General features: G+C 64.7%; 33 protein-coding genes and 1 riboswitch. Of the genes, 22 read left to right on the top strand and 11 right to left on the bottom strand.

What is annotated here, in order from left to right:
• Window positions 1–141 precede the first annotated feature (141 nt).
• Window positions 142–216: riboswitch (cyclic di-GMP riboswitch) on the bottom strand.
• Between the two features lie 883 nt (window positions 217–1,099).
• Window positions 1,100–1,600, top strand: a complete 501-nt coding sequence (locus tag ACLL97_RS05935) for a BlaI/MecI/CopY family transcriptional regulator (RefSeq protein WP_411279561.1) — start codon at window positions 1,100–1,102, stop codon at window positions 1,598–1,600.
• A 37-nt stretch (window positions 1,601–1,637) separates the two neighbouring features.
• Window positions 1,638–2,711 carry a M56 family metallopeptidase gene (locus tag ACLL97_RS05930; RefSeq protein ID WP_411279560.1) on the top strand — a complete coding sequence of 358 codons (1,074 nt, stop codon included), beginning with the start codon at window positions 1,638–1,640 and terminating at the stop codon, window positions 2,709–2,711.
• Window positions 2,712–2,928: 217 nt separating this feature from the next.
• Here the strand turns inward: ACLL97_RS05930 and ACLL97_RS05925 are convergent, their stop codons facing one another.
• Window positions 2,929–3,495: a YybH family protein gene (locus ACLL97_RS05925; protein ID WP_411279559.1), complete on the bottom strand. Its 567-nt coding sequence runs from the start codon at window positions 3,493–3,495 to the stop codon at window positions 2,929–2,931.
• A 126-nt stretch (window positions 3,496–3,621) separates the two neighbouring features.
• On the opposite strand from ACLL97_RS05925, the gene ACLL97_RS05920 reads away from it, so the two are divergent.
• The 7 genes from ACLL97_RS05920 to ACLL97_RS05890 all read left to right on the top strand — a co-directional run bounded on the left by ACLL97_RS05920 (window position 3,622) and on the right by ACLL97_RS05890 (window position 12,504).
• Window positions 3,622–5,598 (top strand): copper resistance system multicopper oxidase, encoded by a 1,977-nt coding sequence (locus tag ACLL97_RS05920; RefSeq protein ID WP_411279558.1) that lies wholly within the window; start codon window positions 3,622–3,624, stop codon window positions 5,596–5,598.
• Window positions 5,595–6,413, top strand: a complete 819-nt coding sequence (locus ACLL97_RS05915; RefSeq protein WP_411279557.1) for a copper resistance protein B — start codon at window positions 5,595–5,597, stop codon at window positions 6,411–6,413. The genes ACLL97_RS05920 and ACLL97_RS05915 overlap by 4 nt, the downstream gene beginning before the upstream one ends.
• Before the next feature lie 107 nt (window positions 6,414–6,520).
• Entirely contained in the window at window positions 6,521–7,426 is a 906-nt protein-coding gene (locus tag ACLL97_RS05910; RefSeq protein ID WP_411279556.1) for a hypothetical protein, read from the top strand.
• A complete protein-coding gene (locus tag ACLL97_RS05905; protein WP_411279555.1) occupies window positions 7,423–8,865 on the top strand; it encodes a copper resistance CopC/CopD family protein in 1,443 nt (480 codons plus the stop codon). Before ACLL97_RS05910 ends, ACLL97_RS05905 begins: the two co-directional genes overlap by 4 nt.
• A gap of 136 nt (window positions 8,866–9,001) precedes the next feature.
• Window positions 9,002–9,850, top strand: a complete 849-nt coding sequence (locus ACLL97_RS05900; RefSeq protein WP_411279554.1) for a DUF4198 domain-containing protein — start codon at window positions 9,002–9,004, stop codon at window positions 9,848–9,850.
• A 184-nt stretch (window positions 9,851–10,034) separates the two neighbouring features.
• Entirely contained in the window at window positions 10,035–11,984 is a 1,950-nt protein-coding gene (locus ACLL97_RS05895) for a heavy metal translocating P-type ATPase (RefSeq protein ID WP_411279563.1), read from the top strand.
• Between the two features lie 175 nt (window positions 11,985–12,159).
• A complete protein-coding gene (locus ACLL97_RS05890) occupies window positions 12,160–12,504 on the top strand; it encodes a four-helix bundle copper-binding protein (RefSeq protein ID WP_411279553.1) in 345 nt (114 codons plus the stop codon).
• 74 nt (window positions 12,505–12,578) lie between these two features.
• Here the strand turns inward: ACLL97_RS05890 and ACLL97_RS05885 are convergent, their stop codons facing one another.
• From ACLL97_RS05885 to ACLL97_RS05865, 5 genes are all read right to left on the bottom strand, one after another.
• The gene (locus tag ACLL97_RS05885; protein WP_411279552.1) at window positions 12,579–13,433 is read right to left on the bottom strand and encodes an alpha/beta fold hydrolase; all 855 of its coding nucleotides are present in this window, start codon (window positions 13,431–13,433) and stop codon (window positions 12,579–12,581) included.
• A gap of 117 nt (window positions 13,434–13,550) precedes the next feature.
• Entirely contained in the window at window positions 13,551–14,075 is a 525-nt protein-coding gene (locus ACLL97_RS05880; RefSeq protein WP_411279551.1) for a hypothetical protein, read from the bottom strand.
• Window positions 14,076–14,098: 23 nt separating this feature from the next.
• Entirely contained in the window at window positions 14,099–17,230 is a 3,132-nt protein-coding gene (locus ACLL97_RS05875; RefSeq protein ID WP_411279562.1) for an efflux RND transporter permease subunit, read from the bottom strand.
• A gap of 29 nt (window positions 17,231–17,259) precedes the next feature.
• Window positions 17,260–18,603, bottom strand: coding sequence for an efflux RND transporter periplasmic adaptor subunit (locus ACLL97_RS05870; protein WP_411279550.1), 1,344 nt, complete (start codon window positions 18,601–18,603; stop codon window positions 17,260–17,262).
• Window positions 18,600–19,886, bottom strand: a complete 1,287-nt coding sequence (locus ACLL97_RS05865) for a TolC family protein (protein WP_411279549.1) — start codon at window positions 19,884–19,886, stop codon at window positions 18,600–18,602. The genes ACLL97_RS05870 and ACLL97_RS05865 overlap by 4 nt, the downstream gene beginning before the upstream one ends.
• A 364-nt stretch (window positions 19,887–20,250) precedes the next feature.
• Between ACLL97_RS05865 and ACLL97_RS05860 the strand changes: the two genes are divergently transcribed.
• Complete coding sequence (locus ACLL97_RS05860) at window positions 20,251–20,691, top strand: hypothetical protein (protein ID WP_411279548.1); 441 nt, start codon at window positions 20,251–20,253, stop codon at window positions 20,689–20,691.
• Between the two features lie 299 nt (window positions 20,692–20,990).
• Here the strand turns inward: ACLL97_RS05860 and ACLL97_RS05855 are convergent, their stop codons facing one another.
• Both ACLL97_RS05855 and ACLL97_RS05850 read right to left on the bottom strand, forming a co-directional pair.
• Window positions 20,991–21,539: a PRC-barrel domain-containing protein gene (locus ACLL97_RS05855; RefSeq protein ID WP_411279547.1), complete on the bottom strand. Its 549-nt coding sequence runs from the start codon at window positions 21,537–21,539 to the stop codon at window positions 20,991–20,993.
• 52 nt (window positions 21,540–21,591) lie between these two features.
• Complete coding sequence (locus tag ACLL97_RS05850; RefSeq protein ID WP_411279546.1) at window positions 21,592–21,822, bottom strand: hypothetical protein; 231 nt, start codon at window positions 21,820–21,822, stop codon at window positions 21,592–21,594.
• A 139-nt stretch (window positions 21,823–21,961) separates the two neighbouring features.
• Between ACLL97_RS05850 and ACLL97_RS05845 the strand changes: the two genes are divergently transcribed.
• The 4 genes from ACLL97_RS05845 (at window position 21,962) to ACLL97_RS05830 (ending at window position 26,372) form a co-directional block, all read left to right on the top strand.
• Window positions 21,962–22,834 (top strand): YihY/virulence factor BrkB family protein, encoded by an 873-nt coding sequence (locus ACLL97_RS05845; protein WP_411279545.1) that lies wholly within the window; start codon window positions 21,962–21,964, stop codon window positions 22,832–22,834.
• Window positions 22,835–22,898: 64 nt separating this feature from the next.
• Window positions 22,899–23,756 (top strand): Ku protein, encoded by an 858-nt coding sequence (locus tag ACLL97_RS05840; protein WP_411279544.1) that lies wholly within the window; start codon window positions 22,899–22,901, stop codon window positions 23,754–23,756.
• Window positions 23,757–23,761: 5 nt separating this feature from the next.
• Complete coding sequence (gene ligD, locus ACLL97_RS05835; protein ID WP_411279543.1) at window positions 23,762–25,660, top strand: DNA ligase D; 1,899 nt, start codon at window positions 23,762–23,764, stop codon at window positions 25,658–25,660.
• 148 nt (window positions 25,661–25,808) lie between these two features.
• On the top strand, window positions 25,809–26,372 hold the full coding sequence (locus ACLL97_RS05830) for a hypothetical protein (protein WP_411279542.1): 564 nt from the start codon (window positions 25,809–25,811) through the stop codon (window positions 26,370–26,372).
• A 25-nt stretch (window positions 26,373–26,397) separates the two neighbouring features.
• Here ACLL97_RS05830 and ACLL97_RS05825 read toward each other — a convergent pair whose 3' ends face one another.
• On the bottom strand, window positions 26,398–26,754 hold the full coding sequence (locus tag ACLL97_RS05825; RefSeq protein WP_411279541.1) for a BON domain-containing protein: 357 nt from the start codon (window positions 26,752–26,754) through the stop codon (window positions 26,398–26,400).
• 118 nt (window positions 26,755–26,872) lie between these two features.
• A complete protein-coding gene (locus ACLL97_RS05820) occupies window positions 26,873–29,971 on the bottom strand; it encodes a protein kinase domain-containing protein (RefSeq protein ID WP_411279540.1) in 3,099 nt (1,032 codons plus the stop codon).
• Window positions 29,972–30,119: 148 nt separating this feature from the next.
• On the opposite strand from ACLL97_RS05820, the gene ACLL97_RS05815 reads away from it, so the two are divergent.
• Window positions 30,120–30,281, top strand: a complete 162-nt coding sequence (locus ACLL97_RS05815; protein ID WP_411279539.1) for a hypothetical protein — start codon at window positions 30,120–30,122, stop codon at window positions 30,279–30,281.
• A gap of 16 nt (window positions 30,282–30,297) precedes the next feature.
• On the opposite strand, the gene ACLL97_RS05810 is transcribed toward ACLL97_RS05815, so the two are convergent.
• Window positions 30,298–30,696 carry a hypothetical protein gene (locus ACLL97_RS05810; protein ID WP_411279538.1) on the bottom strand — a complete coding sequence of 133 codons (399 nt, stop codon included), beginning with the start codon at window positions 30,694–30,696 and terminating at the stop codon, window positions 30,298–30,300.
• A 329-nt stretch (window positions 30,697–31,025) separates the two neighbouring features.
• On the opposite strand from ACLL97_RS05810, the gene ACLL97_RS05805 reads away from it, so the two are divergent.
• The 7 genes from ACLL97_RS05805 (at window position 31,026) to ACLL97_RS05775 (ending at window position 41,644) form a co-directional block, all read left to right on the top strand.
• The gene (locus ACLL97_RS05805) at window positions 31,026–31,385 is read left to right on the top strand and encodes a hypothetical protein (RefSeq protein ID WP_411279537.1); all 360 of its coding nucleotides are present in this window, start codon (window positions 31,026–31,028) and stop codon (window positions 31,383–31,385) included.
• Entirely contained in the window at window positions 31,355–33,121 is a 1,767-nt protein-coding gene (locus ACLL97_RS05800; RefSeq protein ID WP_411279536.1) for a hypothetical protein, read from the top strand. Before ACLL97_RS05805 ends, ACLL97_RS05800 begins: the two co-directional genes overlap by 31 nt.
• Window positions 33,122–33,409: 288 nt before the next feature.
• The gene (locus ACLL97_RS05795; protein ID WP_411279535.1) at window positions 33,410–34,648 is read left to right on the top strand and encodes a response regulator; all 1,239 of its coding nucleotides are present in this window, start codon (window positions 33,410–33,412) and stop codon (window positions 34,646–34,648) included.
• A gap of 89 nt (window positions 34,649–34,737) precedes the next feature.
• A complete protein-coding gene (gene ytxJ, locus ACLL97_RS05790; protein ID WP_411279534.1) occupies window positions 34,738–35,463 on the top strand; it encodes a bacillithiol system redox-active protein YtxJ in 726 nt (241 codons plus the stop codon).
• A 198-nt stretch (window positions 35,464–35,661) separates the two neighbouring features.
• Entirely contained in the window at window positions 35,662–37,356 is a 1,695-nt protein-coding gene (locus ACLL97_RS05785; protein ID WP_411279533.1) for an ATP-binding protein, read from the top strand.
• A 42-nt stretch (window positions 37,357–37,398) separates the two neighbouring features.
• Entirely contained in the window at window positions 37,399–39,531 is a 2,133-nt protein-coding gene (locus ACLL97_RS05780) for a M1 family metallopeptidase (RefSeq protein ID WP_411279532.1), read from the top strand.
• Window positions 39,532–39,661: 130 nt separating this feature from the next.
• A complete protein-coding gene (locus ACLL97_RS05775; protein ID WP_411279531.1) occupies window positions 39,662–41,644 on the top strand; it encodes a methyl-accepting chemotaxis protein in 1,983 nt (660 codons plus the stop codon).
• The last annotated feature ends 269 nt before the right edge of the window (window positions 41,645–41,913 follow it).

Here is a 41,913-nt window from a genome sequence, read left to right as displayed (position 1 = left end):
ACTCCGGCGTTATCTGGAGCAGTGAGCCTCGGCCCTTCGGAGCAGGCGAACGCAAAAGCCGTAACACACACCACCGCAAACCGTGTGAATCGCATTGAATGGATCTCCTAGAAGATTGACCAGCACGATAGGCGCAGCCATTTCAGCGACCGGGCGGTCTCGGAGAGATCCCTGGCTTTGCGGACCGACCTCGCGGCCGGGGTGCCCTTTTCGTACGACTGCGCCTGGGGACAACAACACAATTCGGTGCGCATTTGAAGGAAACCGACCAACCGGAGAGTCCATGCGCCTAGAAATCCGCTGTACTCCACTCTGGTATGGCACCCGCATTACGATCGAAGCACGGCGGTACCGTACAGTCGAGCGGTTCGCGTGTTCAAGCGATCACATCAGGAAAGGCTTGCTACTTGGGAAGTTACGCAGGCACGGTAAGCATCATGTTCCGTGCCAATTTTTCGGTGTGACGTCTTTTCAGCGTCAAAGGCAAGCCGCAAAACGAGTTGCACGCGTACATGCACCTGATGCGGTACGAGATGTGTGGCGTGATACCGTCAGAGGTGTGGACTTGACCTGCCTGAACGGACACTGCCGCGACGCAAACACGGCCGATCTTCAGTGCCGAGTTCAAGCCGGAAGCGGGCCGCCGCATGGCGGGGCGGCGCCCGTTAACCGACGTGTCTCTTGGGCATGGACGGTTGCCGAGCGAGCAGGAGGAGGAGCGACGGCTCGAGCGTGACGTGGCTTGCCGCAGGAGCACGCGTTTCTAAACAGTGCGGCGGCGTACGTCGCGACGGAGTCGCGATGCGCGGGCGGATGGATTGCAGGCGCGCACCCCGCGGGCCTTCGTGTGCACGACGGACTCCGCGTACGCCGACGCGATCGCACCGAATCTGCTGGCGCGACGCTTCGCGCTCGCGGACCATCGGCATCCGTTTCGGACGTGGGTCGGGAATATGACCTATCTCCCGACGCGATCCGGCTGGCGGTACCCGCGGGGTGAAACGGGTAGCCAACGGGCGCGCTACGCGGGCCCTTTACGCGTGCTAAAGCACTCCGTTAGCTTCGAGTTGCATCATTACCCTTCGCCCGAGGCTCCTGCATGGCCACTCCGCGAAAGTCATCGCCAGTCAGGGTATCGCCCCCCCCGGCGTCGAAACGGCCGCCAACCTCCGGTCCGCGTGAGCTGCGGTTGCAGGATACGGTCCGCCTGTCGGCAGATGGGTTGGCCAAAGTGTTAGGCGATCTGGAAGCGCGTGTGCTGACCGCCGTCTGGAGCTTGGCCGAGCCTGTGCCCGCCCGCGCCGTGCATGGGGTGGTAGTGCAAACACACCAGGTCGCGCCGCTCACCGTCATTACAGTGCTCAACAAGCTCGTCGCGAAGCGCGTGCTCACACGCCGTACTCGCGACGGCTTGCTGCATTTCGAGGCGACCATGAGCCGTGACGCGTTCATCGCCCATGTCTCGCGGCGCGTCGTTGAGGGGGTGCTGTCATTTGGCCCGTTGGCCGTGGCCACATCCCTCGTGGACGTGTTGGCGGAGCAGGATCCGAAGCAGCTGGAAGAGTTGGGTCGCCTCATTCGGCGGAAACTCAAGGGGTGACGTTGGGGGACGTTGGGGTGACGGAACGGAGGTAGTCATGAGGCGGTACCCATATCTGCTCGGGGCCACGGCGCAGCGCGAAGGGCGTCGTAGACGGCTCGTGCTGTTCGCGACCGGCGTTTTGATTCTGCTGGCGACAAGCCCGGTTTTGGTGCATCACGTCGGGACGCGATTGGAGCTGGCGCTCGCGGGACGCGATCACCTCTGGAATCTGTGCGTGATCGCCCTGCATCAGATGCTGGCGCCTGTACACCAGGGCTTCCACCTTCTCCTGATCGGTGGCCTCTCGTACGCCGCCTGGGATCGGCTGCGCGCGTGGCTCAGCGTGCGGCGCGTGCTGCGCACCCTTGAGATCAGTGCACCGCGGGCCGGCTGCGCGTTCACGACCGCCGCCGAGGATGGAGCGGTACCGGCCAGCGCGCTGCGGCTGGTCGAGGGCCTGCCAAATCCGGCGTTCACGGCGGGCTGGATTCGTCCCCGAATTTACGTGAATGCGGGCTTGGCGGAGCTCCTCTCGCGCGGCGAACTGGCCGCCGTCGTGGCACATGAATATGCGCACGTACGCCGTCGCGATCCGGCGCGCATGTCGGTGCTTCGGTTCGTCGGATGCGCCCTGTTCTGGCTTCCCGCCCTGCGGCGACTCGCCGCCGATGTTGCGGACGACGCGGAGATCGCCGCCGATGACGCCGCGGTCCTCGGCCAGCCGTTAGTGCTCGCCACGGCTATCCTCGCGCTCGCGCACTGGCGATTGCCGGCCGGGACACCCACGGCGAGCATCGCGGCCCTTTCTGGCAACGCGAGTGCGGTGTCCGGCTTTCAGCGGGACGCCCTGCTGGATCGGCGCATTCGGCGTCTGGCCGGGGAAGAGGCCGTGGTTCGAAGTCACGTGACGACGCGTTCCCTCGGCCTGGCGCTCGGCGCACTGCTGCTCGTATGGAGCTCTGGACTGGCCGTAGTGCATCCGCTGCCGACTGGTCTGAGTGCGGGGGCCGCCCATGGCGGTCACTGTTCACATCACCGCGCACTCGGCATCACCCACCTGTTCTGCTTTGCTGGGCATCCTCAGCGTTCGGGGGCCCTCTGCCCGCACGCGGCTGTCGCGCGCGTCTGAACACGATTCACCGTCTGATGTCTGCGTCTGAACACGCTGACGGTCTCACGCGAGCCGTGAGTTGAAGTTTCGAGTCGTGGGTTGCGTCACTCAAAACTCGAAATGTCAACTCACCACTCCACACTCACGTGAGCGCGGCGGCTTTCCACCAATCGCCGGATATCGCGGCATTGCCGTTCATACGACAACGACCGCGACACTCACCGTCATCAGCGCCTCACGATGCCGGCGCATCCGTCGCCCGGCGAGCCCGCGAGCTGGTCTGCGTGTGTCGGACTACCCAGCGCGCGCCGACGCCGGTGCCGCGGCGTTCCAGGATGGCCGTGCCGCGTCCGACGTTGTCGAGCTGACGCCCATTCATCTCGCCCTTGAGGTCGTACCGGAACGTCGCCCAGGCGTACTGTCCTGAGACGCGCACTACGATCTCCAACGGCCGATAGAGGAAATTCTTCATCGACTTGAGCTCGGGGCCCAGGTGATGGTCCCGGTAGTCTGCCCATCCGCGGTTGATCCCCGCGCCTTCGACGACGGTGAGGCTGTCGCCGGCATACAGGGTATCGAGCGCGGCAAGGTCACCGCGTTCGGCCGACGCGAAGACGGCGCGCAACACGGCCGTTGCCCGTGCTACGTCGTCCGCTGGCTGAATACTCGTGGTCAGGGCGGCCGGCGGCCTGTTGGCGAGCGCCACCGTTATCCCTTGACGGACGATCCCGCTCGCCAATTCACTCGACAACGACGTCGGTGTGATCAGCAAGAGAGCGATGGTGCAGATGAGCGCAGACATTCGAAGTGGGTTGAGGGGAAGTACGAGGCAGGGCTCGACAGCAGTTGTCGAACCGCCGCGCACATTTTATGCATTATAAAGCCTGCAGCCCTCCTTGTCGAACCCCCGTCCCCTCGCCCCACGTTCATGGATGACGAAGCATCACCCTCGGACCACGTCGATCTTGCCCTCCCATCGGTATCGCGACGGCGCTTCCTGCATGCCGCGGGCGCGTTGGGCGCGATGGCGGGACTGCCGAGGATCGGCGCTGGGGATACCATGCCAGCGATGCCGGACTTTCTGCGCTCACGTACGAACACCCCGTCGCCGGCCGTCGCCGGCCGCGTGGATCTGCGCATCGAGAAGACACCATTCGGCGTTGCTGGCCGCCGCGGTATAGCCACCAGCATCAACGGAACCGTTCCCGGCCCACTCCTCCGCTTTCGAGAGGGCGAAACCGCGACGATTCATGTCACGAACCGGCTCAAGGAAGACACCTCCATCCATTGGCATGGCCTCTTGGTGCCCAATGCGATGGACGGCGTCCCAGGAATCAACTTCCCCGGGATCCGCCCGGGACAGACGTTCGTCTACGAGTTCCCTCTCCGGCAGTACGGCACATACTGGTACCACAGCCACTCCGGGTTTCAGGAACAGCTCGGACACTTCGGGCCGCTGATCATCGATCCGGTGGAGCCCGAGCCATTCCAGTACGATCGGGAATACGTGGTCATGCTGTCCGACTGGACGTTCGAGGATCCGCTCAAAATTCTCGACAACCTCAAGAAAAACTCGACCTACTACAACTATCAGCGGCGCACGGTGGGCGACTTCTTCCGCGATGTTGAACGTGCCGGTGTGCGCGCGACCATCGCCGATCGGCTGGCATGGGGCAAGATGCGCATGAGCCCCATCGACATCGCCGACGTGACGGGCTCGACGTACACATATCTCCTGAACGGGCTACCAGCAGCCGAAAACTGGACCGGCCTGTTCCGTCCAGGGGAGCGGGTGCGTTTGCGTTTCATCAATGCGGGTGCGGGGAGCTACTTCGACGTGCGCATCCCCGGCCTCGAGATGACGCTGGTGCAGGCGAGTGGGCAGCACGTGCAGCCCGTTGCGATCGACGAATTCCGCATCGAGATCGCGCAGACGTACGATGTGATCGTGCAACCGACCGAGGATCGCGCCTACACCATCTTCGCCGAGTCGATGGATCGGTCGGGCTATACCCGAGGGACACTCGCGCCTCGCGCCGGGATGAGTGCGCCAATCCCCGCGCGCCGCCCTCGACCGACGCTCACGATGTTGGACATGGGCATGACGATGGGAATGGGGGGACATGGCGGGATGGCCATGCCGGGCATGGACACGGGCGATCCATCAAAACAGGTCGCCCCGGTGGCGGCGCCTGTGCCGACTGGCCACGACATGGCCGGGCACGATACCGCCCCCTCCGTGATGGCGTCGGCTGTTGCGCCAGGAACGTTTGCGGGCCGTTTGCGCGACGGAACGGTGATTCGCACGACTGATCTGCGATCGCCCGGCACCATTCCGGAGCCGGTGATGCATAGCGGTGACACGCACGGCGCCGCCAGCGCTGGTACCGCGATGGAAACACGCAGCCGACTGCACGAGCCGGGCGCTGGCCTTGGCGAGGATGGATGGCGCGTGCTCGTGTACACCGATCTCAAGCGCCTCACGCCGGCGCCGATGTTCGGCCCGCCGGCCCGGGAAGTCGAGTTGCATCTGACCGGCAACATGGAGCGCTACATGTGGTCGATCAACGGCATCAAGTTTTCCGACGTGACTGACCCCATTCGTCTCAAGCACGGCGAGCGCATTCGGCTGACCATCGTGAACGATTCGATGATGGCGCACCCGATGCACCTGCATGGGGTGTTCATGGAGCTCGAGAACGGACACGGCGCTGAGTGCCCGCTCATCCACACGATCAACGTCAAGCCAGCCGAACGTGTTTCGCTGCTCGTCACGCCCGTCGATCCGGGGCCGTGGGCGTTCCACTGCCATGTGCTCTTTCACATGGACCTCGGGATGTTTCGCGTGTTTCACGTTTCTGAACCCGATGGACCGCTGACCACCGGCGAAGGGGACGACGTATGATGCGGATGCGCGTAGTGTACATGGCCCTCGTTGCCGCGTTCGCGACGTCCGCGCAGGCGCAGCCGCTTCCGGCAGGCCACGGGGATCGCATGGGTGGTATGGACATGGACCGTGTAATCCGGGCGTTCGTGCTGGCCGATCAGCTGGAGATACAGCCCAACGCGCGGCAGCGGCCCGTGGCACTGGAGTTTCTCAGTTGGATCGGAGGCGACTACCAACGGATCTTCATTCGGGCCCAGGGCGAGTTTCCGACGCAGGGGCGCGGTGACGGCGCGGTGCAGGCCGACGTCCTGTACGGCCGTTTGCTGACGCCATTCTGGTCGGCCGTGGCCGGCGCTCGCGTGGATACGCGCCCGCGGCCCGCGATCCCTGCATTCCGTCAGGATTCGGACGGCGCGGGCCGCCTCGACCCATCGCGCCGTACGCGCGTCACGCGCGGGATGCTCGCGGTCGGGCTGCTCGGCATCGCGCCCTACTGGTTCGAGGTCGAGCCCACGCTGTTCATCAGTGATCAGGGCGATGTGTCGGCCGAGATCGAGACGACAATCGATCTCCTCTTGACGCAGCGACTGATTCTTCAGCCGCGCTTCGAGCTCAACGCCGCAGTGCAGGGCGTGCCGGCGTTCGGCATTGCATCCGGATTGAACGATGTCGAGTTCGGCGCCCGCCTGCGTTACGAGGTGCGGCGCCAGTTCGCCCCGTACGTGGGCGTATCCTGGGTGCGTCGTACCGGTGCCACGGCGGCGAGCGCGCGGGCGGCCGGCGAGCCCCTTGGGATCGGCCGCATTGCGGCTGGCGTGCGGCTCTGGCGATGAGCGCGGAGACCGCCGCGGCCGAGTGGCGCACTTCTTTTATGCACAGTAAAATAACGTTGTTGCCGCCGGGCTCCTCGGCGGCTCACGACCACTCCGAGGTGCGTCCCGTGCGTCTACGTTCCGTTTTCAATCTCGTCATTCTCGCTGCGCTCTGTCATTCGACCGTGGCGCTCGCCCAAGTCTCAGGTACGATGCCGGGCCACGGCGACCTGCACCTGACGGGCAGTGCGGCCATCCGAGGCCTGCTCACCAGTCCGTTGGGTTCGCTCGGGCCCTCGGGCACCGTGACCGTTACCGGTGCAACGGTCCAGGTGGAGTGGACGGGCGATCAGCCCGGCGCAGCACGCGCCTGGTCGATACGTCGAGGCACGTGCGCGCGTGACGATGGCATCGTGGGGACCGCGGCAGCGTACACCGCACTGGCGGTCGATGGGGCCGGAACCGCACGGAGCACGGTGACGCTGAATGCACCACTTACCACCGGCAATGCCATCGCCGTGGTGGTACATCCGCCGGCGGGTGAGCCGAGCGCACCCGCGTTGGCGTGCGGGCCTCTGGTGAACGGTGTCGAGCGCGCGAAGGTCGCTCGGCCGAACGATCATGCGACGACGGACCATGCGGGGATGAATATGTCGGGTGCGACCGCGCCCAGAGCGGCAGACAGCGCTTCGGTAAGCCTCCGGGCCATTCACCAACGCATGATGGCCGACCCCGTCATTCGCGAGCGCGTGCAGACCGATCCTGTCCTCCAGCGAATGCTCGCCGACCTGCCGGAAAGCGAGGTCACCGCGGCGGGCATGGAGGTCCAAGGCTTCGTGAGCGTGCCGGTAACGAATACCGCAGCGAAGCCGGCCGCAAAACCCGCCGTAAAACCGGCCGCCAAGTCCGCGCGTACACCCGTTACAAAACCGGCGACTAAGCCCGCGACCAAACCCGCGGTCAAGCCCGCCCCGAACCCCATGCCGGGAATGGACCACAGCAAGATGCCCGGAATGAAGAAGCCACCCGCATGACCAGGCGCGTCGTCATGACGTTGCTGGTGCTCTTGACCAGTGGTCTTTTGCTGTTCACCCCGGCATTGGCGCAGGCGCACGGCACGCTCAAGAGTTCGGTGCCCGCGGCTGGTGCCCATCTGGGTGTCGCACCACGCGAACTGCGATTGACATTTACCGAGTCGCCAGAGCTCACCTTCACGACGCTCATTTTGCGGAGGGCGGACGGTTCGGCCGTGGCACTCGGACCTCTCTTGGTTGCCAGTGATTCGCGACGCGCGGTCATCGCGGCGGTGCAAGGCGCTCTGGCGGCCGGTACCTACACCGTGGAATGGAAGACGGCGGGAGCCGACGGACATCCGGTAACCGGTCGCTTCGATTTCACGATTGCGCCCGGTGCGGAAGGACTCGGCGTGCTTCGCACCGATGCTGGCCGCGAGGGCGGTTTGCCCGTAACGCCCTCCCACTCCACGTCGCACAACGACCCCACCGCACTTCCCTCCGGCGTGGGCTTTGACGCGGAGTCGCCGATGTATGTGGCGGTACGGTGGCTTCTGTACGTGGGACTGCTCACGGTGATCGGCGCGGTCGCGTTTCAGTCTGCTGTGCTCGGTCGCCTCCCGCGAGATCCAGGGCCCGCCGCCAGTCTCAGAGTGGAGATCGGGCACCGAGCCGCCACGTTGGGTTTCATCGGTGCCGCACTGGTGGCTGTCGCGGTGTTGCTCCGCCTGTACGCGCAGTCGTACGCCATGCACGGGGCCGCGTTGGCCCTCGACCGCCCCCTCGTGGGATCCATGCTCACGTCGACGACCTGGGGACGCGGTTGGATGGTGCAACTCGTCTCCGTGGTCGTCGCACTCGCCGGATTCGGGGGCGCTCGACGAGGCCGCCGGCCAGCCTGGAGCCCGTCGTGGACCCTGGCTGGCGTGGGCGCACTCGGCCTGGCATTTACGCCCGCACTGTCCGGTCACGCGGCGTCTACGCCGCAGTTCACGACGCTCGCGATTCTAGCCGATGCGCTGCATGTCATTGGGGCGAGCGGGTGGCTCGGCAGTTTGTTGCTGCTGCTCGCAGTTGGGATTCCCGCCGCGATGCGTCTCGATAAGAGCGAGCGTTGGCGGTCGGTTGCGGACATCGTCAACGCCTTCTCACCGACCGCCCTCGTCTGTGCCGGCATGACCGCGATAACCGGCGTCTTTGCCGCTTGGCTTCACCTGGGAACCGTGAGCGCGCTCTGGCAAACAGCGTACGGGATAACGCTGTTGGTGAAGCTGGCGATTCTGTCTGTGCTCGCCGCGACCGGGGCGTACAATTGGCGCCGCGTCAAACCCGCGCTTGGCGACGCCACCGGTGCAAGACGACTGCGACAGTCGGCGAGCATCGAGGTGGCCGTCGGCGTGCTGGTCCTTATCGTGACCGCCGTACTCGTCGCCACACCCACCGGCATGACTCGCCTGTAACGCAGCCTCCCGACGCCTTTCGCCAGAACACCGCAATCTCACGGGTCACGCGTGAATGGCGGAATGCGCCCGGCGGTTTTACACTGCATCAAACATACCGGGCCGATTAAGAAACGTTGTTCACCAAGGGCGATGCATGTCGACGAGAATCAGCTTCACGCGTATCGTGGTCGTGGCCGTAGCCACCGCCGTCTTCTCCTCCACGGCAGTGGCGCACGACTTCTGGCTGATGCCCCACATGTTCGGGTTTGCCGAGAACAGCGCGTGGCACGTGAACGGGCGGCAAGGGACCCGCTTCCCGGCTGGGACGGCGGTGCCGGTCGCACGCGTGGTGGACGCGCGCGTCATCAGCGCAAGCGCCACCATGACCATTACGGAAATGACGGTCGAGGGCACCACACTCCGGCTGCATCAGAAGCCGTCGTCTGCCGGGCAGTACCTGATTGTGGTCGGATTGGCACCACGCGTCTTTCGCGAAACACCGGCTGGCACCTTGCGCTTTCTCCGCGCTGAGGGCGGTGCCCTCGAAGCAGATCGCCTCGAACGGTCCCACGCCTTGGCGGGACTCGACAGTGTGATCTTCACCGCTGCGTCCTATGCGGCCACGATCGCCGAGATCGGACAGGAAGGACCGCGCGCGTTCTCGAAGTCGGCCGGACTACGACTCGAGTTCGTTCCGCTGAATGATCCGGGACATCTGCACGTCGGCGATACGTTGCACGTCCGCGTGCTTGGCAATGGCGTGGCGGTGCCGCGCATCGGCATCGATGCCGCCGCCGCACTCGATACCACCGCAACGCCGCCCGCGTCACTGGTTCGCGTGTCATTTACGGCCGACGTCAATGGTGTGGTGCATGTTCCGCTCACGCAGGCGGGTCCTTGGATGCTGCGCTCGGCGTATGCAAGCAAAAAGAGTGGTGGTGCCGCCAACGAGTGGGACGTGTCACGCACGACCTACGTGCTCAGTGTCGGCGCGGCCCACTGACCATGGATGACCGCTCCCCGACGGGATTCCACTGATGCTGAGGAATTGAAACGTGCAGGCACATGACTCGCACACACATGACTCGCATGGCCATGGCGCGCACAGTGGCGCACCGCGTGGGCCTGACGTTCACCCGGTCGCCGATCACGCCGCGCACGACAAGCACGCGGGTCACTCCGTGGCCATGTTCAAGAGCAAGTTCTGGCTCTCGCTGCTGCTCACGCTTCCGACGCTCGTGTGGGGGCACATGCTGCAACGCGCCCTCGACTACACCGCGCCCACGTTTCGCGGCGCATCGCTTATTCCGGCGGTCTTTGGTACGGCGGTCTTTTTGTACGGCGGTTGGCCGTTCCTGCAGGGCGCGATAGGCGAGATCAAGGATCGCCTGCCTGGCATGATGACGCTCATAACGCTCGCGATCGGCGTCGCCTTCGCATTCAGTGTTGCGGTCCTGCTCGGTTTTCCCGGCATGCCGCTGTGGGAGGAACTCGCGACGCTGGTGACGATCATGCTGCTCGGGCACTGGCTCGAGATGCGGTCGATCTCCCAAGCGCAGGGGGCCCTCGGCGAACTCGCCAAACTGTTGCCGGCTACGGCCGTTCGCGTTCGCGGCGAGGGTGCGAGCGAGCAAATCGAGGATGTGCCCGTGGCCGAGTTGCGCGACGGCGATGTAGTGCTGGTGCGTCCGGGAGCGAACATTCCCGCCGATGGTCGAGTGCAGCGTGGAAGCAGTGCGGTAAACGAGGCCCTCCTTACGGGCGAGTCGTCCCCCGTGACCAAGCACGAAGGTGATGCCGTCATCGCCGGCGCGGTGAATGGCGCGGGGTCACTCCGGGTGCAGGTGACGGGTACCGGTGACCGCACCGCGCTGGCCGGCATCATGCGTTTGGTTGCGCAGGCGCAGTCGTCACGCTCGCGGGCACAGATGCTGGCGGACCGTGCGGCGTTCTGGCTCACTTGGGTTGCCCTGGGTGCGGGCGCTGTCACACTCATTGCATGGCTGGCGGCCGGCGCGAGCGCTGCCACCGCAGTTGAGCGTCTCGTGACGGTGCTCGTTATCGCGTGCCCGCATGCGCTCGGCTTGGCCGTGCCGTTGGTGCTTGCCATCTCCACCACACTTGGGGCGCAAAGCGGGTTGCTCGTGCGCGACCGCCGAGGCTTGGAAGACGCGCGCAATCTGACCACGGTGGTGTTCGACAAAACCGGCACCCTGACGTTGGGCGAGCATCGCGTGGTCGGTATGAAGACGGACCATGGGTTGGCAGACGACGAGGCGTTGCGGCTTGCGGCGGCCGTGGAGCGCGACGCCGAACATCCGGTGGCGAGGGCGATCGTGAAGAGCGCCGAAGCGCGTGGGTTGGTGGTGCCGGCGGCAACGGGGTTTGAGGCGGTGCCAGGGCAGGGCGTTCGTGCTGTGGTCGAGGGACGGGCACTTGCGGAAGGCGGACCCAATCTACTGGCCAGCCTCGGCGTCACACCGGGTCCAGCACTGCGGGCGTTCGCCGATGAGGCAGCCGCGCGTGGACAAGGGGTGGTGTACCTCATTGAGGGCGGACAGACCTTGGCGGCCTTTGCCGTCGCTGATGCGGTGCGGCCCGAGTCGGCTGAGGCCATCGCGCGACTGCGGGAAATGGGAGTCGAGGTTGTAATGATGACTGGCGATGCACAGGCCGTCGCGGAGGCGGTGGCACACGAACTTGGCATCACCACCGTGCTTGCTCAGGTACTTCCTGAGCAGAAGGCGGCGCACATTAAAGCGCTGCAGCAGCAGGGCAAGCGCGTCGCGATGATTGGTGACGGCGTTAACGACGCGCCAGCGCTGGTGACCGCTGACGTCGGGATCGCGATCGGCGCCGGCACCGATGTCGCGGTTGAGGCTGGCGACGTGGTGCTCGTGCGCAGCGACCCGCGGGACATTCCACGGATTATCAGCCTGTCGCGCGCAACGTACCGAAAGATGGTGCAGAATTTGTGGTGGGCCGCCGGCTACAACATTGTGGCGATTCCCTTGGCCGCCGGCGTACTCGCGCCGTGGGACATCGTGTTGACGCCCGCCATGGGTGCGGTGCTCATGTCGGCCAGCACGATCATCGTGGCCCTCAACGCTCAGCTCCTTCGCCGCGTGCAATTGTAGCGCTCGCCCCCAAGATCGATCCGCGGCCAAGCGGCCGACGACATTTTATGCGTAGTAAAGAGCGGCATACTCCGTGCAGCGAGGGTCGTGTGTCGCGCATCCGGCCGCACGGGCTGGGCGACGAGAACCGTCCCCTCCGCCGGAGTTCCTGATGGATCACAACCACGGGCACACGATGCCGACCGCCGAGATGCAGCAATGCATCCAGGCGTGCCTCGACTGCTACGCCACCTGCACGACCACCGCCGCGCACTGCCTGACGCTCGGTGGCGAACATGCGTCGCCCGAGCATCAGACAATACTCCTCGATTGCGTCACGATCTGTCAGGCGTCAGCCGCACTGATGTTGCGGGGCTCTCATTTGCACCCGCAAATGTGCGCCGTCGGCGCCGAAGCATGCCGACGCTGCGAAAAGGACTGCCGGCGACTCGCCAACGGAGATGCGATGATGGAACAGTGTGCCGACATCTGCGGGCGGTGCGCGGAGTCCTGTGAGCGCATGTCGACGATGGCCATGTGAGATTGCTGGCGCGCCGTCGAGCCGCCGCCCGGCGGCGCGCATCTGTTTGATTGCCTCAATCACTCCGCGAGCGACTACGGAATGACGTCGCCAGCGAGCACCGAACTGATGTGCGCTCGTATCCAGTCAGGGTGTTGCAGCGGTAAAGAATGGTCAGCGCCGGGGTACACCACAACCGTACACTGCCGGTGTTGTTGCGCGAGCGCGAGCAGCGGAGCGAGCGGGGCACTCTGATCGCGATCGCCATGCAGGCACAGCAGCGGAATGCGGCCCTCGATCTGTCTTAAATCGGCCGAAAGATCATACTCGTAGATCACCTGCCACAGTGTGGACGTGGACGAGCGCCACGTCATGCGCGTGAGGTCCTCGGCCACCTCTCGCGGCACGTTCGGTAGCAGGGTGGGAAGCGCCCAGCCCAACAAGCGTCTCGTCACCAAGCAGGCCAGCGCCGCGGGAACCATGTGCGTCATAATCCACCCCGCTGCGCCGCGTTTACCGGTGAATTGCCTGGCGCTTTCCCCATTGCCGAAGTAGGGCACACTGACGAGAACCAACTGCTGAACGTGTTCTGGATGGCGTGCGGCGTATGCCACCGCGAGGCGCGCACCGACGGAGTGTCCCACTATGACCAGGGGCTCCTTCGCGCCGATGGGCTCGAGCACCCGATGAAGCGCGGAAACGTGCGCGTCGACTGAGTATGTGAGCCACGGTTTCGGTGAGTGTCCGAAGCCTAGTAGATCAACCAACATCAGCCGCGCACGACTCGAGAGGGCTACAACGCGTGATCTCCAGTAGCGCGTGGTGGCACCAAGGCCCGGAAGGAATACGACCAGGGGACCGCCGGAACCCAACGCTTCCGTGAACAACGCCCGCTCGGCGTCCGCCCCCCGATCACCCTCGGTGACCGCGACGGCGGTCGCGCCCGCCACCAATGCGCCCGCGCCCAGCCCGATCCGGCGAAACCATACGCGTCGTGATACGTCCGACGTCGCGCTGCCATGAGCACGATCGTCAGCTGACGGGTCACTGCGCCCCGACTTCACCCGTTACCGTGGCATGGATTGCATCATTTTCTGATGCATGTCAGCCAGTCGTGTTATCCGCTTCAGGTGCGGTGGCATGGCTGTGCCGAGCTGTGCGCTCGTGAGGTCGGGCAGGCGGATGAGATCCTGTCGCAGTGAGTCCACCATGCTGCTCCACGCGGCGTCCGCCGGCATGTTCATCTGTCGCATTTCACCGGCCATGCGGGAGAGCTGGTTGGCTACCAGTTGCCGATGTCGCGGGAGTTGCGCGAGTAGACTACCGGCACCGGCTTGCCGCATCATGGCCACGTGCGCTCGCATGACCGAGTCGTCGGACATGCCCGCCATCGGCATGCTCGGCATGCTCGGCGTGGTCATGCCCGCCATGCCGGACATTCCGCCCTGGGTTGAATCGGTCGCCCCTGGAGGTGCGGCGATGGACATCGCGACCGAGTCGCCGGTGGTCTTGGTATCGCGCGACGCCTCGCTGTCACAGGCCGCGCCCAGCAGCAGCACAACGAACGAAAGGCATCGGAACAGGAAGGACATAAGAAACCCGGTAAGAGAGTAGGTCATCGCCGCGCCGGGCGACCTTTCCAGAGCGAGTAGATCGCGGGGATGACGACGAGCGTGAGCAGCGTGCTGGTGATCATTCCCCCAACCATCGGTGCGGCGATGCGTTTCATCACATCCGCGCCCGTATCCTGACTCCAGAGGATGGGCACGAGCCCCGCCATGATGGCCATTACCGTCATGATCTTCGGGCGAACGCGCTCGACGGCGCCAGACGCGACCGCGGCATCGACATCGGAACGACTCCGCAACTCGCCGCGCGCAGCGCGGTCGTGGTAGGCCTGATCAAGGTAGAGCAGCATGATGACGCCGGTTTCGGCCGCGACACCTGCCAAGGCGATGAAGCCGATGGCCACCGCGACGCTCAGGTGGTAATCGAGCATCCACATCAACCACACGCCACCCGCCAGCGAGAACGGAAGCGACAGCATCACGATTCCTGCTTCCGTCACACTTCGAAAGTTGAGGTACAGCAGGCCGAAGATGATGAGCAGTGTAATCGGCACAACCACTCGCAGCCGACGCGTTGCACGCTCGAGAGACTCGAACTGCCCCGACCACTCGAGGCGGTAACCAGGCGGGAGCGTGAGTTTAGCCGCCAGCAACTGCTTCGCCTCCGTCACGTAACGGCCGATGTCGCGGCCCTGGACATCTACGTACACGATGGCGTTGAGCGTCGCGTTCTCGGACTTGATCAGCGTCGGACCGCGGACCACCGCGATGCGCGCCACATCACCGAGCGCCACGTAGGCCCTCTGCCCATCGGGACCGGAGGGCGTTGCCACGAGGACGCTCCGCAGCTTCGTCGGATCGTCGCGAAGGGCCGACGGATAGCGCACCAACACCTCGTATCGCTCGCGCCCCTCGAGTACTTCGCCAGCGGCCGCACCACCCACCGCAGTACTCAACGCCGCCTGCACCTCGTCGGTGGTCAAACCGTAGCGCGCGACGGCCGCGCGGTCGATGGTGACGTCGAGATACCTGCCTCCCATGGCCTGCTCCGCGAACACACTGTTCGTGCCCGTAACCGTCGGCAGCAGACCTTCGATTTGACGCCCGATCCGGTCGAGTGCCTCGAGATTCGGACCGATGACCTTGATCCCGACGGGGGTCTTGATGCCTGTCGCCAACATGTCGAGCCGATTCTTGATCGGCATGCTCCACATGTTTGCGACGCCCGGTGTACGCACACGCGCATTCGCCTCGGACACGATCGAATCGTACGTCACGCCGGGCCGCCACGCGCTCCGATCCTTGAGCACCGCGATCGTCTCGATCATGGACATCGGCGCCATGTCCGTCGCGGACTCGGCGCGTCCGATCTTCCCCATCACCGTGGCGACTTCCGGAATCTGCGCGAGCGCTGCATCACGTTGCTGCAGGATTTCCTTCGCCATCGTACCGCTCACGCCGGGCATGAGCGAGGGCATGTCCATGATCGCGCCCTCGTTCAACGGTGGCATGAACTCGCTTCCCAACCGCGACCACGGCCACACCGTCACCACGAGCACACAGCCCGCCGCGATGATGGTCGCCCAGCGATGACGAAGCACCCATCCGATCACCGGTCGGTACGCGCGGACCAGCGCCCGATTCACCGGGTTCGCCGCCTCCGGCTTCACGCCTGACCGAATGAACAGGCCCATCATCACCGGTACCAGCGTCAGAGACAGTAACGCCGCCGACGCCATGGCGAGCGTCTTGGTCCACGCCAACGGCGTGAACAGCCGCCCCTCCTGGTCGCCCAGCGCGAACACCGGAAGGAACGAGGCGGTAATAATCAGGAGCGAGACGAAGAGTGAGGGGCCGACTTCCTGCGCCGACTCGACCACGAGGGTCCAATGCGACTGCGGTGCGCCGGCCGCTTCGTTGCGTTCCATGTGTTTGTGCAGGTTCTCCACCATCACGATGGCCGCGTCGATCATGGCGCCGATGGCGATGGCGATTCCACCCAGCGACATGATGTTCGCGCTCAGGCCGAGCAGCCGCATCGCGAGCAGCGACATCAGAATGCCGATGGGCAGGGTGATAATGGCCACCAGTGCGCTCGGTGCGTGCAACAGGAACACGAGGGTCACGAACGCCACGATGATCGACTCCTCGATCAACTTCGTACGAAGTGTGTGGATGGCCCGTTCGATCAGGCCGGCACGGTCGTAGCCCTGCACGAACCGCACGCCGGCCGGCAGCGCCCGCTCGAGCTCCGTCATTCGTGCCTTCACGCCCTTGATGACGGTGAGCGGGTTCGCGCCGTAGCGCATGACGACCCATCCTGTCACCACTTCGCCTTTCCCATTCAACTCGGCGATGCCACGACGCAGCGCCGGACCGATGTGAACCGTTGCGACGTCGCCGACCGTTACCGGGGTACCGCCAGCGCCCGTGCCCAACGCGACGGCACGCAGGTCGTCGAGCGACGCGACGCGGCCACGCCCTCGCACGACGTACTCCGTGCCGCCCATGGCGAGCACGCGCCCGCCAACGTCTTGATTCGAGGCGCGCAGCGCCTCCACGACTTTTGCGATCGGCATGTTGAACGCGAGTAGCTTCGCCGGATCGACTTGTACCTGATACTCCTTCTCGAAGCCGCCGAGTGATGCGATCTCGGCGACACCAGGAACAGCCGTGAGCGCCGGTCGCACCACGAAATCCTGTAACGCGCGCAGGTCGGCGAGACTCGTGGAGCCGGTGGTGTCGGCCAGGATGTACTGCATGACCCAGCCGACGCCGGTGGCATCGGGTCCCAACATCGGCATCACACCGACGGGGAGCTTGTCGCGCGCGCCGTTCAGATACTCGATCACCCGACTGCGCGCCCAGTAGAGATCAGTGCCATCCTCGAACACAACGTAGACCGCCGACAGCCCGAACTGGCTCATGCCGCGCACGAACTTCGTGTTCGGCACCTTGAGCAGTTCCGTCTCCAACGGATACGTGACCTGGTCCTCGACAAGCTGCGGCGCTTGACCTGGCCACTCCGTCATCACGATCACTTGCGCATCAGACAAGTCGGGAATCGCATCGATCGGGGTGGTCAGCATCGCCCAGATCCCGGCTGCAACCAATGTCATCGTGGCAACCAGCACCGCACCCTTGTGACTCACGGACCACCCGATCACGCGCTGTAGCACCGATGCACGAACAGGCGACGACGTGTCGGTCACGGTGGACTCCGTCGCGACGGCGCTGACGCCGGTGCCGGTTTGCGAGGCGCGGTCGAGGGCGATGCGGTGGGCCGTGAGGTCGCGGCCGCCGCCCCCGACATGCCGCGCGTGTCTGCGCCTGGCATGGACATGCCTGGCATAGCGCCCATGGCGTCGGCGCTTCCACTCATTCCGATCATGCTCTTCATCACCTCGGCGAGGTTGGACTCCGATTCGAGCAGGAACTGCGCCGAGGTGACCACCCGTTGACCCGGCTCGAGGCCCGCCAGCACCTCCGTGATCTCGCCGGATACTCGGCCCAACTCCACGTCGTGCGGCATGAGCCGGCCGTCCCCCATATCGACAAACACCATGGCGCGTTCGCCGGTCTGGATCACTGCGGTTGACGGCACGGTGAGGGCTGTACGGGCAACGGAGGTCAGGCTGGCCGTGGCATACATGCCCAGCTTGAGCCGACCATCGGTGTTGCCGACCACGATGCGAGCGCTCAGAGTGCGTGTGGCCTCGCCTACGGTTGGATAGACATACGCCACACGTCCTTCGTATGGCCTTCCTGGCAGTGCCGTAAATGCCAGCGAGGCGCTCGTACCCTCGCGGACGAGATTTGCATCCGCTTCGCGCAGCTGGATGTTTACCCACACCTTGGACAAGTCCGTAATCGTGTACAGCGGCATGCCGGCCTGAACAGCCTGTCCCCGTACAACGAATCGCTCGGTGATGACACCGGACATGGGCGCGTAGAGTGGGATCGTGCGCTGTGCACGTCCAGAGCGCAGGACGTCTTCGATCAGCGACTCGGGGACATCCCAGAGCCGGAGACGCTGCCGCGCGGCGGCGAGCAGGCTCCCTGATGATGCGGGCACGCCGGGTACTGACGTGCCGGAGAGCGACCGGTCGAAATCTCGTGCGATTAGCAGCTCCTGTTGCGCAGCGAGCAGATCGGGCGAATAGATCGCCGCCATTGGTTGCCCTCGGCGTACCGGCTGTCCGGTGCTGCTCACATCCAGCCGTTCGACAAACCCGGAAAACTTGGGCGTGACGCTCGCAAGCCGTGTTTCGTCGGCCATCACGATGCCAACGGCACGGACCTCGTCGGTCATCACGCGCTGTTCAACCGTACCGAACAACACACCGAAGTGCCGAAGCTGTGCAGCAGTAAACACCGCCGTGCCGTCGGCACTCATGTCCATGCCTTCCATGCCCGGCATGCCCGGCATCTCTGCCGCGGACGCGCGTCGGCTCTCACCCGCCGATGAACTGCGACGCTCTAAGCCCCACCAGCTCACGGCGGCGACAGAAAGCGCCAGGGTCGCGAGGAGTGTCCATCGTGTTCGGGTCATGGCCGTTCCTCCGGGAGCACACTGGATCCGGTCGCCTGTTCCAGTGCGGCAATCGCCTTTGCGAAATCGGTCATGGCGCGCACATATGCAAGCTCGGATGCGAACAGCGCGGACTCCGCGGTCAACACGGTCGTCATGTCGGATTGGCCTGTTCGATAACTGGCAAGGGCCGCGACAACCGCTGTTCGTCCTTGTGGAAGTATCCCGACGGCGTACAACGCGAGCAGGGTCCGATTTTGTTCGGCCAGTCCGAGGAGACGTGCCACGTCGGCGTTCAAGCCGTTTCGCGCGGCGATGTAGTCGGCCTCGAGTGCTGCTCGCTCCGCACGGGCCTCCGCGACCTGTGGATTCTGCCGTGCCGCCTTCTGCAGCCGCAGTGGAACGGAAACTTGTGCCGTCACCATGTCGGGCCGTCCCTGGCGTTGACCATATTGCAACGACACGTCGAAATCAGGCTTCGAGTCACTACGCGCGAACTCGGCCCGTGCCGCCTGCGCGGCGACCATCGCCGCCCGCTGGCGCAGCACCGGACTTACCTCGCTCGCGAGCGCTTGGAGGGTGGCGAGCGGCGGCAGTGCCGAGCCCGCCGCTCGCGCGCCCAGTGAAGCGTCGAGAAACGTGACGTCGCGTGCGCTGGTCGCCACGGCAGCGCGCGCGAGCCGGTCGGGAATGTCAACGTTCAAGACCGGCGTGTCGCTGGCGCGGTCCAGCGCCGCATTGAGCAGCGCGAGACTCGCCCGTCGCTGCTCGAGGAGCATGCTCGCCATCTCCGCGACCCGTGTTGCCTCCACGCGGGCTCGTAACACGTCCTGCTGACTGCCGATTCCGCTGCCGTAGCGCACTTCGGCAATCCGCGCGATGTCGGCGAGGATCTGTCGATTGGGATCCAGCAGCGCCAACGCGCGTGTCGCGTACGCCACGTCGTAGTACGCATCGCGAACGGCACGAATCACCTCGAGGCGAACGGCCGCCAGCGCGGCGTCGGCCGCGCTGGCGTCATGCGCCGCAGCGCGGCGTTGCAGGCCACGCTTGCCAGGATAGGGGATGGTCTGTCCAAGGCCAACCATGCGCATGGTCATCTCATCCGCCGAAAAACTGGGCTGACTGAGGGGCAGGTTCACGATACCGGTCATCAGCATTGGATCGGGGCGAGCGCCGGCCGGACGTATGCGCGCTCGCGCTGCCGCGAGACGGGCGTGGGCTGCGCGGAGTGCTGGACTGGTCACTTCGGCCAACCGTACGAGCGAGTCCAACCCATGCTGCTGCACGATGGGGTGCGCCACGGACCGCTGAAGGAATGCCGGCTCCGATTGTCCCGAAAGGACACTAGGAGCAATCGCGAGCGCGGCAGCAGTGGCGCGCCTAGCTGAACGAAAATGAAAGTGCATGTGCCCTCAGGCTCAATCTCGGAGGGCGCGTCGGCCACCGGCGGTGGCGGGGTTGACGACGCGCACGGTTCCCGCCGATGCCCACCCACCGAGGGTGACCACCAACGGACCATCAACGCCTACGCGAAGAGCGCGAGACGCTGTCGGCCGGGATTACGCTCGCGGAGGGGGGACGTCGGGAGGCGAGCTCAGCGAATACGGCATCGTCGTGCTCAGCGCGACCGCATAAGACGGCTCTTCGATCGAAGACGACAGTCGCGTGGAAGCCGGAACCGATGCGAAGACACACGGCGCCATCGTTGGGCACGTGTTCGGCGGCGCGGAGCTATCGCACGGTGCCTGGGGAGCCGCCGCCCCCGGATTCACTGGCGCCTCACCGGCCCCACTGCCAGCCGTGGTGGCCATGTCCATACCGGCCATGTCCATACCGGCCATGGCCTCAGCACTCGCCCCGCTCATTGCCGCCGACGACATGTTCATTTCCGCCGGCGACATGTCCATTGCCGCCGACGACATGTTCATTGCCGCCGACGACATGTCCATTGCGCCCGGCAGAGGACAACCAGGTCCACCGCTCGCCAGCGATAGCTGGAGAGAAGCGAAGCTCACGACGAGCGTGATGAGACGAGCCAAGCGAACCATGACGAAAGGTAGTCAGCCTCCGGGCTGCTCCAAGCCCCTGGAAGCCGACGCATGTTGAGCGCTTTCTTTCGTCACCTACGAGCAGCGTCGCATTTCACCGACGCTGCTTCCACCCATGCGGATCGCCGCGGCGTCGCGTGCTGGCCGACGGAGGTCGACGTCGCCGGCGAGGCGACCGCCTTGCCGCATCGAGTCCGTCGCAGCGCGTCGGCCGTCCACCTCGGCATGATGCTCCTGGACGCCAAGGGGGTGCCCCCGATGCTTCGACGCATGGCGACATAAAAGCGGGGCCGGTGACATGCACCAGCCCCACTTTGCGTCGCGCGCATCCGGCCGCTCAACACGCGTCAACCCGATCTACAGCAACCGTTCGTCGGGTAAGTCCATTCGCCGCGCGTCCCGATCCGCCAAGGACGCAATGTACGGCGATGACTCGCGTCCGAGTCGTCGAGCGCCAAAAAAGCTGCTGTCGTCGAAGGCGTAGATTCCGTCGACGTCGCCGTCGGGCATCAGCTCGCCGTCGTAGGTGGGAAGCGCGCGCGCGTCGGCAGTGGACAAGCTGATGATCACATCGTCTTCCTCCTCATCGAGACGGGCCGTGTCGATAGGAATCAGGACTCGGCGCTTCGTCTCCTGCGTGGAGTCGTCAAGCATGACCTCGCCCTCGATATAGCGCACGCGCATCAGATTCGTATCCACGACGAGATCCTCGACCGTTCCGATCTTCAGGCCGTCAAGCGTGCGCAGATCCCACCCGCGAATGTCGGGGTCGCCGTCCGCCACGTCCAGATCCGACGCCTCGTTGAGATGAACGAGTCGGGGACGGTCGTGTTCGCCCGCGCGATGCGTCGCATCAGTGCCGCGCTCGTGTCGGCGATCGTCATCGTTGTGCAAGTTGGACTCCATCGTGATTGCTCCGGACTACAAGGTCAGCAAAGAATGGCGATGCACGATCGTGCTATCGCGGCGGTGGCGTGCGCATCGAATCCATTCGCATCATCGCGCTGTCACGCGGTGAGGAGAGGGTACCGGCCGCACTGTTGCTGTCGTACGCACCATTGCGCTCGGCAGTCGCTGAATTCGGGCTGTTTCGCATCGCCATGAACCAGATCAGTGCGCCAACCACGATGGCACCAATCAGCCATGGAACCCACGAGCTTTCCTTCTTTGTGATGTTGATCTCGACCACGATAACTCCTTCGTCAGATGAACCTGCACGGCAGTGCACGAAGCGTGCGAGCGCCGCACGCCGCCGCGCGGTGGTTCGGCACGCCCGTTGCACGTCACGCGAGTGTTCGTTGGTCCTCACTCATCCGTGACCACTCCGCATGCTGCAACTCGTGAAGCAAGCTGTCGTCGACTTCTTCGGCGACCATGCGCCTCGTCATGGCGCGGCCATCGCGTACTACACGCTCTTCGCACTCGCTCCCGTATTGCTGATCGTCATCTTCGTGGCTGGGTTCGTCGTGGGAGAAGACGTGGTGCGCCAAGAGCTCCTCACGCAGATTGCCGGTCTGATCGGTCGCGATGGCGCCGAAGCGGTGGGCGCTATTCTCGAGCGTGCCGGTAAGCGCGATGGTGGTGCGCTGGCCACCGTACTGGCGATTGGTGGATTGGTATTCGCAGCCACCGGTGCTTTCCTGGAGCTGCAAGCGGCATTGAACATGATCTGGCGTGTACGCAGTTCATCCTCGGCCGGTATCAATGTTCAAGAAATGCTCACCCGCCGATTTCGTTCGCTTGGGGTCGTGGTCTCGATCGGGTTCCTGCTACTGGTCTCGCTGTCGGTCAGCGCGGGCGTACGAATGGCCAGTTCCTGGATGGGTACGATCGAGCCCGGCCTGCAATCGTTCGTCGCCGTCGTTGATCAACTGTTGTCACTGTTCGTGAGCAGCGTGTTGTTCGGACTGCTCTTCCGTGTCCTCCCCGACGTGCACCTGCGATGGCGCGACGTGGCGGTCGGGTCCGTGGTCACTGCTGTGCTCTTTGCCGTCGGGCAACGACTGATCGGTCTCTATCTCGGCAGCAACGCGCTAGCCTCGCCATTCGGTGCCGCCGGCACCGTGGTCATCATGATGGTATGGGTGTACTACTCGGCGCAGATTGTGCTGTTCGGTGCCGAGTTCACGCGTCTGTATGCAGAACGAACCGGAAAGCGGGCTCCGCCGATGGACGGCGCCGTGCATACGCCGACGCACTGACTGCAGCTGCACTCGGCCAATAGGGAATAGGTCTGATTCCACTTCATACACGGAGACACACTTCATGGCACCGATCTGGAAGGGAAGCATCAGTTTCGGATTGGTGAACATCCCCGTCGAACTCGTGGCCGCTGTTCGCGCCGATAACCTTTCGTTTCGGATGCTCGACGCCGAGAGTGGATCGCCGGTCAAGTACGAACGGGTGCGCGCGAGCGACGGCGCGCCGGTCCCGTGGGAGGAGATCGTCAAAGGGTTCGAGTATACGACGGGGCAGTTCATCGTGCTCACCGAGGAGGACTTCAAGAAAGCTGCGCTCGAGTCGTCGAAGACCATCGACATTTGCGATTTCGTCGATACGAACGAAATCGACCCGCGCTACTTCGAGACGCCGTATTTTTTGTTGCCCGCCAACGGGGGCGAGCGGGGCTATGCGCTGTTACGCGAAGCGATGCGTGAAAGCGAGGTGGTGGGTATCGGCAAGATCATCATGCGTAAGCACCAGCATCTGGCGGGTATTCACGTGGTGGGCGATGCCCTGGTGCTGGAGCTCATGCGATTCGCCGCCGCGGTGGTGGATGCGTCCAAGTACACCTTTCCGCCGGCCACGGCGGCGCGCCCGCAAGAACGGAAGATGGCGATGCAGCTCGTCAAGAGCATGCAGGCACACTTCGATGCCGACAAGTACACCGACGACTATCGGGCGAATCTCATGCGGATCATCAAGGCACGCTCGAAGGGCAAGCAGATCTCCTTCGATGTCCCGACGCCCGATGAAGCGGATGGGAAGGTGCTCGACTTGATGAGCATGCTGAAGCAGAGTCTTACGAGAAAGTCTGGTACCGGAGCGCGCTCCACTGGAACGGCATCAAAGTCGACCGTGGCAAAGAAAGCGGTTGCGAAGCGTCCACGACGATCAGCGTGAGTTCCATGAGGTCGCCGATCACGCCGATGCTGGCAACGGCAGGGACCGCGCTCCCTGCGAACGACGGATGGGCCTTCGAGCCCAAGTACGATGGCATCCGTGTGATTGCGATGGCCTCGGCGGCGCAGGTACAGTTGCTCTCGAGGAACGGGATCGACAAAGCGTCGCAGTTTCCCGAAGTCGTCGAGGCGCTGCAGGCGTTCGCTCGTCGGCGGCGGCTTTCCATCGTACTCGATGGGGAGTTGGTCGGCGTGGACGGCGCGGCGCTCGGTCGTTTTCAGTCCATGCAGTCACGCGTTCACGAACGTGACGCCTCGGTAATCGCCGCTCGACGAGCGGAGGAGCCGACGGCGCTGATGGTGTTCGACCTGTTGCACGATGGCACGCAATCGCTGGTGGCAGCGCCGTGGCACGTGCGGCGCGCGGCCCTCGAGAACGCCCTTAGTGAGCGTCGGTCGTCGGGCCCTGCTGCCCTCGGCGCGCTTCGGCTCGGGGACGTCGTGCTGCACGATGGCGAAGCGCTCATGCGCCAAGCACAGGTGGAGGGGTGGGAAGGGGTGGTGGCCAAGCGCGTGAATGCGCCGTATTCAATCGGGGTGCGCTCGCGCGATTGGCTCAAGATCAAGGTCGATCGACAGCAGGAGTTCGTCGTTGGGGGATGGACCGAGCCGCGAAACGCCCGGCCGTTCATCGGTGCCTTACTGCTGGGCTACTTTCGCGACGGTGGCTTGCGCTACGCCGGGCATGTGGGAACAGGCTTTACACACGATGAGCTGGCGTGGCTGCACAATCGGCTCCGAACATTGGCGCGCACCACCTGTCCGTTCATTACTACCCCAGACACGAATGCCCGCGCCCATTGGGTTCGCGCCTCGCTGGTGGTAGAAGTGCGATTCAACGAATGGACCAACGATGACCATCTACGGCAGCCGGTATACCTTGGCGTCAGGACGGACAAGCGCGCGCGTGACATCACGAGGGAGCTGGTGATGCCTCGTTCGGCAAAAACGGGCGGGTCGGGGCCCATCGCTGACACCTCACTCGAATTCACGAATCTCGACAAGCTCTTCTTCCGCAAGGCAAAGAAGACCAAGGGTGACGTTGTGGAGTACTACACGGCTGTCGCGCCGTTCTTGCTGCCCTTCATCGAAGATCGCCCCTTGGTGCTGCGGCGCTACCCGAACGGCATCGACCAGCCGGCGTTTTTTCAGCAGCGCGTCGCCAACGGTGTGCCATCGAGCGTGCGTACCGAAGCGATGCTACAACCAGACGGCTCCAACGAACGGCGCTTCGTGGGCGGAGACCTGAGTACGGTTCTCTATTGCGCGCAGTTGGGTGCGATTGACGTGAACCCGTGGCACTCTCGCGTGGGTTCGGTCGCGTATGCCGACTACTCGATCATCGACCTCGATCCCGGCGAGGGGGTGCCCTTTCGCCGTGTGATCGACGTAGCGCGTTGGACAAAAGAGATGATGGACGAGCTGGGCGTATCTGGAGCGCTCAAAACGTCGGGAGCAAGCGGGCTACACGTGTACATGCCCCTGCCGGCCGAAACGAGCTACGAGAGTTCGCTGCTTTTGGCGAAAGTGATAGCCACTCGGGTGGCGCAACAGCACGCGAAGCAGGCCACCGTCACGCGCACCGTGAAGGCTCGCGCGCGGGGAACGGTGTACGTCGATGTTCTGCAGAATGTGCAGGGAAAGAGTGTGGCGTCGGTGTTCAGTCTTCGCGCGCAGCCTGCGGCGTCCGTGTCGACACCGCTCACGTGGCAGGAACTCACCAACGAGCTCGATCCCCGTGACTTTACAATCGACAATATTCTTCCGCAGGCCTCGGCGCGCGCGACGCTGTGGGCCCGCGCGCTCTCGACGCCCAACGATCTGCACACACTTCGAACGACATGAGGGCGAGAGTGTTGTGCCGTGCCGAAACTGATTGGAGAACTCCGAGTCAGCGGACGACACTCCCACCTACGAATCACCTTCCGGCCGTGTAACGGCATCGCCCGCCATGGCACTGGTACTTCACGCCCGCGATTTATAGGATGCTTGCATGGCGTCGTTCACCCTCCATACTCCACTGATTCATTCCGTCCGCCGCATCCGCGAGCATGGACCATTCCCCGTATTTGTACCGGGCGAGGCCGTGCAGTTCCAGGTTGCGGCGGGAATGGTGCGGGGGCGCGTGAGCGGCATAGATATCCAGGCGCGCCGGGACCTTCCCCTTGGCACGCCCTATCGATTGGCGGTCGTCGAGGCGCCCCATCACAGCGGCTATCGCGCCGGCGCCGACTGTACGATCCGTGCGGCCTGTCTTCAGCGCGACGGCGAGGCGCCCGGCGCGGTGGCAACCGTTGCCATGCCGGTCGCCCCGCCAACCTTCCTCGTGGCCTTTATGCGCGAAGGGGGCAACTTCCCCATTCAGGGCGTCTTACTGGTTCGAGGGGTGACGCTCGACGCCGCCAATGCGGCCGCGATGCAGTCCCTCACCGACGACCTCGAGGCGGACGTGCGCGAGCGTGGAGAACTCCCGGAGGCGATCGTAATGCTGCTCAATGCCTCGGAAGTGCCCACGCCCGCGATCGATGTCGCCGTGGTGGCCTCGGTGTCTTGGTAGCTACCAAGACACCGAGGCCAGCGCGTTACCGGACGATCAGATTGTTCACGACCGAGTAGCCGGTCGCCTGCTGCTTGGCGATGGCTTCCGCGCGCGCCTTCTGCGCTTCGCTCTTTACGCTGCCGTTCAGCGTGACGGTCTTCGTCTCCTTGTTCGTGTCGACATTCACGTCGCTTGCATCCACCGTGGTGTCGGCCATCAAGGCCGTCTTCACATCGGCGGTTTCACCCGCGGCGTCCATCGAAGAACCCATGCTCGCAGCAGCTTCGCTCGTTGCTTCGGCGGCGTTCTTCGTGTCCTCTTTGGCGCCGTCGGCCGTGTTGCCACAGGCGGTGGCGATTCCCATCGTGCTGGCGAGCAGCAGAAGCTTGATGCGTGTCATAGTTGACTCCGGTTGACTGTGTATGCGAATGCACCCGTTCGGTTCGCATAACTAATGCAACAGCCGTGCCCGCATGACAACACTGATGAGCTCGGTGCCATGGTGATGTGGTTCCCTCTCAGCCCGCGATCATGGTCAGCACGTCTCCCGGTGACATCGCGCGACCCGCCGCCACCAATGCCTCCAGCAATTCCTTGCCGATGGTCGCGCGCGCGGATTCCACCTGGCCGCCCATCTCCGGCCCCATAGGATGCTCGACTACGACCCCGGTGCGTTCTGACATGGCCTCCGCCGCCGCCGCGATCGTGACGGCGCGTTCGGCCCGACCCTCAGCCGCTTCCGCGGCCGCCAGCCCCGTGAGTGCGAGACCGATGCCGCGTGGGCTGCCCACTTCGTCGTACACGCGCAACGAACGACGGAACGCCTCGCGCGCCACGGGGATTCTCTGCGCGGAGAGTGCCGTCCACCCGATTTCACTATGCACGCGCGCCAGTTCCGGTCGGTCGCCAACCCGTTTGAACGACATCAGCGCTTGACCGTATAATTCGAGCGCGCGACCATACTCACCTTTCGCGGCGGTCATCTGCGCGAGAAAGCTGAGCGCGAGGCCGCCTCCTTCAAAATCGCCGATTCGCGTCTGGATCGTGCGGGCCTGCGTGACCAAGCCGAAGCCGGCGTCGGCCAAGCCGATCAAGAACTGCTGCAGCCCCTTCATGGACATCGACAGCGCCAGCAGAAAGTCGAGGTCACGCTTTTCGCTGTAGGCCATCGCCTCGTCGAGCGCAACGCCCGACTCCTCCATACGGCCCACGCTCATGTGTCCGTATCCAACGTAGGCACAGGCTTCCGCCATCAACGCGTCGTCGGCGAGTGTACGCGCGTCGGCCAAGCCGCGCGCCCATTCATCGAACGCGCGCTCCGTTTCGCCGATGTTGATCGAGACCATACCTCTCGCCAGCAGCGCCATCGCCCGCCCCCTGCTCGGTGGGCGCTCCAGCGCCAGCGGCAATAATCCATCGATCGCATCGCGCGCGGTAAAATGTAGGCCACTGATATGCCAGAACCAGTTGAGCGCGCCACACAGTGCCAGTCCACACTCCGCGGCGTCAGCATCGGCATCCACGTCGCCGGAAGCGCGCCACGCGGCGCTCGTGCTCCCCGCACGTGCCTGCTCGGTAAACCACCGGATCGCCGCGTGCATGTTCGCGTGGTCGACGCGTGCTCGCTGCATGGCATCGAGCTGTCCGGCGCCCATGATCCCGGCATTGATCGATTCGGCAGACGTAAGAAACACGCGGGCATGCGCCCGCTGTACGTCCGCTGCCTCGCCGCTCGCGAGGAGCGCCTCGGTGGCGAAGGATCGGATGGTCTCCAAAAGGAAGTAGCGCGCTCCCGCTTCTACCACGCGCACGAGCCCCTTTTCGACCAACGAGCTCAAGGCGGCGAGCGCGTGGACCCGCTCGCCCTTCGAGTAGCACACGGCCTCCAGCTCCTCGAGCGCCCATCCTTCGGAGAACACGGACAGACGTCGGAGCAGTCGCTGTTCGGCGGCGTCGAGTAGCGAATAGCTCCAGTCGATCGTCGCGCGGAGCGTGCGCTGACGCTCGGGAAGATCACGATCGCCTGATGTCAGCAGATCGAGCGCATCATCCAGACGTTTCAGCAGCGCCGCCGGCTCGAGAATGCGAATACGCGCCGCGGCCAGCTCCAGCGCGAGCGGCAATCCGTCCAGACGAATACAGATCGAGGCCACGGCCGCACCATTGGTGCTGGTGATCGCGAAGGTGGGCTGCACTTTCGCGGCGCGCTGAGCGAACAACGCAACCGCAGGCGACTGCAGGAGTTCCTCGGCGGTCGTGGTATGCGCATCCGGCAGCGCCAGTGGCGGCAGTGCCAGTTCGCTCTCGGCTCCGATCTTGAGCGGCGCGCGACTGGTTGAGAGCACGCACACATTGGCGCAACGCGATACCAGGTCCGCGATCTCGCCGGCGGCGTCGAGCACGTGCTCGAGATTGTCGAGCAGCACCAGTATGCGACCGGTTCCGATCACGGTCGCGACGGCGTCGACCGCCGACCGTCCGTGTGCTTCGGCAATACCGAGTGCGGTGGCGATCGTCGGCATCACCTCACTCGCCGCTGTGACCGACGCGATCGACACGAAGGCCGATCCGTCGGCGTAGTCGTCCCGCAGCTGCGTGAACAGCTCAATGGCGAAGCGCGTCTTGCCGGCGCCGCCGGTGCCGGTCACGGTGAGCACGCGTGCGCCGGCGCGGATGCGCTCCGTGGCCTGGGCCAACGCCGAGTCGCGGCCGAGCAGGGCATTGGCCGGCGTCGGCGCTGGTCGGGAAATCTGAGGCCTCGCGGGCGGCGCGCTCCCGGTGGGATGACTGCCGCGCGCGCGCGCAAGGGCGCGTCGCCACTCCTCGACCGAGGCAAAGCGGTCGGCCGGTGACTTGGCCAGCGCCCGCTCCACCGCCTCGACCACCGGGCGCGACACGGCGGCCCGCCGTGTGCCGAGTTTGGGGACCGGCTCGATGGCGTGACGCATCATCACGGCGATCGCCGTGGGGCCGGAGAACGGCGGCGTACCGGCCAACATCTCGTACACCATGCACCCCAGCGCATAAAGGTCGCTGCGCGCATCGATCACGTCGCCGCTGGCCTGCTCGGGGCTCATGTAGGTGGGCGTGCCCACGGCCATGCCCGCCACGGTGAGCTTTTCATCGGCCGAGGCGCCGACGGCTTGCGCAATGCCGAAGTCCGCCACGATGGCGTGGCCATTCTCGATGAGAATATTCTCGGGCTTGATGTCACGATGAATGACCCCGCGTCCGTGCGCATAGCTCAACGCGTTTGCAATCTCATCGGCAAATCGGAGTGCGTCGTCAATGGCGAGCGGTCCGTCGCGCGACAGCACGTCGCGCAGGTTCTCTCCTTCCACGAAGGGCATGACGTAAAACAGAAATCCCGCGCCCTCCCCCGAGTCGTAGAGTGGGAGGATGTTCGGATGGCGCAGCCCGGCCGTCGTCGTGATTTCCCGAAGGAACCGTTCATGCTCCAGCGTGGCCGAGAGTTCGGGGCGCAGCACCTTCACCGCAACCGAGCGCTGGTGTCGCAGGTCCTGAGCGAGATACACCGTGGCCATGCCGCCGGAGCCGATCTCGCGCTCAAGGCGATATCGGTCGGCCAGTGCGAACGTCAATCGCGGATCAATCATGGGAGGATACTGCCGGCCACGGCCCCCTCGCGCAATCGCCGCCGCCAGAGAGCGAGTGTAATCGATCGGCAGCCCTGATTACCTTTCGCTCGTACGGATTTGGCGTCCGGGTATCCGCCCGAGCTCCACATCGCCACCGGAGCCGCACATGAAGAAGAAGCACCACTCAGCTATCCCCGACTTCTCCCGTAAACGTCCGGTTCCCGGCACGCCGTCGACCGCTGCCGGTGAGAAGTCCACCCAGCCTAGCCCGCGTCAGCCGCAGAAGCCGCCCACCACGGCCAAGAATGGCGGACGTCGGGGCACCTGATGTGTCCCGCAGCGCGCTACTCTTCGTCGCAGCGGTCCACGCGCCATCCTGACACCGTCTGACGGCCGGCGCACGCCCACCGACCCGACACTTCAGGGTGCTGAAAGAATCCGAGACGTACCGTGAACGCCGTGGCGTGCGTGAAGACCAGCGACTCGGTGAAGATCTCCATGCCTCGCTTGCCAGATTCCGGCTCCACCACCTGTGCTCGATCAAACGCTGACGATTCACCGCGGTCGATCCGGCAGGCTGAAAAAGGGCGGAGCGTCAAGGGGACAGATTCAGCGAGGGCGGACAACACAGCCGCCGATGGGTCACCCGTCTGCACGCGTACGCAGATGATCTCGAGGTCGGCGCCACGGTGCACGTCGCGCAAGGAACGATCGAGCGATTCGCGAAGTGCCACTGTCGTCACTTCGTCCGTCGCCGCGTGGCGGACCGCGGCTGAGACGAGGGGTCCATGAGCGCAGGATGCCAGCAGCGAGAGCCATATGAACCGGGAAAGAGGAACGGCTCTCTTGCGTGAGACCATTCCGGGCGCTGAAGGGCTGCGTGTGGCGGGCCAACGAGTATGTGGCATGCCGAATCGTACTGCCCTATCACGCGATTCGTCACGTGACGAATCATCGCTGGCAGGACCTGTGGAAGCGTTCTCAGGGCGGTGATGACACCGGTCACGGCGTGTGCGAAACATCTGTCATCTGCTGCCGGCGCCTCTGGTCCCTCAATTCGTCAACCCGTAGCATGACGCCCTCGTTCTCGGTTGAACGCTCTGCTCGCCGATGGTTTGCGCTTTTCGCTACCGCACTGCTCGCCGCTGCCTGCGGCGATCCTTCGACCGCCACCGATGCCGCCCCGCTGGGTGATCCCGTGTTCGCTCGACAGGGACGCACCACCACCAGCACCATTCAGGTAACTGTGAGCGGACTCCCCGCCGGCGCCTTGGCGTCGATCGCCGTGACGGGCCCGAATGGATACGCACGCACTCTGACCGCGACGACCACGATCACCAGCCTCACCAGCCTCACCAGCGGGAGCTACTCGCTTACCGCGGCCTCGGTGATATCGGGCCTATGCCACCTCGCCCCGCGTCCGCATCGTTGACGCAGCTGGAGCCCGGCAGCTACACCATCACCGCGGCCACGGTCACCAGTGCGCTCGGTGTTTCGCTGCTGCCCACGCCAGCCTCGCAAACGGCCAGCGTCACGGCGGGCACCACCACCGCCGCGGCGGTCGCGTACGCCGCCACCAACGTCACCCCGACGCCGGGTCTCAACCTGCAGCTCCTCGGCAGGTATATCACGCAGAGTGTACAGACCATGAACGGGGGTGTGCCGCTCGTGGCCGACCGCGATGGGGTGTTGCGCGTGTTCGCGCTCGCCAACGCCACCAACACGGTGCGACCGTCGGTTCGCGCCCGCTTGTTCCAAAACGGCACGTTGGTATCCACCCTTTCGATTGTTGCCTCGTTCACTGCCGTCCCGACCGCTGTCAACGACGGCTCGATCACGGCTTCGTGGAACATCGTCGTACCCGGCGCGTTGCTGCAGCCGGGCGTCACGGTGTTGGCTGACGTCGATCCTGACAATACCGTCGCCGAAGACCTCGAGACGGATAACCTGTTCCCGGTGTCGGGCACGCCGCGCGCGCTCGATGTGCGCCTCGTGCCCGCCCTCGCCGTCCGCTGCGTACCAGTGCAGCAGGGCAACGGACTGCTGGGCAATGTCTCCGACGCCAACGCCGACGCGTTCTTGACGCGCACACGCGACCTGCATCCGCTCAATGCCGTGTCGTTTACCACGCGCGCTCCCTACACGACTACCCTCAACATGAGCAGTGACGGAGCCAATTGGAGCCCGCTGCTCAGTGAATTGCGCGCCCTGCGCACCGCCGATGGCGCGCCGCAGCATTACGATGGTGAGGCCACGGTGAGCTACACGAGCGGCGTCGCCGGCATCTGGTACCTCAGTGCGCCCGTGTCGATGGGCTGGGACTATCTGCCAAGCGCGAGCGACGTGATGGCGCATGAACTCGGACACAACTGGGGCCGGCAGCATGCGCCCTGCGTCGGCGTCGGTGGACCCGATGCAAATTATCCGTACGCCGGTGGTGCAATCGGAGTGTTCGGCTTCAATGTGCGCCTCAATCAGCTGCTGTCGTCGAGCACCGCCGACCTGATGGGGTACTGCTCGCCCACCTGGATCGGCGACTACACGTATGTAGGCGTGATGTCGTATCGCGGCACGTCCTCCACGGCGACGACGATCACCTCCGCCTCGATGCAGCCGTCGTTGCTGGTCTGGCGACGCATCGATGCCGACGGCGAAATCGAACTGGAGCCGGCCTCGCGACTCATGGGCCGCAGCGTGCTTCCCGCCCGTGCCGGCAACTACACCATCGATGCGACCGATGTGGCCGGCCACGCCAGCTTCTCCCTGTCGTTCGATCCCGATCAGGTCGCGGACGAGTCGAACAGGCGCGATGACGAACACTTCGCGTTCATGATCCCCGTGAGCGACGCCGGCCAGGCGCGACTCACGACGTTGCGGGTACGAGGCAAGGGGCGCTCGGCCGAACGTTCGGCCCGCGGATCGCCGGCGTCGATCGATGCCGCCGCGTCGTCCGCGAGCGTGAACGCCAACGGCGCGGGTCGGGCGCGCCTGCAGTGGAACGCGACGGTGCATCCGATGGTCGTGGTCCGGGATGCGCTCAGCGGCGAGGTGCTCTCGTTCGCGCGTGGCGGCAGTGCCGAAATCATCGCCTCGGACTCAGAGGTCGACGTGGTATTCTCCGACGGTGTTCGTAGTGCGAGCCGAAAGGTGAAGGTGCGTGGCCGCTGATTCCTGCCGTGTCGTGGCGTGGCGGCACTTCAGGCCAGTGCGGGGCACATCGCACGGCGTGGTGTGCCCGCGGGTCGTGACACAAAAAATGATGATATCGTTGGTCTAGATGTACGCCGGCAAAGTTGGGTTGACCATTCCACAGTGCGGCGTATGGATACTCAAGTTCGCCCAATTCATTCCGTTGAAATACTCGTCCCGGGTTCGGACTATCGGTCCTAGAAAGGCGACGTTATCGTGTTGCCACTGTCCTGCTCGCCCTGTCTTATTTGGAGGCGCTTGTCTGTCGTGGCAAATGAAAACGCTCCGCCTCAATACGGCGGGGATCCGCCTCACCTCGCGCAGCACGCGCTATTGGAGCGGGAGGCGTTATTTCGCACGGTGGCGGAATCGTCGCCGGTCGGCGTGTTTCTGGTCGATGTTCAAGGCATTCCGACATACGCTAACCAGCGGCTGCTCGACTGGTTCGCCCTCGAATTCGAGGCCTTCGCGACACGGGCGTGGCTCGATCGCGTGCATCCGTCCGACTTGCCGGGGGTCGTGGCCAGCCTGGAGCGGAGGGCTGGGACCTCGACCAGCGTTGACGAGGCGTACCGCATCGTGGTCGATAGCCACACCCGTTGGATTCGGGTGCGCACGCAGCCCGTGATGTCTCCCGAAGGCACGACGGTCCTCGGACATGTCGGCTCCGTCGTCGACACGACCTCCGAACGCGTAGCCGCCGACGAGCGGGAGCGCCTACCGTCGACATTGCCGCAGGCACGGACCCTCGAGTCGCTCGAGTCGCCTGCCGTCGGCGTCGGGCACGACGTCAACAACCGGCTCGTCGGTATTCTCGGCAACGCCTCGCTCGCTCGCGACGCGATTTCATCAAGCGATCGCGGGCAGGACCTCCGTGCCGACATTGCGCGCGCCGCGCCACGCGCGTTGGCATTGACGCAGCATTTGATGGCGTTCACTGATCGCGCCCGGGGTGATCGGCGCGACCTGACCGTGAGCGAACTCGTCGTCGACGGCATCATCAACGGGCACGACGGGGCCATTCGGGTGTCCTCGCCGCCGGGTCTTGGTACCACCGTCTGCGCGCTGCTTCCGGTTTCCCGCGGGCTTGCGCCGTCTCAGGGCCTACCGGCGATCGATGCCCTCAGGTGGGAGGAGTCAGGCGTGATTCTCCTGGTCGACGACGACCGCGGAGCGCGCACGGTGGCCCGCCGTATTCTCACGCGTGCAGGCTACACGGTGGTCGAGGCGCGGAATGGACGTGAGGCCCTCGATCACTACGATCGGATGCCAGAACCGCCTCGCGGCGTCGTCCTCGATCTCGCCATGCCGATCATGGGCGGTGCGGAATGCTTGCTCGCACTGCGCGCTCGCGGTCACACGGCACCGGTGCTCATCATCAGCGGCTACGACGCGGACAACGTGGCCGGTGCGCATGTGCGCCGTGGTGAGGCCCGATTCCTTCAGAAGCCATATCGTGCGCAGGAGCTGCTCGACGCCTTGCGCGATACGCTCGCACCGTTGTAGCGAGCGGTACGTACGGCGGCAGTGTCCGCACCTTGGTCCTGAAGTTCCCCGACCCTGCAACCAACCGGCGGCGTCGGGTATCATTCCACATGCCTGTTGCTCTGCTTACTGATGGTGCGTTCTCCGCTGAGGTGCTCGCCCACCCGGGACTCGTGGTGGTTGACATCTGGGCCGAATGGTGCACGCCTTGCCGGGCGTTGGTCCCGATTTTCGAGGCACTTGCTGATCGCTATAACGGGCGGGTTCGGGTGGCCAAGCTCGATGCCGATGCGAATGTCGAGGTCGTGACCCGCTACGATGTCCGTGCGCTTCCGACCGTTCTGATGTTTCAGGGCGGGGTGCTGGTGGAGCGGCTCAGTGGGGCTCGTTCCATCGGGACCTATACCGACGCTATCGACGCGCATCTCGCTCGTGGTGACGCTGGCGCGATCGCCGTGTCATCGGTGGAGCGACCCATGGCGGCGCCGGCGCCGGCCAACGCCGAGAGCGGCGCGATCCGGGAAGCCCGCCAGCTACTCGCCAACGATGAGGCCACGCTCGTGTTCAAGCATAGCAGCAGCTGCCCCATCTCTTTCATGGCCAAGCGGCAGTACGATCAGTTTTTGGTGGCGAATCCGGACGTACCGACGCGCCTTGTGATCGTACAGAAAGAACGCGAGCTATCGAACGCGCTCGAAACGGTAAGCCGACTGCGGCATGCGTCACCGCAAGCGTTCATTGTTCGCGAAGGACACGTGCTCTGGGATGCGTCGCACGACGACATCACCCAACCGCATCTCGAAGCGGCCTTTGTGGCACTGCGTCCGCCCGCCTGACGAGCCGGGGCTCGCTCGCTCGTCGCGCGCGGCAGGAAGCGCAGCCAGTTGGCTGCATTGCCGAGCATGGCGCCGAGTCCGTACACTGCAGCTGCGCGATTCTTGCGGTCCCTACATCTCTGCCGGTCGAGTGAACAGCCACATCGAATTCCTCATCGTACGGGGAGGCGGCGCCATGCCTCGGAGCAGTTTTCGGTGATGACGAACGGAGAAGGCCAAGCGGCGCGAGTCGTGGACTCTGTCGGCGACGTCAGCTTGAGTGATCGTGCCGTGCACGACACCCATCCGTATTCCGAACGACTGCGGCGACTTTCCGATATCATCGTCGCCTTCAACGTTGCCGGAAACGTGAGCGACGTGGTGCGCGGGCTTGGCGATGAACTCCTGCAGCTCTGTGCCGCCGAGCGAGTCGACGTTGATGTGCGGCGCGGAGAGCGTCGCACCGAGCACCACGCGACACGTCACGAAGGGCACGACGACTCGCGCGAGGCCGCGCAGATACACGTTGACGACGACGGTGGCGCGCCTGCACGGTGGCGGATGATCCTGGCGCGGCGTAACGGCAGCAAGCTCGGCGATCTCGTCTTGTCGCGGTCGGCACCGCCATTTACGTCCGACGAGATTTCGATTGCGGTTCAAGTGGCGCAAGTCGCCGCCGTGACGATCGAAAATCTTGATCTCATCGACGCCCTGCGTGACGCCGATCAGCGCAAAGACCGCTTCCTTGCGATGCTCGCGCATGAACTGCGTAATCCACTCACGCCGATCGTGAATGCGGTGGCGATGCTCGATCGTGTCGCCGGATCGCACAGCGGTATCGCGCGAGTGAAGGAGACGATCGATCGGCAATCGAGTCAGCTGGTTCGCTTGATCGACGACCTCATGGACGTCAGTCGCGTCACGCAGGATCGGTTGGAGTTGCGTCGCGAAGTCGTGCTACTCCGCGAAGTGTTCGAGCTCGCGTTCGAAGCCGTGCGCCCGATGTTGATCGAGCGGAATTTGCATCTTACGGTCAACATGCCCGGCGATTCGATCGGACTGTACGTGGATCCCGCGAGACTTGCTCAGGCGCTTACAAATATTCTCAGTAACGCCGTCAGGTACACCGATCCTGGCGGCGCCATCAGAGTGGATGTGCACAACACGTCTGCCGACGTGCGCATCGAGGTGTCTGACACGGGTATCGGCATTCCGCCTGATAAGCTCGAGCAGGTGTTCGAGATGTTTGCGCGAGTCTACGATCATGGGAGTCGCACGCCGGCGGGACTCGGCGTCGGACTTGCCCTGGCGCGCCGACTGATCGAGCTGCACGGCGGCTCCATGACTGCCCACAGCGCCGGCGTAGGGCAGGGCAGTACGTTTCGTCTCACGCTGCCACGCGTCGTGAAATCCGACCCGAAGCATGCGCAGCTTTTGCAAGTCGATGCTGACCGATCCACCACTTCGGCGGCAATTCCCGCACTCCCGTTACCCATGACGACGCCTCGGTTTGTGCCACTGGTATCAGGTCGACGCGTGCTGGTGGTGGACGACAACATCGACGCGGCCGACAGCCTCGCGTTGCTGCTCGAACGCGAAGGCCATCAGGTGACGGTGGCGTACGACGGGGAGCAGGCGGTGAGGGTCTACGCCGAACAGCACCCCGAGGCGGTCGTGATGGACATCGGCTTGCCGCTGCTCGACGGCTATGAAGCGGCGCGCGCGATGCGGTTGGCACAGGGCTCGCATCCGCTGCTGCTCATCGCCCTGACCGGATGGGGGCAGGGCGATGATCGTCGCCGGTCTCAGGAGGCCGGCTTCGATCATCATCTCGTGAAGCCGATCTCACCCCGAGCGATCCACGCGCTGCTCGTCGAGCACACCCGCCTCGCGCCGCCAGCCCCGACGCGCTAGACATTAGGGACGCTGTTCCATCGCTCCCCGGCCCCTCTGCCGATGTCTCAGGTTTTGATCACTCGCGATCGCTCGTGCGCTGCTCTCGTCGTCGCGGTCGCGATGGTGACGCTGTTGGTCGCCGCGCCCGTGCTCCCCGCGCAGCGCACCGCTCAAGCAGTGTCGAGCACGGCGACGCTCGCCACGATACCGCCGCGCGCAATCCGGCGCGACGTGCCGATTACGAACAGCATCCGGCGCGCGCTCGCCGCGGGAACGCGTGATTCCACGGGACGGCCGGGGCGCAACTACTGGCAGCTGCGTGCCGACTACGCCATCGACGTGTCGCTCGATCCGGTCACGTCGCGATTGGCCGGCAAGGCGCGCATCACGGTGCACAATAGCAGCCCCGATCAACTGCGCGAGATCGGTCTCCGCCTCGATCCCAACCACTTCCTCGGCAACGCACCGCATGCCGCGCCGTGGGTCCCCGCGGAGGTCACCGACGGGATGGTGATCTCGCGCCTGACCATCGATGGCAAGCCGGTCAATCTCGCATCCAACGCGGCCCCAGCCGGTGACGGTGGCTCGGGCGCACGCGCTATTGTGGCGGCGCAGCAGAACGCCGCGAACGCGCCCACTGGCGAAGCGGTGCTGCGCAACGGACGCTCCACCGCCGCCAGTATCCGGCTCGGAACGCCGATTGCCGCCGGTGCGCACGCGGTGCTCGACATCGAATGGTCGCACAAGCTGCCGGGTGGTCCAGGCACCGGTCACCGCATGGTGCAGCGATGGGCGGATACGCTGTACCAGCCCACGCAGTGGTTCCCGCGCGTCGCGGTGTACGATGACCTGCGCGGCTGGGATAATGAACTCTATGTCGGACCGTCGGAGTTCTACAACAACTTTGGCACCTTCGACGTGAACATCGACGTGCCGGCGGGCTGGATCGTGAGCGGCACCGGCGTCTTGCAGAATCCCGAACAGGTGCTGACGGCCGCCGCACGCGAACGGCTCACGAAGGTCACCCAATCCGACGCCGTCACCACGATCGTCGGTCCCGAGGACATCGGACCGGGGAAGGCCACCGCGATCGGCAACGCCAATGGACGGCTGGTGTGGCGCTTCCATGCCGATACCGTGAATGACTTCGCCTGGGCGACGGCCAAGAAGTATGTCTGGCAGGCAACGCGGGCAACGATTCCCGGCAGGGGCGCGATTCCGGTGCATCTGCTGTTCCTGCCGGGACGCGCGAACTTGTTCGCCCAGGCCGGTGAGCTCAGCCGCCACGCGCTCGAGTTCTACTCCACACTCTGGTTTCCATACCAGTTCCCGCAGCTCACGCTGCAGGACGGTCCGAGCTCCGGTATGGAGTATCCGATGGTGATCAACTCCAATCAAGGGGCTGCCGATCACGAGACGGGGCACCAATGGTGGCCCATGGTGGTGAGCAATAACGAGACATGGTACGGCTGGATGGATGAAGGGTTCAATCAGTATATGAACATCCTGTCCGATGCGGACGCGATTGCGAAAGCGCCGGTGTTCGATGGACTCGGCCAGAGCTACGGGCGTACCAGCGGGGCCGAAGGGGAACCGCCGATGATGTGGAACGCGAACTATGCGGGGCCGAGCTTCTACGGCTTCACGACGTATCAGAAGACGCCGCTCATGCTCTCAGCGCTCGGGGGCATCGTCGGTGACAGTGCCGTGCAGCGCGCCCATCGCGAGTGGGCGCAGGCGTGGATGTTCAAGCATCCCTCGCCGTGGGACTACATGTTCTTCATGAACAAGGCGCTGGGGCGTGATCTCGGCTGGTTCTGGAACAGTTGGCTCTTCACGACCGAAAGCGTCGATGGCCGGCTTGTCCGTGTCAAGACGCAAGGCATCCGGACCGCCGTGACCGTCGCGCAAGACGGCAACATGCCATCGCCGATCGTGCTCGACGTCCAGTTCGCTGCGAAGGGACCGTCGATCCGACTTATGCGGAATGCCGTCATGACTGATAGCACCACAGCGCGTGTCACCTGGCCGGTGGACGTGTGGTTCGATGGCCGCCGGAGCTTCACCGCCGATCTCGTGTTCGGAGGGCGGAAGATTGCGCGGATCACGCTCGACCCAGCGCGCCGGTTCCCCGACCGGAATCCGGCCGACAATCAGTGGCCGGCCGCCGCAGCTGCACCGCCCGCGAGATAGCGGAGCGTTCAAGTTCCCTTCGTCCCGTCCCGATAATCGACACAGAGCGTCCGCCAACCATCGGGTTGGGGCCTCTCTGGTGCCGGCGACGAAGTCGGCCACATTGGATGGTTCCCTGTGCTACACCGTCATGTTCGCATTACGCTCTCTGCGCGCCCGATTGCGGATGGTCGCGCTGATTGGCGCGGTCGGTGTGCTTGCCGTCGCCCTTGCCGGTCAGGTTGCGCTTCGCGTGGCCAAGTCGGCTACTGCGGTCCTTGCCGATGACAACGTCGCGCAGCGCTATCAGATGAATAGCAACATCATGCACGATGCTATGCGCGCTGACGTACTCGAGGCGATGCTCATGGGGCAACGCCGAGACAGCACCGGTATCAACGGCGCACGGAAGGCGCTCCGCGATCACGCGACGCGGTTCGTCACGTCGCTCGACAGTGCTGCGGCCTCGATCAAGGATTCGACGACCGTGGCGTCGCTGCCGGAGACGCGTAAGGAAGTCGTCGCCCACGTCGATGCCGCGTCGGCCGTCCTCGACGTGCTGCTGAGCGACTCCATCGAGGCCCGTTCGCGCTACGAGTCGTTCCGCACGCAGTTCACTGTGGTCGAAGGACGCATGGAAGCGTTCGGTGACGCAATTCAGAGCCGGTCGCGCGCCGTCGAGGTACGCACGGCCGCGCGATTTGCGCAGGCGACGCGGTTGATCTGGGCCATCTTCGCCGTCTTCTTCGTGTTCGGTCTGGCGTACGCGTGGCGCATTGCGCAGTCGCTTGGTGCTCGCATGGAGAAGATCGCGGCGCAGGTGGCGTTGTTGCAGGAGCAGGGTGTCGAAGTGGTGGCTCGCGCACTGGCGGCGCTCGCGCGTGGTGAAATGGTGTCAATGAAGGCGCAGGTGATCGCGCCGCTTGATGAACAGTCGTCCGACGAACTCGGTGCGGTATCCGCCGCCATCGATCGCATGGCGGTCGAATGTGCGCAGTCGCTCGATGCCTGTGCCCGCGCGCAGCGCGCTGTCACCCATACCGTGCAGGAAATCGAACGCATTGCGGCACAAGCGCGGCAGGGCGTGCTCGATGGCCGCAGTGACCGTACGGTCGTGCACGGACGCTACGCCGACGTACTCGCGGGTGTGGATGGGCTCATGACCGCGATCGCTAGGCCGCTCACGGAGGCGCGGCGTGCCTTGGCGGAAGTGGCGGGCCGCAATCTCGAAGCGCGCATGGACGGTGAGTTCGCCGGTGAGTTCGCGCAGGTGCAGGAGTCGCTCAATACGGCCGTTCGGAATATGGCGAGCACACTTGGCCAGGTACGGGCCGCTGCCCTCCAGGTGGACGACGCCGCGAACCAGCTCGCGGCGGACAGCCAGCAGTTGGCGAACGGCGCCTCGACGCAGGCCGCCAGCGCCGAAGAGATCAGCGCATCGGTCACCGGGTTGCAGGCGCAGGCCAAGCGTGCGGCAGCGCAGGCCCTCGAGGTACAGGCGGCGGCGCGTCTCGCGAAGGAGAGCGTACAAGTCGGTGCCGATTCAATGGTGGCGATGGGCGACGACATGGTTCGCATCAAACAGTCGGCCGACGCCACCCAGCGTATCGTCAAGACGATCGATGAGATCGCATTCCAGACAAACCTGCTCGCGCTCAATGCGGCGGTCGAAGCCGCGCGCGCCGGCGACGCCGGACGTGGCTTTGCGGTCGTGGCCGAAGAGGTGCGCGCGCTGGCGATCCGTTCCGCCGAGGCGGCCAAGCAGACCGCCGCGCTGATCGAGGAAGAGATTCACAACGTGAGTCGTGGCGTGGAGCGTGAACGGTCGGTGCGTGAGCAGCTCGTTACGGCGCGCACGCAAGTCGAGCGTGTGGGCGTGGTGGTCGAGGAGATCGTCACGGCGTCGGCAATGCAGGCGCGCGGACTGGACGAAGTGAGCCGTGGGGTCGCGATGATGAGCGACGTCACCCAAACGGTGGCCAGCACGGCGGAGGAGAGCGCCGCGGCCTCCGAAGAGCTGCTGGAGCAGGCGGGCGCGCTGGCCGAGGCGGTGCGCGGGTTCAAGACCCGTGACAGCGAAACACGACAGGACGACACGCGATCGTTGAACGCGCGTCGGAGAAAGGCTGCGTAGTTCGCGGTGGCGTTAGACGTCGGTGAGAATGCAGTCTCAGGTATCTCAGCACTTGACTAACGTGATCGCGTTTCGCTACTATCTGCAGACAACCGACATCGAGGTCATTTGCCGCCTATTGCCGCCACGTAAAACAACGAGCTAAAACGCGACTGCCCGGGCGAACCACTAGCGCGGGCTTTGTCGTTTGGGACGGCGCCATCGTTTCCGGAGCTGCCCATGTCCTCGCGCCCGATTGCTATCTATCACGAGCACCCCGACTGGTTTCG

Source organism: Gemmatimonas sp. (assembly GCF_046594945.1).
Lineage (GTDB): Bacteria > Gemmatimonadota > Gemmatimonadetes > Gemmatimonadales > Gemmatimonadaceae > Gemmatimonas.
This window is presented reverse-complemented; position numbering and strand designations above follow the sequence as displayed.

What these genes read in the sequence shown, in the direction of transcription:
- ACLL97_RS05900 (WP_411279554.1), top strand. Translation starts at nt 9,002, where the DNA reads ATGTCGACGAGAATCAGCTTCACGCGTATCGTGGTCGTGGCCGTAGCC.
- ligD (WP_411279543.1), top strand. Translation starts at nt 23,762, where the DNA reads ATGAGGTCGCCGATCACGCCGATGCTGGCAACGGCAGGGACCGCGCTC.
- ACLL97_RS05915 (WP_411279557.1), top strand. Translation starts at nt 5,595, where the DNA reads ATGATGCGGATGCGCGTAGTGTACATGGCCCTCGTTGCCGCGTTCGCG.
- ACLL97_RS05855 (WP_411279547.1), bottom strand. Translation starts at nt 21,539, where the DNA reads ATGGAGTCCAACTTGCACAACGATGACGATCGCCGACACGAGCGCGGC.
- ACLL97_RS05780 (WP_411279532.1), top strand. Translation starts at nt 37,399, where the DNA reads ATGTCTCAGGTTTTGATCACTCGCGATCGCTCGTGCGCTGCTCTCGTC.
- ACLL97_RS05930 (WP_411279560.1), top strand. Translation starts at nt 1,638, where the DNA reads ATGAGGCGGTACCCATATCTGCTCGGGGCCACGGCGCAGCGCGAAGGG.
- ACLL97_RS05785 (WP_411279533.1), top strand. Translation starts at nt 35,662, where the DNA reads ATGACGAACGGAGAAGGCCAAGCGGCGCGAGTCGTGGACTCTGTCGGC.
- ACLL97_RS05880 (WP_411279551.1), bottom strand. Translation starts at nt 14,075, where the DNA reads ATGTCCTTCCTGTTCCGATGCCTTTCGTTCGTTGTGCTGCTGCTGGGC.
- ACLL97_RS05905 (WP_411279555.1), top strand. Translation starts at nt 7,423, where the DNA reads ATGACCAGGCGCGTCGTCATGACGTTGCTGGTGCTCTTGACCAGTGGT.
- ACLL97_RS05920 (WP_411279558.1), top strand. Translation starts at nt 3,622, where the DNA reads ATGGATGACGAAGCATCACCCTCGGACCACGTCGATCTTGCCCTCCCA.
- ACLL97_RS05870 (WP_411279550.1), bottom strand. Translation starts at nt 18,603, where the DNA reads ATGACCCGAACACGATGGACACTCCTCGCGACCCTGGCGCTTTCTGTC.
- ACLL97_RS05825 (WP_411279541.1), bottom strand. Translation starts at nt 26,754, where the DNA reads ATGACACGCATCAAGCTTCTGCTGCTCGCCAGCACGATGGGAATCGCC.
- ACLL97_RS05800 (WP_411279536.1), top strand. Translation starts at nt 31,355, where the DNA reads ATGCCACCTCGCCCCGCGTCCGCATCGTTGACGCAGCTGGAGCCCGGC.
- ACLL97_RS05935 (WP_411279561.1), top strand. Translation starts at nt 1,100, where the DNA reads ATGGCCACTCCGCGAAAGTCATCGCCAGTCAGGGTATCGCCCCCCCCG.
- ACLL97_RS05925 (WP_411279559.1), bottom strand. Translation starts at nt 3,495, where the DNA reads ATGTCTGCGCTCATCTGCACCATCGCTCTCTTGCTGATCACACCGACG.
- ACLL97_RS05775 (WP_411279531.1), top strand. Translation starts at nt 39,662, where the DNA reads ATGTTCGCATTACGCTCTCTGCGCGCCCGATTGCGGATGGTCGCGCTG.
- ACLL97_RS05820 (WP_411279540.1), bottom strand. Translation starts at nt 29,971, where the DNA reads ATGATTGATCCGCGATTGACGTTCGCACTGGCCGACCGATATCGCCTT.
- ACLL97_RS05815 (WP_411279539.1), top strand. Translation starts at nt 30,120, where the DNA reads ATGAAGAAGAAGCACCACTCAGCTATCCCCGACTTCTCCCGTAAACGT.
- ACLL97_RS05890 (WP_411279553.1), top strand. Translation starts at nt 12,160, where the DNA reads ATGCCGACCGCCGAGATGCAGCAATGCATCCAGGCGTGCCTCGACTGC.
- ACLL97_RS05805 (WP_411279537.1), top strand. Translation starts at nt 31,026, where the DNA reads ATGACGCCCTCGTTCTCGGTTGAACGCTCTGCTCGCCGATGGTTTGCG.
- ytxJ (WP_411279534.1), top strand. Translation starts at nt 34,738, where the DNA reads ATGCCTGTTGCTCTGCTTACTGATGGTGCGTTCTCCGCTGAGGTGCTC.
- ACLL97_RS05830 (WP_411279542.1), top strand. Translation starts at nt 25,809, where the DNA reads ATGGCGTCGTTCACCCTCCATACTCCACTGATTCATTCCGTCCGCCGC.
- ACLL97_RS05840 (WP_411279544.1), top strand. Translation starts at nt 22,899, where the DNA reads ATGGCACCGATCTGGAAGGGAAGCATCAGTTTCGGATTGGTGAACATC.
- ACLL97_RS05895 (WP_411279563.1), top strand. Translation starts at nt 10,035, where the DNA reads ATGTTCAAGAGCAAGTTCTGGCTCTCGCTGCTGCTCACGCTTCCGACG.
- ACLL97_RS05845 (WP_411279545.1), top strand. Translation starts at nt 21,962, where the DNA reads ATGCTGCAACTCGTGAAGCAAGCTGTCGTCGACTTCTTCGGCGACCAT.